The 55,358-nt window shown below is 43.5% G+C and carries 68 protein-coding genes, 2 pseudogenes and 1 riboswitch (2 of these 71 running past the window's edge); of the genes and pseudogenes, 66 read left to right on the top strand and 4 right to left on the bottom strand.

Annotated features, from left to right (window positions below; all coding sequences use genetic code 11):
* Positions 1 to 377: the start of an ABC transporter ATP-binding protein gene (locus AR1Y2_RS16165; RefSeq protein WP_137329883.1), read on the bottom strand. It extends 601 nt beyond the left edge of the window; 377 of the gene's 978 nt are visible here — the first part of the coding sequence; its start codon is at positions 375 to 377; its stop codon lies off the left edge, out of view.
* 195 nt (positions 378 to 572) lie between these two features.
* On the opposite strand from AR1Y2_RS16165, the gene AR1Y2_RS16160 reads away from it, so the two are divergent.
* The 11 genes and pseudogenes from AR1Y2_RS16160 (at position 573) to AR1Y2_RS16105 (ending at position 10,700) form a co-directional block, all read left to right on the top strand.
* Positions 573 to 1,832 (top strand): zinc-binding dehydrogenase, encoded by a 1,260-nt coding sequence (locus tag AR1Y2_RS16160; RefSeq protein ID WP_137329882.1) that lies wholly within the window; start codon positions 573 to 575, stop codon positions 1,830 to 1,832.
* 155 nt (positions 1,833 to 1,987) lie between these two features.
* Positions 1,988 to 2,221 carry an acyl carrier protein gene (gene acpP, locus AR1Y2_RS16155; RefSeq protein ID WP_006568462.1) on the top strand — a complete coding sequence of 78 codons (234 nt, stop codon included), beginning with the start codon at positions 1,988 to 1,990 and terminating at the stop codon, positions 2,219 to 2,221.
* Positions 2,222 to 2,322: 101 nt separating this feature from the next.
* Positions 2,323 to 3,243 (top strand): ACP S-malonyltransferase, encoded by a 921-nt coding sequence (gene fabD, locus AR1Y2_RS16150; RefSeq protein WP_137329881.1) that lies wholly within the window; start codon positions 2,323 to 2,325, stop codon positions 3,241 to 3,243.
* Positions 3,243 to 3,983 (top strand): 3-oxoacyl-[acyl-carrier-protein] reductase, encoded by a 741-nt coding sequence (fabG, locus tag AR1Y2_RS16145; protein WP_137330304.1) that lies wholly within the window; start codon positions 3,243 to 3,245, stop codon positions 3,981 to 3,983. Before fabD ends, fabG begins: the two co-directional genes overlap by 1 nt.
* 11 nt (positions 3,984 to 3,994) lie before the next feature.
* A complete protein-coding gene (fabF, locus tag AR1Y2_RS16140) occupies positions 3,995 to 5,239 on the top strand; it encodes a beta-ketoacyl-ACP synthase II (protein WP_137329880.1) in 1,245 nt (414 codons plus the stop codon).
* A 12-nt stretch (positions 5,240 to 5,251) separates the two neighbouring features.
* A complete protein-coding gene (accB, locus tag AR1Y2_RS16135; RefSeq protein ID WP_137329879.1) occupies positions 5,252 to 5,698 on the top strand; it encodes an acetyl-CoA carboxylase biotin carboxyl carrier protein in 447 nt (148 codons plus the stop codon).
* A gap of 14 nt (positions 5,699 to 5,712) precedes the next feature.
* Complete coding sequence (fabZ, locus tag AR1Y2_RS16130) at positions 5,713 to 6,135, top strand: 3-hydroxyacyl-ACP dehydratase FabZ (RefSeq protein WP_137329878.1); 423 nt, start codon at positions 5,713 to 5,715, stop codon at positions 6,133 to 6,135.
* Between the two features lie 13 nt (positions 6,136 to 6,148).
* Positions 6,149 to 7,531, top strand: a complete 1,383-nt coding sequence (locus AR1Y2_RS16125) for an acetyl-CoA carboxylase biotin carboxylase subunit (protein WP_137329877.1) — start codon at positions 6,149 to 6,151, stop codon at positions 7,529 to 7,531.
* A pseudogene (locus tag AR1Y2_RS18350) lies at positions 7,525 to 9,190 on the top strand (acetyl-CoA carboxylase carboxyltransferase subunit alpha). Before AR1Y2_RS16125 ends, AR1Y2_RS18350 begins: the two are co-directional and overlap by 7 nt.
* Positions 9,191 to 9,213: 23 nt before the next feature.
* The gene (locus AR1Y2_RS16110; RefSeq protein ID WP_137329874.1) at positions 9,214 to 10,275 is read left to right on the top strand and encodes an NAD(P)H-dependent flavin oxidoreductase; all 1,062 of its coding nucleotides are present in this window, start codon (positions 9,214 to 9,216) and stop codon (positions 10,273 to 10,275) included.
* Positions 10,272 to 10,700, top strand: coding sequence for a hypothetical protein (locus AR1Y2_RS16105; RefSeq protein WP_137329873.1), 429 nt, complete (start codon positions 10,272 to 10,274; stop codon positions 10,698 to 10,700). Before AR1Y2_RS16110 ends, AR1Y2_RS16105 begins: the two co-directional genes overlap by 4 nt.
* A gap of 286 nt (positions 10,701 to 10,986) precedes the next feature.
* Here AR1Y2_RS16105 and AR1Y2_RS16100 read toward each other — a convergent pair whose 3' ends face one another.
* On the bottom strand, positions 10,987 to 11,748 hold the full coding sequence (locus AR1Y2_RS16100) for a DeoR/GlpR family DNA-binding transcription regulator (RefSeq protein WP_137329872.1): 762 nt from the start codon (positions 11,746 to 11,748) through the stop codon (positions 10,987 to 10,989).
* 240 nt (positions 11,749 to 11,988) lie between these two features.
* Here AR1Y2_RS16100 and hxlB point away from each other — a divergent pair, with 240 nt between their 5' ends.
* From hxlB to AR1Y2_RS15905, 39 genes and pseudogenes are all read left to right on the top strand, one after another.
* The gene (gene hxlB, locus AR1Y2_RS16095) at positions 11,989 to 12,552 is read left to right on the top strand and encodes a 6-phospho-3-hexuloisomerase (protein WP_137329871.1); all 564 of its coding nucleotides are present in this window, start codon (positions 11,989 to 11,991) and stop codon (positions 12,550 to 12,552) included.
* Between the two features lie 23 nt (positions 12,553 to 12,575).
* Entirely contained in the window at positions 12,576 to 13,571 is a 996-nt protein-coding gene (locus tag AR1Y2_RS16090) for a dihydroxyacetone kinase subunit DhaK (protein WP_024729331.1), read from the top strand.
* Positions 13,572 to 13,612: 41 nt separating this feature from the next.
* Positions 13,613 to 14,239 carry a 3-hexulose-6-phosphate synthase gene (hxlA, locus tag AR1Y2_RS16085; protein ID WP_137329870.1) on the top strand — a complete coding sequence of 209 codons (627 nt, stop codon included), beginning with the start codon at positions 13,613 to 13,615 and terminating at the stop codon, positions 14,237 to 14,239.
* A 29-nt stretch (positions 14,240 to 14,268) separates the two neighbouring features.
* Entirely contained in the window at positions 14,269 to 14,910 is a 642-nt protein-coding gene (gene dhaL / locus AR1Y2_RS16080; protein ID WP_137329869.1) for a dihydroxyacetone kinase subunit DhaL, read from the top strand.
* 176 nt (positions 14,911 to 15,086) lie between these two features.
* Positions 15,087 to 16,235, top strand: a complete 1,149-nt coding sequence (locus tag AR1Y2_RS16075) for a hypothetical protein (protein WP_137329868.1) — start codon at positions 15,087 to 15,089, stop codon at positions 16,233 to 16,235.
* A gap of 29 nt (positions 16,236 to 16,264) precedes the next feature.
* Positions 16,265 to 17,209 (top strand): aldo/keto reductase, encoded by a 945-nt coding sequence (locus AR1Y2_RS16070; protein WP_137329867.1) that lies wholly within the window; start codon positions 16,265 to 16,267, stop codon positions 17,207 to 17,209.
* 670 nt (positions 17,210 to 17,879) lie between these two features.
* Complete coding sequence (locus AR1Y2_RS16065; RefSeq protein WP_137329866.1) at positions 17,880 to 18,182, top strand: nucleotidyltransferase family protein; 303 nt, start codon at positions 17,880 to 17,882, stop codon at positions 18,180 to 18,182.
* A complete protein-coding gene (locus tag AR1Y2_RS16060; RefSeq protein ID WP_137329865.1) occupies positions 18,169 to 18,558 on the top strand; it encodes an HI0074 family nucleotidyltransferase substrate-binding subunit in 390 nt (129 codons plus the stop codon). Before AR1Y2_RS16065 ends, AR1Y2_RS16060 begins: the two co-directional genes overlap by 14 nt.
* A gap of 375 nt (positions 18,559 to 18,933) precedes the next feature.
* Positions 18,934 to 19,254, top strand: coding sequence for a 30S ribosomal protein S10 (gene rpsJ / locus AR1Y2_RS16055; RefSeq protein ID WP_009289945.1), 321 nt, complete (start codon positions 18,934 to 18,936; stop codon positions 19,252 to 19,254).
* A 118-nt stretch (positions 19,255 to 19,372) separates the two neighbouring features.
* Entirely contained in the window at positions 19,373 to 20,002 is a 630-nt protein-coding gene (rplC, locus tag AR1Y2_RS16050) for a 50S ribosomal protein L3 (RefSeq protein WP_137329864.1), read from the top strand.
* Between the two features lie 23 nt (positions 20,003 to 20,025).
* The gene (gene rplD, locus AR1Y2_RS16045) at positions 20,026 to 20,646 is read left to right on the top strand and encodes a 50S ribosomal protein L4 (RefSeq protein WP_137329863.1); all 621 of its coding nucleotides are present in this window, start codon (positions 20,026 to 20,028) and stop codon (positions 20,644 to 20,646) included.
* Complete coding sequence (rplW, locus tag AR1Y2_RS16040) at positions 20,646 to 20,945, top strand: 50S ribosomal protein L23 (RefSeq protein WP_137329862.1); 300 nt, start codon at positions 20,646 to 20,648, stop codon at positions 20,943 to 20,945. Before rplD ends, rplW begins: the two co-directional genes overlap by 1 nt.
* Before the next feature lie 249 nt (positions 20,946 to 21,194).
* Positions 21,195 to 22,037, top strand: a complete 843-nt coding sequence (rplB, locus tag AR1Y2_RS16035) for a 50S ribosomal protein L2 (RefSeq protein WP_137329861.1) — start codon at positions 21,195 to 21,197, stop codon at positions 22,035 to 22,037.
* Positions 22,038 to 22,053: 16 nt separating this feature from the next.
* The gene (gene rpsS / locus AR1Y2_RS16030; protein WP_137329860.1) at positions 22,054 to 22,335 is read left to right on the top strand and encodes a 30S ribosomal protein S19; all 282 of its coding nucleotides are present in this window, start codon (positions 22,054 to 22,056) and stop codon (positions 22,333 to 22,335) included.
* 33 nt (positions 22,336 to 22,368) lie between these two features.
* Entirely contained in the window at positions 22,369 to 22,758 is a 390-nt protein-coding gene (gene rplV / locus AR1Y2_RS16025; protein ID WP_137329859.1) for a 50S ribosomal protein L22, read from the top strand.
* Between the two features lie 12 nt (positions 22,759 to 22,770).
* A complete protein-coding gene (gene rpsC / locus AR1Y2_RS16020; protein WP_137329858.1) occupies positions 22,771 to 23,427 on the top strand; it encodes a 30S ribosomal protein S3 in 657 nt (218 codons plus the stop codon).
* A complete protein-coding gene (rplP, locus tag AR1Y2_RS16015) occupies positions 23,427 to 23,864 on the top strand; it encodes a 50S ribosomal protein L16 (protein WP_006568492.1) in 438 nt (145 codons plus the stop codon). The genes rpsC and rplP overlap by 1 nt, the downstream gene beginning before the upstream one ends.
* A complete protein-coding gene (gene rpmC, locus AR1Y2_RS16010) occupies positions 23,854 to 24,057 on the top strand; it encodes a 50S ribosomal protein L29 (protein WP_006568493.1) in 204 nt (67 codons plus the stop codon). The genes rplP and rpmC overlap by 11 nt, the downstream gene beginning before the upstream one ends.
* Before the next feature lie 20 nt (positions 24,058 to 24,077).
* Entirely contained in the window at positions 24,078 to 24,332 is a 255-nt protein-coding gene (rpsQ, locus tag AR1Y2_RS16005) for a 30S ribosomal protein S17 (protein ID WP_006568494.1), read from the top strand.
* 29 nt (positions 24,333 to 24,361) lie between these two features.
* A complete protein-coding gene (rplN, locus tag AR1Y2_RS16000) occupies positions 24,362 to 24,730 on the top strand; it encodes a 50S ribosomal protein L14 (RefSeq protein ID WP_137329857.1) in 369 nt (122 codons plus the stop codon).
* A gap of 12 nt (positions 24,731 to 24,742) precedes the next feature.
* On the top strand, positions 24,743 to 25,054 hold the full coding sequence (gene rplX, locus AR1Y2_RS15995) for a 50S ribosomal protein L24 (protein WP_137329856.1): 312 nt from the start codon (positions 24,743 to 24,745) through the stop codon (positions 25,052 to 25,054).
* Between the two features lie 23 nt (positions 25,055 to 25,077).
* The gene (rplE, locus tag AR1Y2_RS15990) at positions 25,078 to 25,617 is read left to right on the top strand and encodes a 50S ribosomal protein L5 (RefSeq protein WP_137329855.1); all 540 of its coding nucleotides are present in this window, start codon (positions 25,078 to 25,080) and stop codon (positions 25,615 to 25,617) included.
* A gap of 14 nt (positions 25,618 to 25,631) precedes the next feature.
* The gene (locus AR1Y2_RS15985; RefSeq protein ID WP_006568498.1) at positions 25,632 to 25,817 is read left to right on the top strand and encodes a type Z 30S ribosomal protein S14; all 186 of its coding nucleotides are present in this window, start codon (positions 25,632 to 25,634) and stop codon (positions 25,815 to 25,817) included.
* A gap of 23 nt (positions 25,818 to 25,840) precedes the next feature.
* Positions 25,841 to 26,242 carry a 30S ribosomal protein S8 gene (gene rpsH / locus AR1Y2_RS15980; RefSeq protein WP_137329854.1) on the top strand — a complete coding sequence of 134 codons (402 nt, stop codon included), beginning with the start codon at positions 25,841 to 25,843 and terminating at the stop codon, positions 26,240 to 26,242.
* Between the two features lie 274 nt (positions 26,243 to 26,516).
* Entirely contained in the window at positions 26,517 to 27,059 is a 543-nt protein-coding gene (rplF, locus tag AR1Y2_RS15975; RefSeq protein WP_137329853.1) for a 50S ribosomal protein L6, read from the top strand.
* 14 nt (positions 27,060 to 27,073) lie between these two features.
* Entirely contained in the window at positions 27,074 to 27,442 is a 369-nt protein-coding gene (gene rplR, locus AR1Y2_RS15970) for a 50S ribosomal protein L18 (RefSeq protein ID WP_137329852.1), read from the top strand.
* 14 nt (positions 27,443 to 27,456) lie between these two features.
* Positions 27,457 to 27,966, top strand: coding sequence for a 30S ribosomal protein S5 (rpsE, locus tag AR1Y2_RS15965; protein WP_006568502.1), 510 nt, complete (start codon positions 27,457 to 27,459; stop codon positions 27,964 to 27,966).
* A gap of 13 nt (positions 27,967 to 27,979) precedes the next feature.
* Complete coding sequence (rpmD, locus tag AR1Y2_RS15960) at positions 27,980 to 28,162, top strand: 50S ribosomal protein L30 (protein ID WP_009289941.1); 183 nt, start codon at positions 27,980 to 27,982, stop codon at positions 28,160 to 28,162.
* A 23-nt stretch (positions 28,163 to 28,185) separates the two neighbouring features.
* Complete coding sequence (gene rplO, locus AR1Y2_RS15955) at positions 28,186 to 28,629, top strand: 50S ribosomal protein L15 (protein WP_137329851.1); 444 nt, start codon at positions 28,186 to 28,188, stop codon at positions 28,627 to 28,629.
* A gap of 1 nt (position 28,630) precedes the next feature.
* Positions 28,631 to 29,948 (top strand): annotated as a pseudogene (gene secY, locus AR1Y2_RS18345) (preprotein translocase subunit SecY).
* Positions 29,949 to 30,014: 66 nt separating this feature from the next.
* The gene (locus AR1Y2_RS15945) at positions 30,015 to 30,659 is read left to right on the top strand and encodes an adenylate kinase (RefSeq protein WP_137329850.1); all 645 of its coding nucleotides are present in this window, start codon (positions 30,015 to 30,017) and stop codon (positions 30,657 to 30,659) included.
* Positions 30,660 to 30,666: 7 nt separating this feature from the next.
* Positions 30,667 to 31,422 (top strand): type I methionyl aminopeptidase, encoded by a 756-nt coding sequence (gene map, locus AR1Y2_RS15940; RefSeq protein WP_137329849.1) that lies wholly within the window; start codon positions 30,667 to 30,669, stop codon positions 31,420 to 31,422.
* Positions 31,423 to 31,439: 17 nt separating this feature from the next.
* Entirely contained in the window at positions 31,440 to 31,658 is a 219-nt protein-coding gene (gene infA / locus AR1Y2_RS15935) for a translation initiation factor IF-1 (RefSeq protein ID WP_006568508.1), read from the top strand.
* A 71-nt stretch (positions 31,659 to 31,729) separates the two neighbouring features.
* Complete coding sequence (rpmJ, locus tag AR1Y2_RS15930) at positions 31,730 to 31,843, top strand: 50S ribosomal protein L36 (protein WP_024729360.1); 114 nt, start codon at positions 31,730 to 31,732, stop codon at positions 31,841 to 31,843.
* Positions 31,844 to 32,091: 248 nt separating this feature from the next.
* The gene (rpsM, locus tag AR1Y2_RS15925; RefSeq protein WP_137329848.1) at positions 32,092 to 32,460 is read left to right on the top strand and encodes a 30S ribosomal protein S13; all 369 of its coding nucleotides are present in this window, start codon (positions 32,092 to 32,094) and stop codon (positions 32,458 to 32,460) included.
* 93 nt (positions 32,461 to 32,553) lie between these two features.
* Positions 32,554 to 32,946, top strand: coding sequence for a 30S ribosomal protein S11 (gene rpsK / locus AR1Y2_RS15920; protein WP_137329847.1), 393 nt, complete (start codon positions 32,554 to 32,556; stop codon positions 32,944 to 32,946).
* 18 nt (positions 32,947 to 32,964) lie between these two features.
* Positions 32,965 to 33,558: a 30S ribosomal protein S4 gene (gene rpsD / locus AR1Y2_RS15915; protein ID WP_137329846.1), complete on the top strand. Its 594-nt coding sequence runs from the start codon at positions 32,965 to 32,967 to the stop codon at positions 33,556 to 33,558.
* 45 nt (positions 33,559 to 33,603) lie between these two features.
* Positions 33,604 to 34,560 carry a DNA-directed RNA polymerase subunit alpha gene (locus AR1Y2_RS15910; protein ID WP_137329845.1) on the top strand — a complete coding sequence of 319 codons (957 nt, stop codon included), beginning with the start codon at positions 33,604 to 33,606 and terminating at the stop codon, positions 34,558 to 34,560.
* Between the two features lie 72 nt (positions 34,561 to 34,632).
* On the top strand, positions 34,633 to 35,169 hold the full coding sequence (locus tag AR1Y2_RS15905; RefSeq protein ID WP_137329844.1) for a bL17 family ribosomal protein: 537 nt from the start codon (positions 34,633 to 34,635) through the stop codon (positions 35,167 to 35,169).
* Between the two features lie 69 nt (positions 35,170 to 35,238).
* Here the strand turns inward: AR1Y2_RS15905 and AR1Y2_RS15900 are convergent, their stop codons facing one another.
* Entirely contained in the window at positions 35,239 to 37,932 is a 2,694-nt protein-coding gene (locus AR1Y2_RS15900; RefSeq protein ID WP_137329843.1) for an autotransporter outer membrane beta-barrel domain-containing protein, read from the bottom strand.
* A 204-nt stretch (positions 37,933 to 38,136) separates the two neighbouring features.
* Positions 38,137 to 38,221, bottom strand: a riboswitch (cyclic di-GMP riboswitch).
* 125 nt (positions 38,222 to 38,346) lie between these two features.
* Between AR1Y2_RS15900 and AR1Y2_RS15895 the strand changes: the two genes are divergently transcribed.
* From AR1Y2_RS15895 to rpsI, 8 genes are all read left to right on the top strand, one after another.
* Complete coding sequence (locus AR1Y2_RS15895) at positions 38,347 to 39,198, top strand: energy-coupling factor transporter ATPase (RefSeq protein WP_175403680.1); 852 nt, start codon at positions 38,347 to 38,349, stop codon at positions 39,196 to 39,198.
* Positions 39,183 to 40,046 (top strand): energy-coupling factor transporter ATPase, encoded by an 864-nt coding sequence (locus AR1Y2_RS15890; RefSeq protein ID WP_137329842.1) that lies wholly within the window; start codon positions 39,183 to 39,185, stop codon positions 40,044 to 40,046. Before AR1Y2_RS15895 ends, AR1Y2_RS15890 begins: the two co-directional genes overlap by 16 nt.
* Positions 40,039 to 40,851 (top strand): energy-coupling factor transporter transmembrane component T family protein, encoded by an 813-nt coding sequence (locus AR1Y2_RS15885; RefSeq protein WP_137329841.1) that lies wholly within the window; start codon positions 40,039 to 40,041, stop codon positions 40,849 to 40,851. Before AR1Y2_RS15890 ends, AR1Y2_RS15885 begins: the two co-directional genes overlap by 8 nt.
* Before the next feature lie 15 nt (positions 40,852 to 40,866).
* A complete protein-coding gene (gene truA, locus AR1Y2_RS15880) occupies positions 40,867 to 41,625 on the top strand; it encodes a tRNA pseudouridine(38-40) synthase TruA (protein ID WP_137329840.1) in 759 nt (252 codons plus the stop codon).
* Positions 41,626 to 42,318: an anaerobic ribonucleoside-triphosphate reductase activating protein gene (locus tag AR1Y2_RS15875; RefSeq protein ID WP_137329839.1), complete on the top strand. Its 693-nt coding sequence runs from the start codon at positions 41,626 to 41,628 to the stop codon at positions 42,316 to 42,318.
* A 106-nt stretch (positions 42,319 to 42,424) separates the two neighbouring features.
* Positions 42,425 to 44,809, top strand: a complete 2,385-nt coding sequence (locus AR1Y2_RS15870; RefSeq protein ID WP_137329838.1) for a ribonucleoside triphosphate reductase — start codon at positions 42,425 to 42,427, stop codon at positions 44,807 to 44,809.
* 177 nt (positions 44,810 to 44,986) lie between these two features.
* Positions 44,987 to 45,421 (top strand): 50S ribosomal protein L13, encoded by a 435-nt coding sequence (rplM, locus tag AR1Y2_RS15865; RefSeq protein WP_006568523.1) that lies wholly within the window; start codon positions 44,987 to 44,989, stop codon positions 45,419 to 45,421.
* Between the two features lie 16 nt (positions 45,422 to 45,437).
* On the top strand, positions 45,438 to 45,830 hold the full coding sequence (gene rpsI / locus AR1Y2_RS15860) for a 30S ribosomal protein S9 (protein ID WP_006568524.1): 393 nt from the start codon (positions 45,438 to 45,440) through the stop codon (positions 45,828 to 45,830).
* Between the two features lie 676 nt (positions 45,831 to 46,506).
* Here the strand turns inward: rpsI and AR1Y2_RS15855 are convergent.
* Positions 46,507 to 46,707: a helix-turn-helix domain-containing protein gene (locus AR1Y2_RS15855; RefSeq protein ID WP_137329837.1), complete on the bottom strand. Its 201-nt coding sequence runs from the start codon at positions 46,705 to 46,707 to the stop codon at positions 46,507 to 46,509.
* 275 nt (positions 46,708 to 46,982) lie between these two features.
* Here AR1Y2_RS15855 and AR1Y2_RS15850 point away from each other — a divergent pair, with 275 nt between their 5' ends.
* From AR1Y2_RS15850 to AR1Y2_RS15815, 8 genes are all read left to right on the top strand, one after another.
* Positions 46,983 to 47,489 carry a PTS sugar transporter subunit IIA gene (locus AR1Y2_RS15850; RefSeq protein ID WP_243118784.1) on the top strand — a complete coding sequence of 169 codons (507 nt, stop codon included), beginning with the start codon at positions 46,983 to 46,985 and terminating at the stop codon, positions 47,487 to 47,489.
* Between the two features lie 45 nt (positions 47,490 to 47,534).
* Positions 47,535 to 48,359, top strand: coding sequence for a PRD domain-containing protein (locus AR1Y2_RS15845; protein WP_137329836.1), 825 nt, complete (start codon positions 47,535 to 47,537; stop codon positions 48,357 to 48,359).
* Positions 48,360 to 48,575: 216 nt separating this feature from the next.
* On the top strand, positions 48,576 to 49,994 hold the full coding sequence (locus AR1Y2_RS15840) for a PTS transporter subunit EIIC (RefSeq protein ID WP_243118783.1): 1,419 nt from the start codon (positions 48,576 to 48,578) through the stop codon (positions 49,992 to 49,994).
* A 16-nt stretch (positions 49,995 to 50,010) separates the two neighbouring features.
* Entirely contained in the window at positions 50,011 to 51,066 is a 1,056-nt protein-coding gene (locus AR1Y2_RS15835; RefSeq protein ID WP_137329834.1) for an ADP-ribosylglycohydrolase family protein, read from the top strand.
* A gap of 563 nt (positions 51,067 to 51,629) precedes the next feature.
* On the top strand, positions 51,630 to 53,549 hold the full coding sequence (locus tag AR1Y2_RS15830; protein WP_137329833.1) for an endonuclease MutS2: 1,920 nt from the start codon (positions 51,630 to 51,632) through the stop codon (positions 53,547 to 53,549).
* Positions 53,550 to 53,576: 27 nt separating this feature from the next.
* Complete coding sequence (locus AR1Y2_RS15825; protein WP_137329832.1) at positions 53,577 to 54,101, top strand: GNAT family N-acetyltransferase; 525 nt, start codon at positions 53,577 to 53,579, stop codon at positions 54,099 to 54,101.
* A 15-nt stretch (positions 54,102 to 54,116) separates the two neighbouring features.
* Entirely contained in the window at positions 54,117 to 54,680 is a 564-nt protein-coding gene (locus tag AR1Y2_RS15820) for a sugar O-acetyltransferase (protein ID WP_137329831.1), read from the top strand.
* A 156-nt stretch (positions 54,681 to 54,836) separates the two neighbouring features.
* Positions 54,837 to 55,358 carry the 5' portion of an MgtC/SapB family protein gene (locus AR1Y2_RS15815; protein WP_330576940.1) on the top strand. 150 nt of this gene lie beyond the right edge of the window, so the window shows 522 of its 672 coding nt (coding positions 1–522); its start codon is at positions 54,837 to 54,839; its stop codon lies off the right edge, out of view.

Here is a 55,358-nt window from a genome sequence, read left to right as displayed (position 1 = left end):
GAGACTTCGTTGAGTTTTACGAGGCTGCACACCTCATCGACTTCCGACTCCCGGTCTTTTTTTGGAATATCTTTTAGTTCAGAAACAAAGCTTAAATACTCCCGGACCGTCATATCCAGATAGAGCGGTGGAATTTCCGGAAGATATCCGATGGATTTTTTGGCTTTTTCCGGTTCCTCGAGGATGTCACATCCATTTATGAGGATTTCTCCGCTGTCAGCACCGATATATCCAGTCATAATATTCATTGTGGTCGACTTTCCAGCACCGTTTGGGCCAAGAAAACCATAGATCTGACCTTTCTCAATTGTAAATGACAGATCATCCAATGCCAGATGGCTGCCATACTTCTTTGTAAGATGTTTCACTTCTATCAATTTGTTACCTCCTTTTGTCTAACTCTATTTAGAATAAGGGAGAAACCTAAACATAATGTGATGAAAGTTTGACAATTTTGTGTTCTTCTTTTATCCGAAGGTCTGTTGCAGGTCTTTTTTTTTATTTCCATTTCTGGTATAATCTTAGAAAATAATTTCTATGTGACCTGCATTGTGTGAAAAGGGGCGATGACTATGAGAGTAAAAGGCGTCAGACTTTACGGGGTAAAGGACATCAGGATGGAAGAGTTTGAACTTCCAGAGATCAAAGAGGATGAGATTCTTCTCAAGATTCTCTGCAATGGAATTGCCATGTCTACATTGAAAGAGATCACACTTGCCCAAAGGCATCTGCGGGTACCGAAAAATATCCGGAAGTATCCGATCCTGATCGGGCACGAGTTCGCCGGCATCATTGAACAGGTGGGGGATAAGTGGAAGGAGCAGTATCATCCGGGAGATAAGTATGTAGTTGTTCCTGAGATTCCGGACCAGATCGAGTCCCCGGGGTATTCCTATGAGTACTTTGGCGGGGCAGCCACTTACTGTATTGTCCCGGGGGATGTGATCGAGAAGGGATGCCTGCTCAATTTTGATGGAGAAAGCTTTTTTGAGGCCACAGTGGCACAGGCACTGTACAGCATTGTGGGAAGTTTCCATTCCAATTATCACAGCAAGCCGGGCTCCCATGAACACATCTCCGGTATCAAGCCGGGCGGCAACACTGTGATTCTGGGCGGATGCGGACCCATGGGGCTGATGGCAGTACGTTATGTGCTGACTATGGAACAAAAGCCAAAACGGCTGGTAGTGACAGACATTAACGATGAGAGGATTGCTAAGGCCAGGAGGTTGATCCCGGTGCAGGAGGCACAGAGAAATGGAGTGGAGCTTTATTACATAAACCCGTCCATGATGGTGGACCCTGCCTCCGCACTGCTGGCCCTGACCAATGAAAAGGGCTACGATGACGTGTTTGTCTATGCGCCGCCCAAGAATGTGGCGGAGACTGGAAACAGGATCATGGCCATGGACGGCTGCATGAATATCTATGCGGCCACGGCGGACAAAAAGTACCGGGCAGGCATGAATATCTATGGCAGCCATTATCTGAAGACAAAGCTGATCGGGTCCTCCGGGGGACTCAGAACCGATATGGAGGAGGCCCTTCAACTGCTTCGTGACAAGAAGATCAATGCGGCCATGAATATCACACACATCGGCGGCCTTGATGCGGTGGTGGACACCACTCTGTATTTAAAGAAAATGCCAGGGGAGAAAAAGATCATCTACACACATATCACCATGCCGCTGACAGCCATTGAGGATTTCAGGAAGCTGGGGAAAGATGATCCCCTGTTTGAGCATCTGGCGGACGCATGCGATGAGGCCGGGGGATTCTGGAATAAGAAAGCGGAAGATATCCTGCTTGGCAGCCATATGGCCCAGGATTAGAAAAACGGATTTTTTCACCGTTATTTCCTAATAACTTCCTTGCATATTTGTATGTGAGTTAGTATAATATAGGAGTGAATTTACTTGACAAGTTCGGGTATAAATAGGTATACTTTGATAATCAAACTATTATGAGGTATGAAGGAGATTAAATTATGTTAGAGAAAATGAAGGAAATCATTGCAGAACAGTTAAGCGTTGATGAAAGTGAAATTGCGTTAGAGACATCTTTCAAAGATGACTTAGGAGCTGACTCCCTGGACTTATTTGAATTAGTAATGGCATTAGAAGAAGAGTACGATGTAGAGATTCCGTCTGACGACCTGACAGAGCTTAATACTGTCGAAGATGTAATCAACTACTTAAAGAATAAAGGCGTAGAAGATTAAGATTGACAAAATATTGGCTTATAACTGATTTTTTGAGGTTATAAGTCAATTTTTTAGAAACAGATATTTTGAAACTCAAAGTAATTGACGAGGTGATAACGATGGGTAAAATTGTTTTTATGTTTCCTGGGCAGGGAGCACAGTATGTCGGTATGGGACAAGAGTTCTATGAGTATTTTGAACACAGCAGAGAAGTATTTGAAAAAGCAAATGAAGTGTTGGATATTGATGTGAAAGCATTGTGCTTCGAGGAAAATGAAGACATCAACATCACGGAATACACACAGGCGGCCATGGTGACAGCCAGTGTTGCTATCCTTAACGAGATTGAAGCCATGGGCATAAAACCAGATATGACGGCAGGATTAAGTCTTGGAGAATACTGTGCCCTTGTTGCCAGCAAAGTCATGAGCTTTGAGGATGCGGTCAAGGTTGTCCGCCAGAGAGGAATCCTTATGCAGGACACGGTTCCTGCCGGAGAGGGTGCTATGGCAGCTGTTCTTGGCATGAAGAAAGAAGAGATTGAGGCCGTACTACCTAAAGTGGACGGAGTTGTCTCCATCGCCAACTACAACTGTCCGGGCCAGATCGTCATCTCCGGAGAGGCAGCGGCGGTAGAGGCAGCGGCGGCAGCCCTTAAAGAAGCGGGGGCCAAACGGGTGCTTCCGTTAAAGGTCAGCGGTCCATTTCACTCTGCCATGCTTAAGCCGGCCGGTGAGAAACTGCTGGAAGTCCTAAAAGATGTGGAGGTTCATGACCCGCAGATCCCATATGTATCAAATACCACTGCGGAATTTGTTACTTCCGGGGACCAGGTAAAAGACCTGCTGGGAAAACAGGTTTATTCTTCTGTCCGTTGGGAACAATCTATAGAGAAAATGATACAAGCCGGAGCAGATACTTTTATCGAGATCGGCCCGGGAAGAACCTTATCCGGATTTATGAGAAAGATCGACCGGAAGATGAAGGTGGTCAATATAGAGAAATTAGAAGATTTGAAAAAGCTTGAGGAGGTCTTATGATGTTAGAAGGAAAAGTAGCTGTTGTCACGGGTGCAAGCCGTGGAATTGGCCGTGAAGTGGCGCTGACGCTTGCAGGATACGGGGCAAAAGTCATCGTCAACTACTGCGGATCTAAAGAAAAAGCTGAGGAAGTGGTGGCAATGATCGCTGCAGACGGCGGAGAAGCCAAAGCGTACCAGGGAGATGTTTCAGATTTTGACACAGCAAAGGAAATGATGGCTTCTGTGAAAAAGGAATTTGGAGCCATCGATATTCTGGTAAACAATGCAGGCATCACAAAAGACAATCTTGCCATGAAAATGAGCGAGGAAGAGTTTGACCAGGTCATCAACATCAATTTAAAAGGGACCTTTAACTGTATGAAGCATGTGGCAAGAATCATGCTTAAGCAGAAATCAGGACATATCATCAACATGTCTTCTGTCTCAGGGGTGATCGGAAATGCAGGGCAGATGAACTATTGTGCTTCTAAAGCGGGAGTGATCGGTATGACCAAATCTCTGGCCAGAGAGCTGGGTTCCAGAGGGATCACGGTCAACGCAGTGGCACCTGGATACATAGATACAGAGATGACGGAAGTACTTTCAGAGGATGTAAAAAAAGGTATCCTTGATACGATCCCGTTAAAAAGAGTGGGAAGTACAAAGGACATCGCAGAGACTGTAGCATTTTTAGCATCTGACAAGGCGTCCTATATTACTGGACAGACAATCAGTGTAGACGGCGGAATGGGAATGTAAAGGAGAGCAGCATGAAGAATTTAAAGAGAGTTGTAGTAACCGGCATGGGCGCTATCACTCCGATCGGAAATAGTGTAGAAGAGTTCTGGGACGGAATTAAGAATCAGAAGATCGGGTTTGCCCCGATCACTCATTTCGATGCCAGCGAATACAAAACCCATCTGGCAGCGGAAGTAAAGGACTTTAAAGCAAAGGATTACATGGATCCGCGATCTGCGAGGAGAATGGAACTTTTCTCCCAGTACGCTGTGGCCGCGGCTAAGGAAGCCATCGAGAATTCCGGTCTTGATCTGGAAAAAGAAGATACGGCAAGGATCGGTGTGTCTGTCGGCTCTGGTACAGGAAGCTTACAGATTGTAGAAAAAAGTACAGAAGTGATCCGCACAAAGGGACCTAACAGGGTTAAACCTCTGGTCGTCCCTATGATGATCTCCAATATGGCAGCGGGAAATGTATCCCTGGCCTTTGGCTTAAGAGGCAAGAGCATCAACGTGGTCACTGCATGTGCCACAGGAACACAGTCTATCGGAGAAGCTTACCGCTCTATTCAGATCGGTGAGGCGGATGTCATGGTGGCAGGAGGAACCGAGGCCTGTATCACACCGGTAGCGGTAGCGGGCTTTGCATCTCTGACAGCGCTTAGCGGATCTGAAGATCCAGAACGTGCCTCTATCCCATTTGATAAAGAGAGAGATGGATTTATTATCGGAGAGGGAGCCGGAGTTGTTGTGCTGGAGACATTGGAGCATGCCAAAGCAAGGGGAGCCAAGATCCTTGCGGAGGTGGTCGGATACGGCGCTACCAGCGACGCATTCCATATCACATCCCCTGCAGAGGACGGAGAAGGCGCTGCGAGAGCTATGCAGTTTGCTATCGAGGAGGCTGAGATCAGTCCAGATCAAGTGGATTACATTAACGCCCACGGAACAAGTACACCGGCCAATGATAAGTTTGAGACAAAAGCGATCAAGACAACCTTCGGCGATCACGCCAAAGATCTAAAGATCAGTTCCACAAAATCTATGATTGGACACGGCCTTGGTGCGGCGGGAGCCATTGAATTTATCACCTGTGTAAAGACTGTTTTGGAAGACTATATTCATCCGACCGTAGGACTTAAAGTGCCGGATGAAGAATGTGATCTGGACTATACATTAGAGCCGGTCACAGACCGTACAGTTAATTATGTCCTGAGCAATTCGCTCGGATTCGGAGGACATAATGCAACGCTTCTGATCAAAAAGTTCGTGGAATAGGGAGGATAGGTAATGAAATTAGAGGAAATGAAAGAACTGATCCAGGCATTGTCAGATTCTGATGTAGATAAGTTTGAATATAAAGACGACGATTTCTCAGTGAAGCTGTCAAAGAATGAGACAAAAGTCATCGCTGCGCCGGAGTTTGCAGCACCGCCGGTACCTGCAGCTGCCGCACTGCCGCAGGCAGCACCCGAGTCTGTTCCTGTAAAAGAAGAGGTAGAGGGAAACGCAGTGACCGCACCTTTGGTTGGAACCTTCTATTCAGCGCCTTCAGAAGGAGCTGAGCCGTTTGTGCAGGTAGGTGATACGGTGAAAAAGGGCCAGATCGTCGGGATCGTTGAGGCCATGAAGCTGATGAATGAAGTGGAGAGTGAGTTTGACGGAACGGTTGTCAGCATCCCTGTAAACAACGGGGACATTGTAGAATACGGGGAACCGCTGGTCATCATCCGGTAAGAAAGGGGTAACATATGCTGAATATAAAAGAAATCATGGAGATTATTCCTCACAGAAGCCCTTTCCTGCTGGTGGACCGCATCGAAGAGATGGAAGTCGGCAAGAGAGCTGTAGGGAAAAAATGTGTGACATATAATGAGCCCTTTTTTGCAGGTCATTTTCCTCAGGAGCCGGTGATGCCGGGAGTGCTCATCATCGAGGCTCTGGCGCAGGTAGGAGCCGTGTGCACGCTCTCTGCGGAAGAAAATAAAGGAAAGATCGGGTTCCTGGGCGGAGTGAACAAAGCAAAATTTCGCGGGAAAGTTGTACCCGGAGACGTGCTTACCCTGGAGATTGAGATGATCAAGGTGAAAGGACCGGTAGGTGTCGGAAAAGGAACCGCGACGGTAGACGGAAAAGTCGTCGCGTCCGGAGAAATCACATTTATGATCGGCTAGGAGGAAGCGTCTTATGTTTAAGAAGATTTTAATTGCAAACAGAGGAGAAATTGCGGTACGCATTATCCGGGCCTGCCGTGAGATGGATATTTTATCTGTGGCGATCTGTTCTGAGGCGGATAAGGATGCCTTACATGCACAGCTGGCAGACGAGACGGTCTGTATCGGACCTGCGGCGGCAAAGGACAGCTATCTAGATATGGAGCGGGTGATCGGAGCTGCCATGGCAGTGGGAGCAGATGCGATCCATCCTGGATTCGGTTTTTTATCGGAAAACAGCAAGTTTGTGCGCATGTGCGAAAAATGCAATATTTCATTTATTGGACCTTCCGCAGACATCATCGACAAGATGGGAGACAAATCCGCAGCCAGAAAGACGATGATGGAAGCGGATGTCCCTGTGGTGCCAGGAACGAAGGACGCGGTTTATGAAGCTTTGGAGGGCAGGAAGATCGCCGATGAGATGGGATATCCTGTCATGATCAAGGCCTCTGCCGGAGGCGGCGGAAAAGGAATGAGGATCTGTGAAGCCTCCGAAGAGTTTGAGCATACATTTGAAACGGCAAAGAGGGAAGCGGAAAATGCTTTCGGCGACGGCACCATGTATATTGAAAAATATATCCGTGACCCGAGACATATTGAATTTCAGATCTTAGCGGACAAATACGGCAATGTGATCCATCTGGGTGAGAGGGACTGTTCTATTCAGAGGCGTCATCAGAAACTGATCGAGGAGTCGCCGTCACCGGCGATCAACAAAGAACTCAGGGAGAAGATGGGCGCCATTGCGGTCAAGGCCGCAAAAGCAGCCGGATACTACAGTGCCGGTACCATTGAGTTCCTGAAGGACCAGGACGGAAACTTCTATTTTATTGAGATGAACACAAGGATACAGGTAGAACATCCGGTCACGGAGTGGGTAACAGGAATCGACTTGATCCGGGAACAGATCCGGATTGCGGCGGGAAGGCACTTAACCTATCAGCAGAAGGATATCCACATTGCCGGGCATGCCATTGAGGTCAGAGTCAACGCTGAGGACACAGAACATGATTTCAGGCCTAGTCCCGGAGTAGTGACAAACGTGCATTTTCCGGGAGGAAAGGGTGTGCGCATTGATTCTGCCCTGTTTACAGGATACCAGATTCCACCGTTTTATGATTCAATGGTTGCCAAACTGATCGTCTATGATAAGAACAGGAAGCTGGCTCTTAGAAAACTTAAGAATGCTTTGGGCGAGTTGGTGCTGGAAGGCATCAAGACAAACATTGATTATCAGTATGATATCATCAACCACCAGGATTTCATCGAGGGGAATGTTGATACCGGATTTATTGAAAGGTTCCAGAAGGAACGGGAAGAAGAGAAAGAAAGCCAAGGTGAAGCATCATGTTAAAAGAAATGTTTAAGAAAAGAACATTGACACCTCAGGAGAAAAAGCAGGCGGAACGGGTAAAAAAGGCCAAAGATACCCTGCTTGAATACCAGGCGCCGGAAGGACTGTTTCAAAAATGCAGCGACTGCGGAAAGCCAGTCTATAATGAAGATATTATTGAAAACTACTATATCTGTCCCCATTGCGGAAATTATTTCAGGATCCGCCCGAGGACCAGGGTTGCCATGGTCCTGGACCGCAATACTTTTGAGGAATGGGATACCGGGCTTACTACATCCGATCCTCTGGAGTTCCCTGGATATTTAAAGAAGCTGGAGCACCAGAAGTCTGTGACAAACCTGGAAGAGGCAGTTATCACAGGAAAAGGAAAGATCGCTGGGAACGAAGTGGCCATTGCTGTCATGAGCGCTGATTTTATGATGGGCAGCATGGGCCAGGTTGTCGGAGAAAAGATTACAAGGGCCATCGAGAGAGCCACTGAGGAACGGATTCCTATCATTATTTTCACCTGCTCAGGAGGAGCCAGAATGCAGGAGGGGATCATTTCCCTGATGCAGATGGAGAAGACTTCTGCGGCTTTAAGGAGACACGATCAGGCAGGGCTTCTGTACATCAGCGTTTTGACGGATCCAACCACCGGAGGAGTGACTGCGAGCTTCGCAATGCTCGGGGATGTGATCCTGGCTGAGCCGGGGGCACTGATCGGATTTGCGGGACCGCGTGTCATTGAACAGACCATCGGACAGAAGCTTCCGGATGGTTTCCAGAGATCCGAATTTTTGCTGGAACATGGATTTGTAGACAAGATCGTAGAGCGGAAAAATCTGCGGAAAGTGCTTGCCACCATTATAAGGAGTTGTTGTTATGAGTCATAATAATTTAACACCATGGGAGAGAGTTGAGATCTCCAGGTCAGCGGAGCGGCCGACCAGCCTGGACTACATCACAACGATCTTTGACCGATATATGTCTCTGCATGGGGACCGCCTATTTGGTGATGACGGCGCTATCGTGGGAGGACTTGCCTCCATCGACGGGATGCCGGTCACGGTGGTCGGACAGCAGAAGGGCCGTTCTACAAAGGAAAATATTAAGAGGAATTTCGGAATGCCTTCTCCGGAAGGATACAGAAAGACCATGCGTCTTATGCGCCAGGCAGAAAAATTTCACCGTCCGATCATCTGTTTTGTGGACACTCCGGGAGCTTTCTGCGGGATTGAAGCAGAGGAAGGCGGCATCGGGGAGGCGATTGCCAGAAACCTCTATGAGATGTCATCTTTAAAAGTTCCGATCCTCTCCATCATGATCGGGGAAGGCGGCAGCGGCGGAGCCATCGCTATGGCTGTAGGAAATGAAGTGTGGAGTATGGAAAATTCCACGTACTCTGTGCTCTCGCCGGAAGGATTCGCAAGCATCCTCTGGAAGGATGGAAGCAGGGCATCCGAGGCGGCAAAAGTGATGAAGATCACGGCAGCAGATTTAAAGGAACTGGGTATCATTGAAAAAGTCATCAAAGAGCCGGAACCTGCAAGTATTGACAATATCATTGAGCTGTCAGAAGAAATGAGGGAAATGATCACTGATTTCCTCAAACGATATAAGAAAAAGACGCCGGATGAGATTGTAGAAGAGAGATACCAGCGCTTTAGAAAAATGTAAGTGAAAGAAAGACCACGGAGGTAATGGAAGTGAAACCATTAAAAATCGGGGATTTAGTTGCAAAAATCCCTATTATACAGGGAGGAATGGGCGTAGGTGTCAGTTTAAGTTCTCTTGCGGGGGCTGTTGCAAAAGAGGGCGGTATCGGGGTACTGTCCGCAGCTCAGATTGGATATGATGAGCCTGACTTTGAAAAGGACCCAGAAGGGGCCAACATGCGCGCCATGAAAAAACATATTAAAAAAGCTAGAGAGATCGCTCCCAACGGAATCATTGGCATTAACATTATGGTGGCTACCAGGCTGTATGCCAACTATGTCAAAGAAGCTATAGCTAATGGGATTGATCTGATCATCTCAGGCGCAGGCCTTCCGACAGAATTGCCTGCTTTGGCAAAAGGGAGCAAGACAAAGCTTGTTCCTATAGTTTCACCCAAAAAATCTGCCCGGGTGATCCTTAAGATGTGGGACAAAAAGCACCAGACAGCACCGGATGCTCTTCTGATCGAAGGGCCGAAAGCCGGAGGCCATCTGGGATTCAAATACGAGGAACTTGTAAACGATGAGACTTATGAAAACTATGACGATACGATCCAGGAGATCATCGACATGGTAAAGCCTTACGAAGAAAAGTATGAGAAGGAGATCCCGGTCATTGTAGCGGGAGGCATTTCTTCCAAAGAAGACATGGAACACTGTCTATCTATGGGGGCTTCTGGTGTGCAGATCGCCACTCCGTTTGTCACCACGGAAGAGTGTGACGCGCATATAAAGTACAAAGAGGCTTATATCAATTGCAAAAAAGAAGATATCACCATTGTTAAGAGCCCGGTGGGAATGCCGGGGCGTGCCATTAAGAATAAATTCATGGACATGGTCCAGAGAGAAGGCAGGATCAAGCCGAAGCACTGCTTCAACTGTATGTCTGCCTGCAATCCGGCTGAGACTGTTTACTGCATCACGGAACGGCTGATCGAGGCGGTAAAAGGAAACATTGATGACGGATTGATCTTCTGTGGGGCTGACGCCTGGAAGTGCAATAAGATCACAACAGTAAAGGACGTAATTGGAAGTTATTTAAGATGAGAAGAGAGAGAGAAAAAGAAAAACGTTATCTGTGGATCTTCATAGGCATAGCTGTGTTGATACATTTAATCCTCCAGAGCGATTTTGGGGATGACTTAATCTTTGGAGCACAGCTGGAACACAAAGCTGTCCTGCCGTGGCTGGTCCACAGGTATCACAGCCTGTCTTCCAGATTCTTGGTTGAGATCTCCATGGCGGCGGCGCTTAAAATGCCGGTTCTGCTCTGGAAGGCTTTAGATATCTTGGTCTGTATCCTGCTGGGTGCAGGACTGAATTATCTGCTGGACAACAAGGGGAAGTGTGCAATTTTCACCGCAGCGCTGCTCTGTGTATATCCATTTATGCATATGGGTTCTGCAGGATGGAGAGTTACCACAGCCAATTATCTCTGGCCTTTGGCCGCAGGGATCGGCTGTCATCTATAAAAGGATTGAGAAGGTCCGTTTTAGCTGGCTCCTGAATGCAGCCATTGTTTTTGGGGTTCTCATGAATCTGGGAGGTATCGTTATGCTCCAGATGAAATATTAAAAATTCATAGTAATCTAAAATCTCCGCAGAAGGATCGTTTGTCCTCTGCGGAGATTTTTTAGTTTTTGCATCTCAAAATTTGCATAGCGAGAGGTCAGCTCAATGAAAGTTCCCAGCGCTGCTATCAGTTTTATGATATCAATACCGATTCTGTCTATGTATGATGAAGCAGTGATAATATACTTACACCAGAACCACATCAGTCATTTCCTGTATGTTGCGCAGCACGTCCCCGGGAATATCTCCGTCGATGATCAAATGGTCGATATCATGCCAGCTTGTGTACTGGATCAGGGAAGATGCTTCGGCCTTGGAGCTGTCTGCGATCACCACATTGGTTCTGGCGTTCGGTATAATGGCCTGTTTTGTCTGGGCATCCTGAAAGTCTGATACAGCGGGACCTTTGTGCTGTTCAAAACCGTTGGTACCTAAGAATGCAATGTCAACCTTCAGTGAGTTAATCAGACTGGTAGCCTGGAAGCCCTCGGCTGCCATGCTGTTTGGATTCAGCATGCCGCCGGTAAGAATCACCTTATTGTTGCTGTGAACCAAGGCATAAGCAGCCTCCAGTGAAGTGGTCACAATGGTGTAGCCGGATTTCTTGCTCAGCATTCCTGCCAGGCAGAAGATGGTGCTTCCGGAGTCCAGGAAAATCACATTGCCATCCTCGATGAACTCCATGGCCCGTTCGCACAGCTTTTCTTTCAGCGGGACCTTCTCCCTGACCCTGGACTCCCACGGCAGAGGTTTTAGTTCATAGACAGAAGTGGCCCCGCCGTGGCTTTTCTTTACCGCTCCTATTTCATTTAGATGTAGTAAATCCCGCCGGATCGTTTCTCTGGATACCTGGAACTGTTTCGCAAGCTGGCTGATCTTTACGCTCCCATTGCTGTTTAGCAGCCTTATGATTTCTTTTTGGCGTTCTGCCGCGATTAATTTGCCCATGCTGTGTCTCCTTTGTAGATCAAACTATAATAAGTTTTCTTACTTGAACTATTTTAGAAATAGTTTACATCATTTTGATTATGAAGTCAAATTTATACAACACAAAAAACTGCAAAACTGCAAAAAAAGCAAAATATCATGTTGACATTGTTGGGATGTGAATCTATAATGAAAGCATAAAGCAACAAAAAGCCACAATTAAAAAACATATTGCCACATGTCAAGGAAAAGGAGAATATCATGGAAGCAGTCAATTTAAAGATAATCACGGATGAACTGTCAAAGTTTTCAGGGATGGTCAAAGAAGAAGAAATCCAGGGTCTGGCAGATGAGATCAAGAAAGCAAACAAGATCTTCCTGGCAGGAGCAGGTCGTTCGGGACTGGCAGCAAGAGGATTTACCAACCGTTTATTACATATGGGATTTGACGTGCATTTTGTAGGAGAGATCTCTTGTCCGCCGATCAAAGAAGGAGACCTGATCGTCCTCGGATCTGGCTCAGGAACAACGCAGAGTCTGATCGTCATGGGTGAAAAGGCAAAGAAGGTTGGAGCAAGAATCGCTACTGTGACTATGTTTCCTACACATACCATCGGACAGATGGCAGATGTGATCGTGACAGTGCCTGGATCTACTCCGAAGAAAGCAGAAGGAGAAAAGAATCTGGCAGAATCCAATCAGCCAATGGGAAATCTGTTTGAGCAGATGAGCTGGCTGACCTATGACAGCATTATCATGAATCTTATGAGCGACCTGGGACAGACAAGCGAAGAGATGATGGGAAGACATACAAATTTAGAATAGGAATCTAAAAAGGAGGAAGAACATTGCAGAGATTTGTAAATAATCCGGATTACATTGTAGAGGATATGGTCAAAGGCTTTCTGAAGGCCCATGACGATTTGATTGTTAAAAATGAAAAAAATGACCGCGTTGTCCAATATAAAAACGCTCCGGTAGAAGGCAAAGTCGGCTTGGTCACCGGAGGCGGAAGCGGACATGAGCCTGCGTTCCTTGGATACGTAGGAGAAAATATGATGGATGCGGTAGCTGTGGGAGAGGTATTTTCTTCTCCGTCTGCCCAGGCATTTTATGACGCGTTCATGGCAGCGGACTCTGGAAAAGGTGTTGCCTGCCTGTTCGGAAACTATGCCGGCGACAATATGAATGTAAAAATGGCCATACGCAAAGCAAAGAAACAGGGAGTCACTGTAAAATATGTGACAGCAACGGACGATGTGGCATCTTCTCCGAAAGAGACAAAAGAAAAACGCCACGGAATCGCAGGTGGTGTCTTCATGTGGAAGGTTGGAGGCGCTAAGGCGGCTAAGGGAGCAGACCTGGACGAAGTCATCGCTACAGCGCAAAAGGCAGTGGACAACACGAGAAGTATCTGTGTGGGACTGAGCCCGTGTGCAATCCCGGCAGTGGGCCATCCGAACTTTGACATCAAAGAGGGGGATATGGAATTTGGTATCGGCCATCACGGTGAGCCAGGGATCAATGTCCAGAAACTAAAACCAGCCAAGGAAATTGCCAATGATATGGCAAAAGCAGTCATTGATGACCTGGAGCCTGCTGACGGTGATGAAGTGGCAGTGCTTTTGTCCGGATTGGGAGCTACACCGATCATGGAACTGTATGTGCTCTACGATGAGATTGAAGCATACCTGAAAGAGCAGGGGCTTTCCATATATAAAGTACTGATCGGTGACTATGTGACCTCACTTGATATGAATGGTGCGGCTCTTACTGTGATGAAGCTGGATGAGGAGTTAAAAGAGCTGCTTGACTATGATGCCAAAGCGCCAGGTTTAAAATAAATTTATTGACAATGTTAATCATTTAGGAAAGGAATCCAATTATGAAATTACAGTTAGCATTAGACGAAATGCCGTTAGTAGACGCCTTGAGATTTGCAGATAAGGTAGCAGAGCACGTTGATATCATTGAGATCGGAACTCCATTTGTTATGGATGAGGGAATGCGCGGAGTGCGTGAGTTCCACCGTTTCTTCCCCGACAAAGAAATCCTTGCGGACTTAAAAATCATGGACGGAGGATATCTTGAGGCAAGCTATGCGTATGAAGCTGGGGCAGCTTACGCAACGATCCTTGGAGTGTCTGACAACCTGACAATTGAAGGAGCTTTGAAGGCTGCCAGAGATTTTGAAAGGAAGCTTGTGGTAGACATGATCTGCGTAGAAGATCTCCCAAGCAGGATCGCAAAGATGGAAGAGATCGGCGTTGACATCCTGGCAGTACATACCGGAGCTGACCAGCAGGCAGCGGGAAGAGAACCGATTGAGGATCTCAAAGTTATGACAGAAAATGCAAAAAAGGCACAGATCGCCGTAGCCGGAGGAATCAATAGTAAAACTATTGACAAATATGTAGCATTAAAACCGGAGATTATCATCGTAGGTTCTGCTATTGGTCATGCAGAGGATCCTGTAGCGGAAGCAAAAGCAATCAAAGACGCAATGTTGTAAAATAATATAAAAGTGATGAGGTGAGAACGATGACTAGTTTTAAAAATGCCGAAGCAGGTTTGATCGTTGACCAGCTGATCAAGACTATCCAGGAACAGAGAGATTATCTGAGTGAGATTGACGGTAAGATCGGGGATGGGGACCACGGTATTAACATGAATAAAGGCTTTACAATGTGTGAAGAAAAGTTAAGCCATATGACATATAATCTGAGTGAAGCTTTGTCAACCCTTGGTGAGACATTGTTAGACGACATCGGAGGTTCTATGGGACCGCTGTACGGCATGCTGTTTGATGAAATGGCCATGGCCTGCGAAGACGCAGAAGATATAGACGCAGAAGTCTTCGGTGAGATGCTGGTCAATGCGGTAGAGGGTATCCAGGAGATCAGTCCGGCAAAAGTCGGAGATAAATCACTGATTGATACCCTGGTCCCTGCCAAGGAAGCCTTTATCGCGGCAAAAGAAGAAGGAAAAGAATTTGTACAGTGTCTGGAAGCAATGAATGATGCGGCCGAAAAGGGATGGCAGTCAACAAAGGATCTTGTGGCAAAGATCGGCCGGGCAAGCCGGCTGGGAGAGCGCTCCAGAGGTGTTCTGGACGCAGGTGCCACCAGCTGTTACTTCATTGTGACGGGTATCGGAAAAGCAGCAATCGGGCTGCTCAAATAAATTTGCCTGAAATATACAATGTGAGAGATTGAGGGATTTCTTAACTAGGAAAGGCTGTCATTCCGGAGATACCGGCGGACAGCCTTTTGTAGTAGAAAGCAAATGTATTTCCTCTGGGTTATGCTATAATATTAGTATAAGAAACTAAAAATACAATCAATCTGGAGGTGTTGCATATGTGGGGTTGGAGAAAACGGTGGACCGCCTGCCTGATGGCCTGTTTGATCGCAGCAGGAACTATGGGCAGCGGCACGGTAAAAAGCGCAGCGGCAGAACAGACAAAAGATGAAGAGGAGAGACAATACAATCTTTCTGAGTTAAAGGTTAGTGGGTATCCGAATTGGCAGATTGCAAATGCGGTGACGGATGAGTTTGCCCCAGTGTATGAGCCGTCCTATCATACCAACGATAGAATGGTAAAACTTCAAGTAAAAGACAGTGGAATGCTGAATGTAGAAATCACACCATGGAGCGACGAAAAAGCAGTTTCTGTGGCTGCTGTGTATGATGGCAGCAAAAAGTTTATAACAAATACATGGAAAGATGGCGACAGACAAATATACAGAAAAACATATGTGAAGGAGGGGGACATCTTTTATGTAAAACTCCCTCAAAGCAAGAAGTCCTATACAATTAAGGCAGCTGTTCTTTACAATGCAAAGAAAATCAAGTCAGGGCCAGATGAGACAACGATTTTAGGTGAGGGAGGAAAATGTTACAGAACCTTTCAGCTAAGAAAGAAAAGTATTGTAACATTTGCATATGGCTGTCTGATTCCCGATGCGGGGAATGTTTCTGCTTATGTTCAAAAAAAGACAGGAACAAAATGGAAGAGAACCGGGGCAAAAATGAAGCTGGCTTTTAGCGGGAAAGAATTTACATACGGTCTTCGGAAGGGAAAATACCGTCTTGTATTTCAGATGCCTAAAACGCAGGCACTTATTTTTGATTACGATACGCAGGGATCATTTTACAATGGTAAGTATGGAATCAAAAAGTCTTCGGCCAAGGACTTAAAGAAGGTGGAGGGCTATAAAGCGTACATGGCAGATCAGATGTTCACAGACAAGACAGAGAAGGCTAGATGGTACCGCTATAAAAAGAAGGCGAAGAAGAAACAGGAGTTATACCTGTATAGTGCGGGAAACAGTGGGAAAGTAAAGTTTACGATTTATAGACGTGGAAGAAAGAAGACGTGGAAAAAGATAAGCCTTCATAATGCATCAAAGAAATATAAACTTCCCAAAGGGAAAGGAACTTATTATATAAAAGTCAGCAAAAGCAGCAAGAAGATGAATGGTTCATATGAAATGATTGCGGAATAATCGGTGTTTTTTTTAAAGGAGGAAGACGGATGATACCAACAAGAAGGCTGAGTAATGGGATTGAAATGCCGTATTTGGGATTCGGAACATGGAAGCTTAAGGGGGAAGAATGCTCCCGTCTGGTAGAGTATGCATTGAAAACAGGCTATACGGCCATTGATACAGCGCAGGTTTATGTAAACGAGGAGGCAGTGGGAGAGGGTATCCGCCGCTCCGGAAAGAAAAGAGATGAGTTCTTTGTCACATCCAAGGTCAGAAACCGTTTCCAGGGTTATGATCATACTCTCTATGCAGTAGAAGCGTCTCTTAAAAGGTTTGGTCTGGAGCAGCTGGACTTGTTTTTAGTCCACTGGCCAGGAGAAGATATGTATGTTCCAACATGGAAGGCCCTGGTCCGCATGTATGAGGAAGGGCTGCTTCGCGCAGTGGGCGCCAGTAACTTTTTCCCTGAGCACTTAGAGGTGTGCGCCCAGGAGACAGGAATTATGCCTATGGTAAATCAAATTGAGCTGCATCCATATCTTCAACAGCATGAGATATTGGATTATTGTAGTGAGCATGATATTTTTCCAGTTGCATGGAGTCCTCTGATGGCGGGAGGAGAGAGCCGGAAGGATGCAAAGACGGTAAAACAGGAGGATATTGCAGAACCTGTAGAAAACCCTATGAAGGACCCGGTGATCGTTCAGATTGCTAAGAACCATAAAAAGACACCGGCCCAGGTGATCCTTCATTGGCATGTGCAGAACGGATTCGGTGTGGTACCGAAGTCCTCAAATGAGGAACGAATCCGGCAGAACATGGAGATTTTTGATTTTGAACTTTCTGATGAAGAAATGAAGCAGATGCAGAAGCTTACGGACAGACAGTACCGTGTAGGAGACGATCCGAGGACTTACCGTTTTCCGCTGCTGGATGAGATGATTGCAGCGGGAAATGAACCAGAGAGAGACAGGTTCGGGAATTACATGTAAGAAAACGAGAAAAGAAGGACGGGTGTACCGTCCTTCTGATAATTGCAGAGATATGAGTCTGTTTTATATAATGTGTATTAGTTTAGCTTTTTACAATCCCTGCCTAACAAGCTACTTAAATTTATAGTATTTTACTGTATAATTCTGATCCATATAATTCATACCTTTTGAGGAAATATTCCAAGTACATATGACCTTAATATTTTTGGCGAGATATCTTTTTTGGGAGCCATTTCGCTTACAACGGATGACATCTACAAGAAAGCCTTTTTTGAGCGTTTTTTTATAGTTTGAATAATATAAAGTTTTTCCGCGGACCGTATAATTTGCACATTTGGAAATTGTTTTAACTTTATCATTTTTTGTGAATAAAAACCTAAGAGGCTGTCCGCCATAGGCGTCTCCTGAATATGGGTCTAAATATAGGTAATTGCCAGAGCGCGTTGTCGAAGTGACATTCTTTGCAAGCTGTTTTATTTTTTTGTTTTCATAACATTAGACCACCCTTCCTTACTTCTTATAATTATACGATTTTTTGGGTGATTATCCAAGTTATTAATTGTAAAACTACAGACAATGATAAATTGCATACCTCAAATAGATATGCTACATTTATTCTAGATAAAAGTAGTCAAACCAAAAAGAAAAATTAGAAATAGGAACAAAATATATGGATATCATTGATACTAGTGGAATAAAGAAAATAGTATTTGAAGAGATCAGAGATCTGGCAGAAGATTACGGCGTTAAAAAGGTTATTTTATTCGGCTCCCGTGCCCGTGGGGATTACTACGAGAAAAGTGACATTGATCTGGCAGTGTGCGGCGGAGACACAAATCGGTTTACACTTGCAGTGGATGAGGAGACTTCTACTCTGTTGATGTATGATGTAGTGGATTTGGGCCTGCCGGTTCAACAGGAATTGAAAGATAAGATCTTTGAAGAAGGGGTAGTGATCTATGAAAAAGTTTGAAAACTTCTGCAGGGCGGCAGAGAATCTGGAAGATATATATAAATATAAAGAGCCATATGACAACGTTGTTCTCACTGGTTTGGTAGGACTCTATGAGATTTGTTTTGAACAGTCGTGGAAAGCAATCGAAGAAGTTCTATATGAAAATGGAATCAAAGAAGCGGCTACAGGTTCGCCACGCAGTATTATAAAACTGGCTTACAGTGTAGCACTGATAAAGGATCAAGAGGTGTGGCTGGAGGCGCTGGTCTCCAGAAATAATGTTGCTCATGCATACAATTATGCTATCGCCATGGACATTGTCAAGAAGACAAAAGAGAAGCATGTTGATATGTTTGGTGAACTGAGAGAAGAAATGAAAGAAAACTGGATTTAGATGTATTTCTTCTATATTATATAAGTAAAAGAAAAAACTTTGACCAATTTAGAAACTTTACAGCCAGGTATTCCAAAAAAAACAAAAAAAGCCTTGCAATACCTTGGATATTCGTATATAATCAAATCGTTGTGACCTTGATAGCGGTGAAGCGTGAGGTTGCTGTACCGGCAAAAGCCGGCGCAGGTTTTCCGTGGAGCGAATGTCAAGTTGTTAAAACTGGCGACAAGTCACTGTACGAATATTACAATCTATTTTTATAATATAAAGATAGAGACGCAGTGTGTAAATCTTACGATACACACGGAGGAGTGTACAGTCACCACTTGTCGTGCTACAAGAAATTTATAGTGCGAAAAGGAGGCGGCTTTTTTTATGGCAGCAAGTCAAGTAATGAGAATTACATTAAAAGCGTATGATCATCAATTAATCGATGCATCAGCAAAGAGTATCATCGAAACAGTGAAGAAAACAGGATCTAAGGTGAGCGGACCGGTACCGATGCCGACAAAGAAGGAAGTAGTTACCATCATCCGTGCCGTACACAAGTACAAAGATTCCAGAGAGCAGTTCGAGCAGAGAACTCACAAGAGATTGATTGACATCATCACACCAACACAGAAGACAGTCGATGCGTTATCTAAATTAGAAGTACCGGCTGGTGTTTACATCGATATTAAGATGAAAACCAAATAGGAAGTTATCCCGCAGGGTTATGAACAAATAAGGAATCCCCTTAAGCTTTCATAGCGTCTAGGATGATTTTAACGTCAAGCGTTATAATCCGCTGTAGATTAAATAGGAGGAAATATCAATGAAAAAAGCGATTTTAACAACAAAAGTCGGAATGACTCAGATCTTTAATGAAGACGGAGTTTTAACACCGGTTACTGTACTGCAGGCTGGGCCTTGTGTCGTTACTCAGGTAAAGACAGAAGAAAATGATGGCTACGAAGCAGTTCAGGTTGGATTTGCAGACAAGAAAGAAAAAGCTGCGAACAAACCGGAAAAGGGACACTTCGACAAAGCAGGTGTTACACCGAAAAAATTCGTGAGAGAATTCAGATTTGAAAATGCTTCTGAATACACTGTAGGTCAGGAAATCAAAGCTGACATTTTCGAAGCAGGAGATAAAATCGATGCAACTGCTACATCCAAAGGTAAAGGATATGCAGGTGGTATCAAACGTCACGGTTTAAGTACTGGTCCTAAGACACATGGTTCTAAGTATCACCGTCATGCAGGTTCCAATGGTATGGCTTCTGATCCTAGCAAAGTTTTCAAAGGAAAGAAAATGCCAGGACAGATGGGTTCTGAAAGAGTTACCATCCAGAATCTTGAAGTAGTAAAGGTTGATGCAGAAAAAAACATTATTTTGGTAAAGGGTGCTGTACCAGGACCTAAGAAATCTTTAGTAATGTTAAAAGAATCAGTGAAGGCGTAGGCCTAGGGAAGGAGGACAAACAGATGGCAGAAGTATCTGTGTTAAACATGGAAGGAAATGAAGTTGAGAAATTAAATCTTAACGACAGCATCTTCGGTGTTGAAATAAATGAGCATTTAGTGCATTTGGCAGTTGTAAGCCAGTTAGCAAATAACCGTCAGGGTACACAGAGCGCGAAGACACGTTCAGAAGTACGCGGCGGCGGAAGAAAACCTTGGAGACAGAAAGGTACCGGTCATGCAAGACAGGGATCTATCAGAGCTCCACAGTGGACAGGCGGAGGAGTTGTATTTGCTCCGAAACCAAGAGAATATTCTAAGAAGTTAAATAAGAAAGAAAGAAGATTAGCGTTAAAATCTGCTTTAACTTCCAGAGTGAATGAAAATAAGTTCATCGTAGTAGATGAGTTCAAATTTGAAGATGTAAAGACAAAGAATGTTGCAAACATGTTAAACAACTTAAATGTAAAAAAAGCATTGGTTATCATGGGAGATAAGAACGACAACTTAATCTTATCCGCAAGAAACATTCCTGGAGTAAAAACTGCCCTTACAAGCACAATCAATGTGTATGATATCTTAAAGTATGATACCGTTGTTGTTTCCAAAGAAGCAGTAGCAAATATCGAGGAGGTGTACGCATAATGGCAGACATCAAATATTATGACGTTATCTTAAAGCCGATTGTAACTGAAAAAAGTATGAATGCAATGGCAGAAAAAAAATACACTTTCTTAGTTCATCCATCTGCAACAAAATCTCAGATCAAAGAAGCAGTGGAAAAAATGTTCGAGGGAACAAAGGTTGCAAAAGTCAACACAATGAACTACGACGGAAAAACAAAAAGACGTGGAATGACTTTTGGTAAGACCGCTAAGACAAAGAAAGCGATCGTACAGTTGACAGAAGAAAGCGCAGATATTGAGATCTTCGAGGGGCTATAAGACTCAGCGAAAATGAGTGCAGCGAAGTTTGAGCGCTAAGTCGGGCCCCGTTCGGAGGAACTTAATGAGGGCAAGCCGAAGGCGCAGTGCGAATTTAGTGAACCGAACTTCCTTAGCCGTTACCGAGACTCAGTGAAGCCGAGCCGCAGGCGAAAGCTGAACGCTAGTCGAGTGTAACTACCTTATATATCTTATGAAGCTATACGCAACAAAAGCGTGATATTAAATTGGAATTGAAAGGAGAAAGACATGGGAATCAAGACATATAACCCATATACACCTTCCAGAAGACATATGACCGGGTTAGATTTTACAGAAGTGACTAAGACCACTCCTGAAAAATCTCTGACAACTTCTTTAAAGAAGACAGCCGGACGTAATAATCAGGGTAAAATTACAGTAAGACACCGCGGAGGCGGAGTCAGAAGAAAATATAGAATCATCGACTTCAAGAGAAGAAAAGATGGTATTCCGGCAACCGTAACAGCCATCGAATACGATCCGAACAGAACAGCAAACATCGCATTATTGACTTATGCAGATGGTGAAAAAGCTTATATTATCGCACCGAACAAATTAGCTGTAGGCGCTACAGTTATGAACGGTCCGGATGCTGAAATCAAAGTTGGAAACTGCTTACCTATGGCAAACATTCCGGTTGGTACAGAAATCCACAACATTGAGATGTATCCTGGAAAAGGCGGACAGTTAGTTCGTTCCGCAGGTAACTCCGCTCAGCTTATGGCGAAAGAAGGAAAGTATGCAACCCTTCGTCTTCCGTCAGGAGAGATGAGAATGGTACCTGTTGTGTGCAGAGCTACCATCGGCCAGGTTGGAAACATCGAACATGACCTCGTAAACATCGGTAAAGCGGGACGTAAACGCCATATGGGATTCCGTCCTACAGTCCGCGGTTCTGTTATGAACCCTAATGACCATCCGCACGGTGGTGGTGAAGGAAAGACTGGAATCGGCCGTCCGGGTCCGTGTACACCTTGGGGTAAACCGGCACTTGGTTTGAAGACACGTAAGAAACATAAACAGTCTAACAAGATGATCATTAGAAGAAGAGACGGTAAAAACGTTAAATAGTTTAAGGAGGTAACTTATGGCTCGCTCACTGAAAAAAGGACCATTTGCGGATGCAAGCTTATTGAAAAAAGTTGATGCAATGAACGAAGCTGGAGACAAAAATGTCATTAAGACATGGTCCCGCCGTTCCACAATTTTCCCTTCCTTTGTAGGGCATACAATCGCTGTACATGACGGAAGAAAGCATGTACCTGTATATGTAACAGAGGATATGGTCGGACACAAGCTCGGAGAGTTTGTTGCGACAAGAACATTCCGTGGTCATACAAAAGCAGAGAAAAAATCAGGAATTAGATAATAGATAGAGGAATGGAAGGAGGTTTCACAATCCATGGCTAAGAAATACAGCAGATCTCAGTACAAAAAAGAAAGAAATGCACAAAAAGATACGAGACCTAGCGCTACCTTATCCAACGCCAGAGTGTCAGTTACAAAGGCATGTTTCGTATTGGATGCGATCAGAGGTAAGAGCGTTCAGGAAGCACTTGGTATCTTGTTATATAACCCAAGATATGCATCAAGTTTAATTGAAAAATTATTAAAGTCTGCAATCGCCAACGCAGAAAATAATAATGGAATGAATCCGGAAGACCTTTATGTTGCAGAATGTTATGCAAACAAAGGACCAACAATGAAAAGAGTTAAACCTCGGGCACAGGGAAGGGCATACAGAATCGAACACCGTATGAGCCATATCACAGTTGTGCTTGACGAAAGATAGAAGGAGGCAATAATGGGACAGAAAGTTAATCCTCATGGTTTAAGAGTTGGTATTATCAAAGACTGGGATTCCAGATGGTATGCAGAAAGCGATTTTGCAGATAACCTGGTTGAAGATGATAAGATCAGAAAATATGTGAAGAAAAAATTATACAATGCCGGAATCTCCAGAATCGAAATCGAGAGAGCTTCTGACAGAGTAAAATTGATTGTTTATACAGCAAAACCTGGAGTAGTGATCGGAAAAGGCGGATCTGCCATTGAAGAACTCAAAAAAGAACTCCAGAAGATGACAGACAAGAAGCTGCTCATCGACGTAAAAGAAGTAAAAAGACCGGACAAAGACGCACAGTTAGTTGCAGAAAATATCGCACAGCAGTTAGAGAACCGTATCTCTTTCAGAAGAGCTATGAAGTCCTGTATGCAGAGAACGATGAGATCCGGAGCACAGGGAATCAAAACATCCGTATCCGGACGTTTAGGCGGAGCTGACATGGCCCGTACAGAATTCTACAGCGAGGGAACCATTCCTCTTCAGACACTCCGTGCTGACATCGATTATGGATTTGCAGAAGCAGACACAACTTATGGTAAAGTCGGAGTTAAGACTTGGATCTACCATGGTGAAGTTCTTCCGACGAAAGAAAAGCAGGAAGGGGGAAATAAATAATGTTAATGCCTAAGAGAGTAAAACGCCGTAAACAGTTCCGCGGAAGCATGCGCGGAAAAGCTACTCGCGGTAATAAGATCACTTACGGAGAATTCGGTATCGTGGCAACAGAGCCGGCTTGGATCAGATCCAACCAGATCGAGGCAGCCCGTGTCGCTATGACCCGTTACATCAAGCGTGGTGGTAAGGTTTGGATCAAGATTTTCCCTGATAAGCCAGTGACAGCACAGCCTGCTGAAACTCGAATGGGTAAAGGTAAAGGTAACTTGGAATACTGGGTAGCAGTTGTAAAACCAGGACGTGTTATGTTTGAGATTTCTGGTGTAAGCGAAGAAGTCGCAAGAGAAGCTTTACGTCTTGCTGTTCATAAACTACCTGTGAAGTGTAAAATTGTTTCTCGTGAAGCTTTAGAAGGCGGTGACAACAGTGAAAACTAAAGAATTTGTAAAAGAGTTAAATAATAAATCTATCGATGAATTAAACAAAGAGCTAGTAGCTGCGAAAAAAGAATTATTCAACTTAAGATTCCAGAATGCAACAAATCAACTTGAGAACACAAGCAGAATCAAAGAAGTTAGAAGAAACATCGCTCGTATCCAGGGAGCGATTACAGCAAAGGCTAACGCTTAAATCGAAAGGAGGAATTTGTTGTGGAAAGAAATTTAAGAAAAACCCGTGTCGGGAAAGTTGTAAGCGATAAAATGGATAAGACAATCGTAGTTGCGATCGAAGATAACGTAAAACATCCATTATATAAGAAAATCGTAAAGAGAACTTACAAGTTAAAAGCTCATGACGAAAATAATGAATGCCGTATTGGAGACAGAGTAAAAGTTATGGAAACAAGACCTCTCTCTAAGGATAAGAGATGGAGACTTGTGGAAGTAGTCGAAAAAGCGAAATAGGATTGTTCCATTAGGAAAGGAGAAACAGCATGATTCAACAGGAGTCAAGACTTAGAGTGGCTGACAACACTGGAGCAAAAGAAATCCTTTGCATCAGAGTGTTAGGTGGATCCACTAGAAGATATGCTAACATCGGCGATGTTATTGTAGCTACGGTCAAAGATGCAACACCAGGTGGCGTTGTAAAAAAGGGTGATGTAGTAAGAGCCGTTGTTGTTCGTACGAAAAAAGGTGCCCGCCGTAAAGACGGATCTTATATTAGATTTGATGAGAACGCTGCAGTTATTATCAAAGAGGATATGAACCCAAGAGGAACTCGTATCTTTGGACCAGTGGCAAGAGAGCTCAGAGACAAAAAATTCATGAAGATTGTTTCATTAGCACCAGAAGTATTATAAGGAGGAAACACTGTGTCAGGAATTAGAATTAAAAAAGGCGATCTTGTGAAAGTCATCGCTGGAAAAGATAAGGGTAAAGAAGGCAAAGTTGTTGCAATCAACCACAAGAAGAATACTGTTATCGTTGAAGGTGCTAATATGCTCACAAAACATACAAAACCTAGCGTACAGAACCAGCAGGGTGGAATTGTAACAGAGGAAGGCCCGATTCATATTTCCAATGTGATGTTCGTGCATAACGGAAAAGCTACAAAGATCGGTTACAAAGTAGAAGATGGTAAAAAAGTCCGCGTTGCCAAAGCAAGCGGAGAAGTGATTGACTAATAAGGAGAGGAGGTTTCGGACAGTTGAGTAGATTAAAAGAACAGTATACCGGTGAAATCATGGATGCCATGATGAAGAAATTTGGATATAAAAATATTATGCAGGTACCAAAGCTCGAAAAGATCGTGATCAACATGGGCGTTGGTGAAGCAAAAGAGAATAAGAAGCTCTTAGATGCTGCTGTTGCAGATCTTGAAATGATCTCTGGACAGAAAGCGATCGTGACCAAAGCAAGAAAATCTGTTGCAAACTTCAAGTTAAGAGAAGGAATGCCAATCGGATGTAAGGTTACATTAAGAGGCGAAAGAATGTATGAGTTTGCTGATCGTCTGATCAACCTGGCACTGCCTCGTGTACGTGACTTCAGGGGTGTAAGCCAGAACTCTTTTGATGGAAGAGGAAACTACGCATTAGGAATCAAAGAACAGTTAATTTTCCCGGAAATTGAATACGATAAAGTGGACAAAGTCAGAGGTATGGATGTAATTTTCGTTACAACAGCCAACACAGACGAAGAAGCTCGTGAATTATTAACCTTATTTGGTATGCCGTTTAAGAAATAGTTAGGAGGGTTCCCATGGCTAGAAAGTCAATGGTATTAAAGCAACAGAGAAAACAGAAGTTTTCAACAAGAGAATATAGCCGTTGTAGGATTTGTGGACGTCCACATGCTTACTTAAGAAAATACGGAATCTGCAGAATCTGCTTCCGTGAGTTAGCGTACAAAGGACAGATTCCAGGCGTGAAAAAGGCCAGCTGGTAAGAATAGGGAAGGAGGAACAAACAATGACAATGAGCGATCCGATTGCAGATATGCTTACAAGAATCCGTAATGCGAATACTGCGAAACATGATACCGTAGAAATTCCTGCTTCTAAGATGAAGACAGCGATTGCTGAAATCCTTTTAAAGGAAGGGTTCATCAAAGCATTCGACATCAAAGAAGAGGGTGCATATAACAACATCGTTATCACATTAAAGTACGGCCAGGATAAGAGTGAAAAGATCATCACAGGTCTTAAGAGAATCTCTAAACCAGGACTTCGTGTATATGCGAACTCAGAAGAACTTCCTAAAGTATTAGGCGGTCTTGGAGTAGCTATTATTTCAACAAACAAAGGTGTGCTGACAGATAAAGAAGCAAGAAAAGAACACGTAGGCGGAGAAGTATTAGCCTTTGTTTGGTAGGCATTGAGCACTTGGCGAAGCCGAGCGTATGCGAAAGCTGAGGTTAGTGCGAAAGCCGTTCGGAGGAACTTAATGAGGGCGAGCCGCAGGCGAAGTCCGAATTTAGTGAACCGAACATCATTGCTTGGACGCAACTCAGAAGGCGCAGAAATCTTTGCAACACAATTTTTTAACCTGAATTTAAATTATTTTAAATCTATATACTTTATAATAAAACGAATTCTGAAAACAGAAAGGACCAGGCGTCCTTTCCGACAATTTAAGGAGGTAACCTATGTCTCGTATAGGTAGATTACCAATCGATGTTCCTCAGGGAGTTGAGGTTAAGATTGAAGAAGGAAACAAAGTGACTGTAAAGGGTCCTAAAGGAACACTGGAAAAGAATCTTCCAGTGGAGATGGAAATTAAATTAGAAGACAACCAGATTGTGGTATCCAGACCGAACGACTTAAAGAAGATGAAATCCTTACACGGACTCACCAGATCTTTGATCGCTAACATGGTGACTGGAGTGTCTCAGGGATATGAAAAGAAGCTTGAAATCAACGGTGTTGGTTACAGAGCTCAGAAAAAGGGAAAAGAGATTACTTTTAACCTTGGTTTTTCACATCCGGTAGCAATGACAGATCCAGAAGGAATCGAGACTGAAATGGATGGTCAGAATATCATTATCGTTAAAGGTATTGATAAAGAAAAAGTTGGACAGTACGCTGCGGAAATCAGAGAATTAAGAAAACCTGAACCTTACAAAGGAAAAGGTATCAAGTATGCTGATGAAGTTATCAGACGTAAAGTCGGTAAGACTGGTGCGAAGTAAAGGAGTGAGATAGGATGATTAAAAAACAGTCAAGAAGCAAAGTTCGTGTGAAAAAACATTTAAAGCTTCGTAATCATATTAGCGGAACGGCCCAAAAGCCGCGTTTAAGCGTATTCAGAAGCAATAATCATATGTACGCTCAGATCATTGATGACACCGTTGGAACTACTTTAGTATCAGCATCCACTTTACAGAAAGACGTAAAAGCTGATTTAGAGAAGACAAACGATGTAAAAGCGGCAGCTCACTTAGGAAAAGTTCTTGCTGAGAGAGCAATCGCAAAAGGTATCTCCACCGTTGTTTTTGACAGAGGCGGATTTATTTATCAGGGAAAAGTAAAAGCATTAGCAGACGCAGCACGTGAAGCTGGTCTTAAATTCTAACAGGAGGAAATCAAATGAAGCGTACAATGATCGACCCTAGCCAGTTAGAGCTGGAAGAAAAAGTTGTATCTATCAAACGTGTTACCAAAGTAGTAAAAGGTGGACGTAATTTCAGATTCGCAGCATTAGTTGTCGTTGGAGATAAGAACGGACACGTTGGTGCAGGATTAGGAAAAGCAATGGAAATTCCAGAAGCGATCCGCAAAGGAAGAGAAGCGGCTGCTAAGAAATTAGTAGAAGTACCGATTGACGAAAAGGGAAGTACACCGCATGATTTCACAGGTAAATTCGGAAGTGCGTCTGTATTATTAAAGACATCTCCGGAAGGTACTGGAATCATCGCAGGAGGTCCTTCACGTGACGTATTGGAGCTTGCAGGATACAAAAATATCCGTTCTAAGTCTTTAGGTTCTAACAACAAGCAGAATGTTGTTCTGGCAACCATCGAAGGTTTAAAGAATTTAAAAACTCCAGAAGAAGTAGCAAAGCTTCGCGGAAAATCTGTAGAAGAGCTCTTAGGTTAGGAGGAACATTAAAATGGCAGATAAATTAAAAATTACTTTAGTAAAATCTACAATCGGTGCCATTCCAAAGCATAGAAAGACAGTGGAAGCTTTAGGACTTAAGAAGTTAAACAAGACTGTTGAAATGCCTGATAACGCAAGTGTCAGAGGAATGATTCATCAGGTTCAGCATTTAGTAAAAGTAGAAGAAATTTAATTGTAGATTAGGAGGTGCGAAGGATGGAATTATCAAACTTACGCCCTGCAGACGGATCTAAGCACAGCGATAACTTCAGAAGAGGTCGCGGACATGGTTCAGGAAATGGAAAAACTGCAGGTAAAGGACATAAAGGACAGAAAGCCCGTTCCGGCGGAGGAACAAGACCGGGATTTGAAGGCGGACAGATGCCTTTATACAGACGTATTCCAAAGAGAGGCTTCACTTGCATTAACTCAAAACAGATCATTGGAATCAACGTATCAGCATTAGAAAGATTTGAAGATGGAGCAGAAGTTTCTGTTGATACCTTAATCGAAACAGGAATTGTTTCTAATCCGAAAGACGGAGTTAAAATTTTAGGCAGTGGCGAACTTACAAAGAAACTTACAGTAAAAGCAAATGCTTTCAGTGCAGGGGCAAAAGAAAAGATCGAAGCTCTTGGAGGAAAAGCCGAGGTGATTTAGTATGGCGAATGCATTGACAAATGCGTTTAAAAACAAAGAACTAAGGAAAAAGCTTGCGTTCACGGTAATCGTTCTGATTGTCGTGCGCTTCGGGTCACAACTGCCGATTCCAGGAATCGATACTGCCCAGGTGACTGCTTATTTAAAGAGTACTTTGGGAGATTCTTTTAATCTCCTGAACTCTTTCACTGGCGGATCCTTTTTGCAGATGTCAGTATTTGCGCTGAGTGTTACGCCTTATATCACATCTTCCATCATCATGCAGCTGATGACGATCGCCATCCCGGCATTAGAAGAAATGCAAAAGGACGGCGAGGATGGAAGAAAGAAAATCGCAAAGATCACGAGATACGTGACGGTCGTGCTCGGACTGATTGAGTCTGCAGGCATGACCATCGGTTTCAGCCGCAGTGGTGCGCTGGGAGCCGATCACACAAACTTCACAATCGTGACGATGATCATCGCCCTGACAGCAGGTGCGATTCTTGTCATGTGGCTTGGAGAGCGTATCACGGAAAATGGTATTGGAAACGGTATTTCCATCATCCTGTTGATCAACATCGTATCAGGAATGCCGAAAGATTTTTATGCACTCTATAACCAGTTTATGAAAGGAAAACAGATCGGGGCCGGCTCTTATCGCCGGATGTGTGATCGCAGCTGTTGTGCTGTTCACTGTCGTGTTTGTTATCATTCTTTCAGATGCTGAACGTCATATTCCGGTGCAGTATTCAAAGAAGGTTCAAGGAAGAAAAATGGTCGGCGGCCAGTCAAGCCACATTCCTCTGAAAGTGAATACAGCCGGAGTGATTCCAATCATCTTTGCCTCATCCATCATGCAGTTCCCGCTGATCATTCAGCAGCTGTTTAAGTATGAGAGCAACGGATTTATGGGAAAGGTTCTGCATAGTTTAAGTTCATCTACATGGTTTGACGTAAACCATCCAAAGCGGTCTCTGGGACTGCTGGTCTACATTGTTTTGGTTGTTATTTTTGCTTATTTCTATACATCGATTACTTTTAATCCGTTGGAGATCTCAAATAACATGAAGAAGCAGGGAGGTTTTGTACCGGGGATCCGTCCGGGAAAACCGACAGTGGATTATCTGAATAAGATCTTAAAATATATTATTTTTATAGGTGCAGCTGGCTTAACAATTGTAGCAGTCATTCCGTTTTTCTTTAACGGTGTATTTAGTGCGCAGGTTTCTTTTGGAGGGACTTCTATCATCATCGTGGTAGGAGTTATATTAGAGACTATTAAGCAGATTAAATCTCAATTGTTAGTGCAAAACTATACTGGTTTTTTAAATGACTAAATGTGCGATAAGCTGTAGGGACTCTACAGCTTATTTGTGCATTACATAATGTAAGGAGGATTCATTATGAAAATTATTATGTTGGGGGCTCCAGGAGCAGGAAAGGGAACTCAGGCAAAGCAGATTGCAGAGCAGTACAGTATTCCACATATTTCAACAGGAGATATTTTCAGAGCGAATATTAAAAATGGTACGGAGCTTGGCAAGAAAGCCAAAGAGTACATGGACCAGGGACTGCTGGTTCCAGATGAACTTGTAGTCGATCTTGTGGTTGACAGGATCGAAAAAGATGACTGCCAAAAAGGCTTCATCTTAGATGGATTCCCAAGGACGATTCCTCAGGCAGAAGCATTGGATTCAGCCCTTGCCGCAAAAGATATGAAAATTGATTTTGCTTTGGATATCGAGGTTCCAGATGAGAATATCATCGACCGGATGTCCGGAAGACGTTCCTGCAAGGATTGTGGTGCGATCTTCCACGTAAAATATAATCCTCCGAAATCAGAAGGAACCTGTGATATATGCAGCGGTGAGCTGATCCTCCGAGATGACGACAAAGAAGAGACTGTAAAGAAAAGGCTGGATGTATACCACAAACAGACCGCACCTTTGATTTCCCATTATAAGAGTGCGGGCAGCCTTCATGTGATTGACGGTACAAGGCATATTGATGTAGTATTTGATGAGATCAAAAGCATTTTAGAGGCATAAGATAAAGATGGCAGTGACGATCAAATCAAAAAGAGAAATCGAACGAATGAGAGAGGCCGGTAAGATTCTGGAGGAGACGCATGACCGTTTAGCCGAGATTATCAAACCGGGAATTTCTACTTTAGAGATTGACCAATTCGGGGAAAAGATCATACGGGGATACGGGTGTATTCCTTCTTTTCTGAATTATAATGGTTATCCAGCATCCATCTGTGTATCCGTCAATGACGAAGTGGTTCACGGGATCCCGAAAAAGGGCCGGATCTTAGAAGACGGAGATATTGTCAGCCTGGATGCAGGAGTCATCCATCAGGGATACCACTCTGACGCCGCAAGGACTTATGGTGTCGGAGAGATCTCAGATGAGGCAGCCCGCCTGATCCGGATCACAAAGGAAAGCTTTTTTGAAGGTATGAAGTTTGCCAAAGAGGGGAATCATCTATTTGATATTTCCGAGGCGATCCAAAAACACATCGAGAGAAACGGCTATTCAGTGGTGAGAGATTTAGTAGGACATGGGATTGGAACACATCTTCACGAAGATCCTCAGATCCCGAACTTTAAGGGCCGGAGAAAAGGCATGAAGTTGAGGGCCGGTATGACCCTGGCAATCGAGCCGATGGTCAATGCAGGGACCTGGGAAGTCGAATGGCTTTCTGATGACTGGACTGTAGTGACAGCAGACGGAAGTCTTGCTGCCCACTATGAAAACACAATTTTAATTACCGAAGATGGTTACGAAATATTATCATTATCAAAGTAGAAAAAGGAGTCGGAAAAATGGCAAAGTCAGAAGCAATTGAAGTAGAAGGAATCGTATTGGAAAAACTGCCGAACGCGATGTTCAAGGTAGAGATCGAGGGAGGGCATGTGATTTTAGCACATATCAGCGGAAAGCTCAGAATGAATTACATCAAGATCCTTCCTGGTGACAAGGTAACTCTTGCACTTTCTCCGTATGATCTGTCAAAAGGAAGAATTATTTGGAGAGATAAATAAGAAAAGCCTTGAAAATTAAATAACATGATGATATAATTGAATCCGAACGTTTTGGGAAAGGAGAATTACAAGTGAAAGTTAGAGCATCTGTAAAACCTATGTGTGAAAAATGCAAGGTAATTAGAAGAAAAGGATCTGTCAGAGTCATCTGTGAGAATCCGAAGCACAAACAGAGACAGGGATAATTACTATTTCAGATAGCAAAGATTCCTATCTTTGTTCTTTGTGTGTGTGTTTATATTACTGTATCTAAGGTACCATACAGTAATACTTTTTTTAGGCGGCTGCAGTATGGAACGTCGTTTTCATGCTGATATTTATATAGATAAAATCGTAGTCAGGCTAGAGACATATATATCATTTCACCGTACGCGGATATATGGATTGCCCCTGAATAACATTAGAATGAATAATTTTTGGAGGAAGAAAAAACATGGCTCGTATTTCAGGTGTTGATTTACCAAGAGAAAAACGTGTGGAGATTGGACTTACCTATATCTATGGGATCGGTCTTACAAGCTCTAAACGTATTTTATCAGAAGCAAATGTAAACCCGGATACTCGTGTACGTGATCTTACAGACGACGAAGTTCGCAGAATCAGCGAAGTAGTCTCTGAGTCACAGACAGTAGAGGGAGATTTAAGAAGAGAAATCGCTCTTAATATTAAGAGATTAAAAGAAATTGGATCTTACAGAGGGAAACGCCATAGACAGGGACTTCCTTGCCGTGGACAGAAGACAAAGACAAATGCCAGAACATGTAAAGGTCCTAAGAAAACTGTAGCAAATAAGAAGAAATAATAGAAATGCATGACACACCCCGTAGGGTTGTCAGATTTCTTCTCAGTATTTAAGTGGATATGGTTTAGTATAAAGAAAGGTAAAGAGTTAATTATGGCTAAAGTTACAAAAAAAGCGGCTAAAAAACGTGTGAAAAAGAATGTTCAGCACGGACAGGCACACATTCAGTCATCTTTTAATAATACAATCGTTACATTAACTGATGCTCAGGGAAATGCTCTTTCTTGGGCCAGCGCAGGTGGATTAGGATTCAGAGGATCCAAGAAATCTACTCCTTATGCGGCACAGATGGCTGCTGAGACAGCAACAAAAGCAGCGTTAATACACGGTTTAAAAACAGTGGACGTTATGGTAAAAGGACCGGGATCAGGAAGAGAAGCAGCGATTCGTGCTTTATCAGCAGCTGGTCTGGAAGTTACAAGCATCAAAGATGTAACACCGGTACCTCACAACGGATGTCGCCCACCAAAACGCAGAAGAGTTTAATTAGGAGGAATTTGAAAGATGGCAATAGATAGAACTCCAGTCTTAAAAAGATGTAGATCCTTAGGCCTCGATCCTGTATTCTTAGGAATCGACAAAAAGTCTAACAGAACCTCAACAAGAGGAAATAGAAAAAAAAGTGAGTACGGACTTCAGCTTCGTGAAAAACAGAAAGCGAAGTTTATCTACGGTGTATTAGAAAAACCGTTTAGAAATTACTATGCAAAAGCAGAGAAGATGAAAGGTCAGACAGGTGTTAACCTTATGACTCTTCTGGAACTGAGACTTGACAATGTATTATTCCGTCTCGGATTTGGAAGAACAAGAAAAGAATGCAGACAGATCGTTGACCACAAGCATGTGCTTGTAAACGGCAAAACTGTGAACATCCCTTCTTACAAAGTATCTGTAGGTGATGTGATCGAGATCAAAGAAAATCACAAAACTTCTCCTAGATACAAAGAAATCTTAGAAGTCACAGGCGGAAGAATGGTTCCTTCTTGGTTAGAAGCAAATCAGGAAGCATTAAGCGGAACTGTTAAGGAAATTCCTACAAGAGAAGAAATCGACGTTCCTGTAAATGAGACTCTGATCGTCGAGTTATATTCTAAATAATCGTAATAACCCTCAACAAATTCCTAACCCAGAAGGAGGGCTTAAATGTTTGAATTTGAAAAGCCAAATATTGAGATTAGTGAGATTTCTGAAGATAACCGCTTTGGGCGTTTTGTAGTCGAGCCGTTAGTGCGCGGCTACGGAACGACGCTCGGGAATTCTTTGAGAAGGATCATGCTCTCATCCCTGCCGGGCGCTGCAGTCAGTGCCGTAAAGATTAAGGGTGTACTGCATGAGTTCAGTTCAGTCCCGGGAGTGAAAGAGGATGTCCCTGAGATCATCATGAATATCAAGTCCCTGGCGATTAAGAATAACAGTTCAACAGACGAACCAAAACAGGCCTTTATTGAATGCTCTGGAAGCGGTGTCGTAACTGCCGGTGACATCAAGGCTGACAGTGATATCGAGATCTTAAATCCTGATATGGTCATCGCTACATTAAGCGGAGATGATGCACATCTGGATATGGAACTTACGATCACAAAGGGCCGTGGTTATGTCGGTGCTGACAAAGCAGACAAGGACGGCAATTCTATTGATGAGATCGCTGTAGATGCAATCTATACACCGGTAGAACGTGTGAACTTGAAGGTGGAGAACACCCGTGTAGGACAGGTGACAGATTATGATAAGCTTACTTTGGATGTCTTTACAAACGGAACACTTTCACCGGACGAGGCGGTCAGCCTCGCTGCAAAAGTATTGTGCGAACACCTGAACCTGTTTGTTGATCTCTCTGAGAATGCCAAGACTGCTGAAGTTATGGTAGAAAAGGAAGACGACGAAAAAGAAAAGGTTCTGGAGATGAGCATTGACGAACTGGAATTATCCGTTCGTTCTTACAACTGCTTAAAGAGAGCGGGCATCAATACAGTAGAAGAACTGACCAACAAGACTTCAGAGGATATGATGAAAGTCCGAAACCTGGGCCGCAAGTCATTAGAAGAAGTTCTTGCAAAATTAAATGAACTTGGATTGGCACTGAATTCAGGGGACGAGTAAAAGATACAAAAAGACCCGCCTAGGCTGAAGGTATGAAGTAAGCATGGCGAAAAATCACAGGAGGTCATTACAATGGCAAAGTATAGAAAATTAGGAAGAACTTCTTCCCAGAGAAAAGCATTATTGCGTTCACAGGTAACAGATCTTTTATATAGAGGAAAGATCGTTACAACAGAGGCAAAAGCAAAAGAGATCCGCAAGATCGCTGAAAAACTGATCGCTATGGCAGTCAGAGAAAAAGATAACTTTGAGACAGTTACTGTCGATGCTAAAGTGGCAAAGAAAGACAGTGATGGAAAACGTGTCAAAGAAGTTGTAGACGGAAAGAAAGTTACTGTATATGAGACAGTAAAGAAGGAGATCACAAAGGATATGCCTTCCCGCCTTCATGCAAGAAGACAGATGTTAAAGGTATTATATCCGGTGAAAGAAGTTCCGACAGAACTTGCAGGAAAAAAAGCTAACACTAAGAATGTTGATCTGACAGAAAAGTTATTCAACGAGTATGCACCAAAGTATGCAGACAGAAACGGTGGATACACAAGGATCGTCAAGATCGCGCAGCGTAAAGGTGACGGTGCTTTAGAAGTATTAATTGAATTAGTTTAAGATCAGATATATAAAAAGTAGCAGAATTCGTTTCTGCTACTTTTTTATTGTACATATTATGAAATTAAATTATCTTTTCAAACGTCTTGTAAGAAGTACTCCGGAACAGATCAGACTTCCTGAGAGCACCATGAAAAGGGATGATAGATCATCTCTGTGGTCTCCAGTGGACGCTGTTTTCTTATAGGAAACAGCGTTGCTGTGTTCTGGAGCTGAAGTTTCTTTCTTAGAGACCGTGGCTTTGGATGAGGTACTCCGCCTGCCTATGGATGTCTGCTTCTGTTTGGAAGTGGTCATGTTTTCTCCAGTAGAAGAATTCTCAGTATTTTGTTCTGTTGTTGTGTCTGAGGAATCCTGTGTATCTTTGTAATCCAGAGAGTATATAGAAAACCGGTCAGTCTCAATTGTAACCTTGTCAGGATCGGGGTTTAAGTCTTTTAAAGTGTCAGTCTCATAAGTACCGTCTTCCCGTTGATGAAGCCGGATTACAAGGTATTCCCGGCCTTCCCTTTGGTATTCCTCCGGCACGTCAAAGGTAAGCATAAGCGGGGTTCCCACTGTGGGGATTTTTTCTTCCGTGCCGTCCGTTACTTTCAGGAGATTGATATCCAGGAGCATAGCCTGCTGGGCGGAAGTACGCTTCAGCTCCTTATTCAGCAGATCCTCTATCTTTTTGGAGGGGGAGGATACAGGCTCCGATTTTAAAATAATTTCTACAGTACTTCCGTCGGCAATCTTTTGGCTATCTTCTTCAGTAAGGAGTTCATCGGCTATATTATTTTCTATAGTCATATCGGGTACTTCGGGAGTCTTATCAACATTAATTGAACCGGAAGCAGTTCCAAAGGAAGCGATGTTCCAGGTTGCAGATTCGGAATCAGACTGATACTTAAGTTTTCCGTTTTTTAAGGTAAACCAGTTTTCTTTTGCGCCGGAGCCATTGAAGGCCACAGCTGTATCTCCTACGTCCAGGCCGGATGTCTTTAATGCAGTAGGCTTTGTTTGAGATTTTGGTTCAAAGGAGGATAGATTCAGTGTATGTTTTATATTCAATGTATTGAAATTAGCAATTCCGTCAAATGAGGACGTATTATCTTTGAGGATCAGTTCGGAGTCCGTATTGGAGGATAGTGATTCCCCTTTCATAAGAAGGCCTCCCCATAAGAACTCAACCTTGCTCTCTGAGACTGTCACGGTACTTTTCTCGGATGCTGCAAGGTCTTTAGCGTCTGCGTCATCGGTTTCACCGCCCGCGATATAATCTCCGTAATACATGGTACCTTTATACTCACATCCTTTCACATTGGAGAGGGAGATTGATGTCTGGGTGACTTTGGCGGACCCACCCTGACTTGACCCGCCTCCTCCAATGATCGTTCCCACAATGCTGCTGTCCTTCATGGTAACGGAGCTTGAACCCTTAACATCCGCATGGGAGCCGGAACCGTTGGCGGAACCTCCTCCGTTAAAGGCGGCAGCCACGAGATTGCCCCATTGCTCATCTACCGGGGAGACAGAGCCGGTCACGGTCAGGGAGACAGAGCCGTATACATCCGCAGAGCCCCCGCTGTATGAGGTTCCGCCGGATGTCACATAACCATAAATATTGGAACAGCCGGACATGACGGCGCTGACACTTCCTGTAACGTCGGCACACGCACTGTTGCTTGCATTGCCGGCACCCTGGAAAATCATCACTTCATTACCCTGGCCCTGGAAGGCCGTAGTTGTGGAACCTGCCTTTGCGCGGGCCTTGGCACCGTCCGCATACCCGCCTGCATAGACTTCACGTATGTCAACGTTTTTAAGCGTACAGGAAATCGATCCAGAAACGTCAGCAGTTGCAGAACCTGAGTCCTTTGATGTGGCAGATCCTCCGCCACGCAGAGAGTAGGTTCGTCCGGTTACGCTGAAGCTGACAGAGCCGGTGTTGGCCGAAGCGCTGTAGGAATTTGTGGTGTATGCATATCCGCCTCCGTAAAGATTTCCGTGGTTTCCAGACGGCACAGATGGAATATCAACTGTGACAGAGCCAGATACATTGGCGCTTGCGCTGCCTTTGGAAGCCATGGCATAACCTCCCCCGTAGACTTTGGAAGCGTTTACGGTACCGCTTATTGTGATGAGAACATTTCCGGTGACATCCGCAGGACCGGTGCCGTCAGAGTAACCACCGCCATATACGGAGGATACCTGAACATTCTGAATGACGATGCTGACATTGGACTTCACAGTTTTATTCTTTCCGCCGCCATAGATTGAAAAGCCAGAGGTCACCGGAGTTTCAGACAGCCGGGTTTGCCCTTTTGAGTCAAATACATATGCTTTGCCGTCAGAGTCTTTCTTTATTACAATAGGTGTCCCCTGAGCATACAGATTTGAGCCCTCGATCAGTATACCTGAATTCTCATCGGAGACAGTTTTTTTCGTTTTCTCCGTAGACCTGCCCGTGGATGTACTGCCGGCTGCGGTGACAGAAGACGGATCGCTTTGTTCCGGTACCAGCTGTTCTGTTGAGGATGCTTCAGTGGTCTGTTCCGTCTCAGACACTGCGTCAGTGGTTGGAGCTTGTGTCGGCGGCTGTGTGTTTGAAGCTGCCTCTTCGGTGGTTTTGTTCTGTGTCTCTGATACTGCGGAGGCCTGAGCCGCCTCTTTATTCTCCTTTGTTTCATCGGCTGCGTAACTTAGATTGCCGAGTGTTGCCACAATAAATGCCAAAAGCGTAGCCGCCAGCACAATGGTGTGTCTTTTCCATCTCTTCATAGTGATTCCCCCTTAAATGCCCCTTATGATCTTTTAATTAAACAAAAACTACATGCTGACGAAAAAAACTCCGGCAGAATACTGCCGGAGTCTATTTTATCTTTAAAATATACAACGTAAGATAAACTGCACATAAAAAGTGCAGTATAAGATCCATTGATAGAACTGTCAGATCAAATAGATCATGATGTCCTGTAGGTAAAATGGAGCAACCGGCTGCCATACCATAACATGGTTTAGGCCCTTGGCTTTGCGTCACCGGATTTCCCCGGTTTTGCCCATTTATAAAGGCCGCTCCCCGCGGTTCTTGTTTATATATCCAGTATATGATTTCGCTGCCGTAATGTCAATGAATACCTATTGTTTCCAGTGCATTTTATTGATATAATGGAGCATATGCCAAAGGAGAAACCAATGTCAATATTACAGATTAGAGATTTAATTCATCAATATATAACATATGGGGAGAAGGAAGAAGAGAATCAGACAGTCAACGCTGTGGACGGAGTGGATCTGACAGTGGAAAAGGGTGAATTCATTGCGATCCTTGGACACAATGGATCAGGGAAATCGTCCCTGGCGAAGCACATCAACGGACTGCTTCAGCCCACATCCGGTACCGTATATCTGAAAGGTATGGATACGAGAGATCCAAAGCAGATCCTTAGAATCCGCCAAAGTGCAGGTATTGTATTCCAGAACCCGGATAACCAGATTGTCGGTTCTGTGGTGGAGGAGGATGTGGCCTTTGGCCCGGAGAATATCGGGGTGCCCACAAGAGACATATGGAAACGTGTGGCGGGAGCCCTGGAGGGAGTTGGGATGACAGCCTATAAAAGCGCCAGCCCCAACCATTTATCCGGGGGACAGAAACAGCGGGTGGCTATTGCCGGCATCATGGCTATGGAGCCGGAGTGTATTGTGCTGGACGAGCCCACGGCGATGCTGGACCCCAAGGGGAGACGGGATGTGCTGTCTCTGGCCAGAGAGCTTAATGAGCAGAAAGAGATCACGATCATTTTGATTACGCATGATATGGAAGAAGTCCTGATGGCTGATAAGGTGTTTGTTATGGATCAGGGAAAGGTAGTCATGAACGGAACACCGAAGGAAGTCTTTGCCCATGTGAAGCAGCTCAAGGAATACGGATTGGAAGTGCCGTTTGCCTCAGAGCTTGCCTATGAGCTCAAGAAGGAAGGAATCAGGCTTTCTGATACGATAACGACAAGGGAAGAACTGGTGGAAGAGTTATGTCAATTAGTTTAGAAAAAGTAAGTTATATATATGAAGATAATTCCGATTTAAAAAAGCCTGCCCTGATTGATGTGGATCTAGAGATCGGAGAGGGAGAATTTATTGGGATTATCGGCCATACCGGATCGGGGAAGTCTACCCTGATCCAGCATCTGAACGGCTTGATGGAACCTACAAAGGGACATGTCTATTTTGAGGGGGAGAATATCCATGCCCAGGACTATGATATCAAAAGCCTCCGCGGCCAGGTGGGTCTCTGCTTCCAGTACCCGGAGCATCAGCTGTTTGAGACGACCATACTGGAGGACGTGTGTTTCGGTCCTATGAACTTTGGGGCTTCCAAAGAAGAGGCGCTGCAGGCTGCAAAAGAGGCGCTCAGAGATGTGGGAGTGGCAGAAGAGCTGTTTGAGAAGTCTCCTTTCGAGCTTTCCGGAGGGCAGAAGAGAAGAGCTGCCATTGCCGGTATCCTGGCTATGAAGCCGAAATACTTCATTCTGGATGAACCCACTGCAGGTCTGGATCCGGAAGGAAGAGTGCATCTGTTAAATCTTCTGAAGCGTCTGAATCAGGAGCAGGGCATCACGATCATCCTTGTGTCTCACAGCATGGAAGATATCGCATCCTATGTGGATCGGATGATCGTCATGAACCGGGGCCGACTGGAGTTTGACGGTGACAGGGAAGAGGTGTTCTCCCACCAGAAGGAACTGGAGCAGATGGGGCTGTCCGTTCCGTTTTTCCGTTATCTGGCCAATGATCTGAAGGAAAAGGGATTCCCTCTTGAGGGAGAGATCCTGACTCTTGAAGATGCCAAGACGGCGATCCTAGAAACATTAAAGAAGGAACAAACATATGATTAAAGATATTACCATAGGACAATATTACAGATCAGATTCTATTCTTCACCGGCTGGATCCGCGGGTGAAGCTTTTAGGGACGTTAATATATGTTGTAACACTGTTTTTCTCAAAATCTCCGCTGACCTATGCGGCATCCATACTGTTTCTTGCAGTGATGATCGGAATCTCCACAGTTCCGCTCTCCTTTATTGTCAGGGGATTGAAGGCAGTGGGTGTAATTCTGCTGTTCTCTGTGGTCATCAATATTTTCTTTATTCCGGGAGAGGCCATCGTTCATTTGGGCATTTTCAGGATCACCAAAGAAGGAGTTGTGACAGCTGTTTACCTGGGTACAAGACTGGTGATGCTGGTGCTGGGCACTTCCCTTATGACCTTCACCACCACACCCAACGAGCTGACAGATGGTCTGGAAAAGTCTCTGGGGTTTTTAAATATTATAAAAGTTCCTGTGCACGAAATCGCCATGATGATGTCCATTGCCCTGAGGTTTATTCCGATTCTCACGGAGGAGTTAGACAAGATCATGAAGGCGCAGACTGCCAGAGGAGTGGATTTTAAAAACGGAAGTTTCCTGCATCGGATGAAGAGTATGGTGCCTATCGTGGTGCCTCTCTTTGTGGCGGCAGTGAGAAGGGCCAATGACCTGGCAATGGCGATGGAATCCAGATGCTATCATGGCGGAGAGGGACGTACAAAGATGAAGCCTTTGCAATACCGCAGAAGAGATCTGCTGGCTTATCTGTACCTGTTTTTATTTCTGGCACTGATGGTTTACCTTGGATTTTTCTGCCCGGTAGGAAGATAGACGTGAGGTGGGCAGATGAAACGGATTAAGTTAGTAGTGGCATATGACGGTACAAATTACTGCGGATGGCAGATACAGCCCAAGGACGCAACCATAGAAGGGATACTCAATGAAAAGCTCAGCAGTCTCTTAGATGAGCAGATCACAGTGATCGGCGCCAGCCGCACTGACTCGGGAGTCCATGCCCTTGGCAATGTGGCAGTGTTTGATACCGACACAAAGATCGCGGGAGAGCGGATCGCCAGAGCATTGAACCAGAGACTTCCCGATGATGTTGTCATTCAATCATCGGAGGAAGTGCCGGGTGATTTTCACCCCAGATATCAGGATACACGAAAGACCTATGAGTACACTATTTACAACGCGGCATTTGACAATCCAGTTACCGCGAGACATCATCATTTTGTGTATGTACCGTTGGATTTCCAACGCATGAGCGAGGCTTCTCAGTATTTTCTGGGAGAGCATGATTTTCTCAGCTTTTCGACCACGGGAAGTCCTACAAAGACCACAGTGAGGACGATTTATGAGTGTGAAGTGAGACAGGAAGGACAATATATCACCATGAGGGTGACAGGAAACGGTTTCCTTTATAACATGGTGAGGATGATGGCCGGTACGTTAATCTCAATCGGAAGAGGGCGGAGAGAACCGGAGTGGATCAGGGAATTATTTGGGAATCCCAAAAGAGGAAAAGCTGGGCCAAATGCTCCGGCAAAGGGTCTTACCTTGATAAAGATACGCTATATGGATCAGGAGAAGGATGGAGATTAAATGAAGATCATGGGACTGCAAAAATCGACCCTGCTGGATTATCCAGGAAAAGTCGCCTGCACGGTTTTTACCGGCGGGTGTAATTTTTTTTGTCCATTCTGCCACAATGGGGAGCTGATTGCTTTACCGGCAGAAGAGAGGGGACTGCCAAGGGAGGAACTGGCAGCATTTCTAAAGAAACGGAAGGGGATCCTGGACGGTGTCTGTATCTCAGGAGGAGAACCGCTGATCCATCAGGAACTTCCGGATCTGTTAAGAGAGATCAAAGATCTCGGATATCTGGTAAAGCTGGATACCAACGGTAGTTTTCCTGACAGGCTCAGAAAGCTTGCCGGTGAGGGGCTATTGGATTATGTGGCCATGGATATTAAAAATTCCAAACGAAAATATGCATTGACAACGGGACTGGAAGCATTTTCTATAGAGCCGGTGGAGGAGAGTGTCAGATTCCTGATGGAGGGGAAGCTGCCTTTTGAATTTCGTACTACTGTGGTGAGACAACTGCATACAAAAGAGGATATGCTGGAAATCGGAGACTGGATTAGGGGAAAAGAACCATACTTTCTCCAGGCGTTTGAACGATCCTCCAATGTGCCGGATTCCGGGCTTACGGCTTATGACAAGGAAGAGATGCAGGAACTGGCGGATATCCTGAAGGGAAAACTGCCAAATGTAGAATTGAGGGGGATATAACAATATATTGTGCATGGAGATAAATAAAGATACAATATATTGACTTTGTTTCACAAGGTGATATAATTCTAAGTATTGAATATAGAAAGAATGGGGTGTAATTGTCATGTATTATGTAATAAAAAGAGACGGGACAGAGGCAGAGTTTGATATCCGGAAAATAACAACTGCCATCACAAGGGCATTTGAGGCCAAAGAAAAACAGTACCATCCCAGCGTGATCGACCTGCTGGCTTTAAAGGTTACGGCTGATTTTGAGCCGAAGGTTAAGAATGATGTGATTGCCGTGGAGGATATCCAGGACAGCGTGGAGTCCGTATTGATCCAGGCAGGTTATGCGGATGTTGCCAAGGGGTATATCTTATACAGGAAACAGAGGGAAAAGATCAGGAACATGAAGTCTACGATTTTAGACTATAAAGAACTGGTGGACAGCTATGTAAAAGCCAGTGACTGGCGTGTAAAAGAGAATTCCACCGTGACTTACTCCGTCGGCGGCCTGATCCTGAGCAACAGCGGCGCTATCACAGCGAACTACTGGCTGTCCGAGATTTATGATGATGAGATCGCAGATGCCCACAGAAATGCTGACATTCATATTCACGATCTTTCTATGCTGACAGGATACTGTGCAGGATGGTCTTTAAAGCAGCTGATCCAGGAAGGGCTTGGAGGCGTGCGTGGAAAGATTACCTCCGCTCCGGCAAAGCATCTTTCTACACTCTGCAATCAGATGGTGAACTTTCTTGGAATCATGCAGAACGAATGGGCCGGAGCCCAGGCGTTTTCATCTTTTGACACCTATCTGGCACCTTTTGTGAAGGCAGATGATCTATCCTACTATGAAGTGAAAAAGTGTGTGCAGTCCTTTATCTTTGGGGTGAATATCCCAAGCCGCTGGGGAACTCAGGCTCCATTCTCCAACATAACCCTGGACTGGACGGTTCCGGATGATCTGGCGGAACTGCCTGCTATCGTAGGCGGAAAAGAGATGGACTTTAGGTATAAAGACTGCAAAAAGGAGATGGATATGGTGAACAAGGCGTTCATCGAAGTTATGATCGAGGGAGATGCCGACGGGCGTGGATTTCAGTACCCGATCCCTACATATTCCATCACCAGGGATTTTGACTGGTCTGACACGGAAAACAACCGCCTGTTATTTGAGATGACAGCCAAGTATGGCACACCTTATTTTTCTAATTATATCAACAGCGAAATGCAGCCCAGCGATGTGCGCAGTATGTGCTGCCGTCTGCGACTGGATTTAAGGGAACTTAGGAAAAAAGCCGGAGGATTCTTCGGCAGCGGAGAGAGTACCGGATCTGTGGGGGTAGTCACCATCAATCTGCCTAAGATTGCTTATCTGTCTAAAGACGAAAAAGAATTTTACCACAGACTGGATCATCTGATGGATGTGGCTGCAAGATCTTTAAAGATCAAGAGAACCATTATCACCAAGTTATTTGATGAAGGGCTTTATCCTTATACAAAACGTTATTTAGATTCCTTCGGCAACCATTTTTCAACCATAGGATTGATCGGTATGAACGAAGCAGGTCTGAACGCCGGCTGGATCAAAGCGGACCTTACGGAAGAAAAGGCGCAGAAATTTGCAAAAGAAGTGTTAAACCATATGAGAAACCGTCTGTCTGATTATCAGGAGAAATACGGAGATCTCTACAATCTTGAGGCAACACCGGCGGAATCCACCACATACCGTCTGGCAAAGCATGATGTGGCAGATTATCCGGATATCATCACGGCTTCGGAAGAAGGAGGAGCACCGTTCTATACAAACAGCTCCCATCTGCCGGTGGGATACACGGATGATGTTTTTGATGCTCTGGATATTCAGGACGAATTACAGACATTATATACATCAGGGACTGTCTTCCACACCTTCCTGGGAGAAAAGCTTCCGGGCTGGAAAGCTGCCGCGGCATTAGTGAAAAAGATTGCTGAAAATTACCGGCTTCCTTATTATACGATCTCACCGACCTATTCTGTGTGCAGAAACCATGGATATTTGAGCGGAGAGGTCTACGAGTGCCCGGATTGCGGAGAAAAGACTGAGGTGTACAGCAGGATTACCGGTTATTACCGTCCGGTCCAGAATTGGAACGATGGAAAGGCACAGGAATATAAGGAGAGAAAGCTGTATGATGTAGAGCACTCCAGCCTGAAGGCCTCCAGCATTCCGAAAAAGGATGTAAGCATTGCCTCTGAGGCAGAAAAGAAGATCGAGGAAGCCCAAAAGATGCTTTTGTTTACCACAAAAACCTGTCCCAACTGCCGCATGGCCGGGGAAGTGCTGAAAGAGTCGCAGATTCCGTTTGAGATCGTGGATGCGGAGGAACATCAGGAACTGGTGCAGGAATACGGCATCATGCAGGCTCCATCCTTGGTCGTACTGCGGGGGGAACAGTTCGAGACGCACTGCAATGTTTCCAATATTAAAAAATACGCGGAGCAGAATCACTGCGGCTGATGAACAGGCAGGCCTGTCAGATTTGTTTGATATTTTTTGGATGAAATTTATTGACACACCCCGGTCAGTGTTATATAATATGAAAATGTGACATAAAAGAAAATGCTTACCCCAATGCCCCGGAGGGAGTATTTTATATAGAAGACACATTGATTGAGAAATTTAGGAGGAAGAACCATGAAGAGCTTTATGGCAAGCCCATCAACAATTGAAAGAGAATGGTATGTAGTTGACGCCACAGGACATACATTAGGACGTTTAGCATCAGAGATCGCAAAAGTTTTAAGAGGCAAGAATAAGCCGACTTATACTCCTCATATTGACACAGGCGACAATGTTATCGTTGTGAACGCAGATAAAATCCAGGTAACAGGAAAGAAATTAGACCAGAAGATCTACTACAATCACTCTGATTATGTAGGTGGAATGAAAGAAACAACTTTAAAAGAAAAAATGGCAAAAAAGCCTGAAGACGTTATCTATCTTGCAGTAAAAGGTATGCTTCCAAAAGGTCCTTTAGGAAGAGCAATGATTAAGAAACTTCATGTATATGCAGGCGCAGAGCACAACAACCAGGCTCAGCAGCCAAAAGCATTAGAGATCAAGTATTAAGAAGGAGGACGATTAAGTGGCTACAGCAAAATATTACGGAACTGGTAGAAGAAAAAGCAGTATCGCTAGAGTATATTTAGTACCAGGAACAGGAAAAATCACAATCAATAAAAGAGATATTGATGAATATTTAGGATTAGAGACATTAAAAGTAGTCGTACGCCAGCCATTGGTTGCTACAGACACTCTTGGAAAATACGATGTATTAGTTAATGTTATCGGCGGTGGATTTACAGGTCAGGCCGGAGCAATCCGTCATGGTATCTCCAGAGCTTTATTACAGGTAGACGGAGACTTCCGCCCGGTATTAAAGAAAGCAGGATACTTAACCAGAGATCCTCGTATGAAAGAAAGAAAGAAACCAGGTTTACGTTCTGCACGTCGTGCACCACAGTTCTCCAAACGATAAGAACTATTATAAGAGAATTATTAAAACCCTTGAAAACGTAATGTTTTCAAGGGTTCTTATTATATTTTACGTTTTGTAAGTAGTTCTACATGGCAAAACCGCCCTTGTAGTTCGGCGAGTAAGGGCGGTTCTTTAACTAAACTTATAGGTCAACCTCTTGTGGGCGGTTGTTCCTTTTCTATCTATAACATAACAAGATATTAAATTCAATAAGAATTAGGATACTAAAACAGCTGAAGTGAAAAGTTTATTTACACTTTGAAAAACGTTAAGAAAAAAGTGGAATTTTTTCTACAAAAGCTGAATCAATATGACTGAGAACAAGGTTCAAATCTTCCTGGCTGGTAAGCCCCAAAGATTTCAGGTCTGTCCTTTTTGGAAGGATATACCGCAATTCGATATGTTTGTTTTCAAGGGTGCCTTTCTGACCGGACTGCATCGGATCGCAGTAGAACACAAGGGTACGCTTTGTGCCATCAGAACCTGTTTCCATAGCATCGGCATATGTAAATTAAGAACCTCTGTCGGTAAGGAGCACATGGACATACTTTCTAAATACTTCAGTACCGAGAATGGTTTCGGGCAGGTTAATGCCCTGTTTCAGTAAAGGGGCAATGGTCTCAGCGATTACTTTTCCTTCCCTGAATAGTAAGATTAACGCCCTGACGGGAATCAATCAGTGTTGTCCTGTAATCCAAATGGGCATCTTGCACTTGTGAGTAAGAACCCGATGCAGCTTGATTTCCTTGCCGACAGTAGATTTGTCTTTGCCGATGGTTTGTGCGATAGCTGTTTTTGAAGAGCCGTTGGTAATGCCAGTTAAGATAAAACGTCTTTCTTCCAAAGTTAAATGAGAAAATGAATTTGTTTCACACATAAAGATACCTGCCTTTCCAATGGCTGTCAGGTATCATAATTGTAAGACTAAATGCAACATTTATGAAAGTGGAAGAAGGTGTAAGACTAAAATCTACTTTGCCCTATTCAAAGTGGAAATAAACTTTTCACTTCAGTCGATATTTCCTTGTCAAATCTGTGAAAATATATTGACTATTTTTAATAAGATGTTATAATGATGATATTGATAGGATTGTAACTCTTCGAGGCATTACCTTTAGTTTATTAGGTATGCTGAGAAGAGTTTTTTTATTTGTGGAAAGGGGAAAAATGTTTAACTTTTTTAAAAAGAATAAAAATTTAGATGGTGTTATTATGTCACCGGTCAATGGAAAGTGTATAGATTTATCAGAAGTTCCGGATAAAGTGTTTTCAGAGAGAATGATAGGGGATGGTGTGGCATTCATTTATGAGGATGACATGATATGTTCTCCATGTAACGGGACAGTAGTTATGGTTGCGGATACTTCTCATGCAATTGGCATAAAAAGTGAAGAGATTGAAATAATAATTCACATTGGATTAGATACTGTGGAACTTAATGGGGAAGGCATTGAAGTATTCGTTAAGACCGATCAAAAGGTAGAATTAGGAACACCATTAGTTAGAATCGACAGGAAATTTATGAAAGAAAAGACGGTGAATCTAACTACGCCGATGATTATAACAAATACTGGAGATTTTAAATTGGAGTTTGAAAATATAGGGAAAGAAGTAAGGCGCAGTAAGTCAGAAGTGATAAAGTATACCAAGAGTGAATAGATAAGCATAAAATTTATTTAATTTAAGAAGAGGGGGGGCTTTTTTGTGAGGATTACTAAAAAAATTAATAACAACGTTGTATTAGGGGTAGATCCTAAGGGAAAAGAAGTAGTGATTTTCGGGAAAGGAATTGGATTCCACGAAATTCCTTACGAATTAAAAGACTCATCTTTGATAAGTAAAACTTTTTATGATATTGATTCAAGTTATTTGGAATTATTATCTGAAATTCCTGAAGATATTTTTAATGTTTCATCTAAAATTGTTGATTATGCAAGAAGTAAAGTCGGTTGTGAACTAAATCCAAGTCTGGCATTTATGTTAGCCGATCACATTAATTTTGCTGTCATAAGATTAAAGGAATTCATAGATGTTACGAATCCGTTAACCAATGATATCAAATATTTATATAAAACAGAAATGGAGATTGGATATAAAGCTCTGGATATGATAGAGGAGGATTTACAGATTCGCTTTCCGAAAGGGGAGGCAGCAAGTATTGCACTGCATATTATCAATGCAGAAGGTATGCAAAATGATATGAATAATACAATAAAAGTTACGAAGCTTCTTAAAGAAATAACCAAAATTGTAGAAGAAAGCTTTGATTTTGAAATTGATCAGGACAGCATTGACTATTCCAGATTTGTTATTCACTTAAAGTATTTTGTACAGCGTGTGAAAGAACCAAAAGAGAAAGTTTCAGATTCTACGAAATTGCTTCTTGAATCTATAAAAGCTCAATCTCCGGATACGTATAAATGTTTTCAGAAAATAGAGAGCTATTTAAAAAAAATATTAAACTGGAAATACAGCGAAGAGGATCAATTATATCTATTGGTTCATATCAATAGGATTTTAAATAACTAAAGAACGCATGTCACGTATTACCCTAAAATTTATGTATTTTTCCGCATTGGATTGTAACTCTGCCTTGAGGCATTACCAATGATAGATATTAGTATATTTATCATTTGCTGCCTTGAGGCTTTTTTATTTAATTGATGTCAATTATAAGGGGGGATAAAGATGTAAACAATAAAAATCATTTATGTATACAAGTTACATTCAAAAATGGAGGTGAACATGATGTCAGCAAGTGAATTAAGTAAGAACATTATTTCTAATGTAGGTGGTGTGGAAAATATCAATTCATTAACGCACTGTGTAACAAGATTAAGGTTTGTTCTTAAAGAGAAAGAAAAAGTAAATAAAGATACCATTGATAATTTGGACGGAGTAACAAGTTCATTATATTCCGGGGGTCAGTATCAAGTTATTATTGGACAAGATGTGGCAAATGTATTTGAAGATATTATTAGTAATTATGATTTGAATGGTACTAAAAAAGGTGTTGCTGATACAAATCAGGGGGAAGATAAAAAGAGTATTTTGGGGCGTTTAGATCAATTGTTCAGCATATTAGCATCAATCTTTACACCATTAATTCCTGCGATGCAGGGTATGGGATTTTTAAAAATAATTTTGGTCTTAGCGAAATTTATGGGTGCGTCACCGGAAAGCACTACTTATCAGTTGGTCAATACATTATCAGATTCTTTTTTCTATTTCCTTCCGTTTCTTGTGGCGTGGTCCGCAGCGGAAAGATTTAAGGCTAATAAGGCACTGGCTTTGATGTTAACCGGATTTTTGCTGCATCCAGGTTTTATGGAATTATTCAAGGCAAATGAACAGGTTTCATTTTTGGGGATTAATGTTCCGAATATAAATTATACCGGAAGTATATTGCCGCCAATTCTGACAATACTTTTGTTATCATATGTTCAAAAATTATTAAATAAATTACTGCCAAAACTATTTAAGACAGTATTTTCATCTGTGATCGCTTTGATTATTACAATGCCGATTGCAATCTTAATTATTGGACCGATTGGGAATTGGGGCGGTGCTATATTAGTAAATTTATTCAATAGTTTATATCAGTTTAGTCCATTGCTGTCTGGTGCAGTAATCGGAGGACTGTGGCAAGTAATCATAATTGTTGGTATGCACTGGCTGGTACTGACATTGATTCAGTTCCCGAATATAAATAGTTTGGGAGTGGACAGAGTTACAGTTGCGTTTGCTCCTAGTATAATGTGTCAAATTGCAGCAGGACTTGCCGTTGCATTAAAAGTTAAAAATAAAGTGGTTCGGGAGAATGCATTATCTTTAACAGTAACAAGTTTACTCTCCGGCGGAGTAATTGAACCGGTAATGTATGGGGTAAATATAAAATATAGAAAGCCTTTCTACTTTGTATTAGTAGGAGGCGCAGTAGGAGGAGCTATTACAGGAGCATGTGGAGCAGGGATTACCGCTCCGGTTATGTTTGGTATATATACGTTGCCGGCTTTCTTTGGCAAAGGATTTACAGGGTTGATGATAGGAACATTAGTTGGTTGTTCCGTGACATTTTTATTAACCTATTTCTTTGGAGTTGACAAGGCAATCGAAGAAAAACAAAAGAAAGAATTAGAAGCTTACACAGCAGAAATTGTATAAGAAGGAGATAGATTTTATGGAAAAACAATATTTATATAACAAGATTAAAGGGACTTTAGTAGCTGCGGGAATGGGAGATGCAATGGGGGCGCCTTCAGAGGCTTGGAGCAGAGATGAAATTATTAAAAACTATGGGGGACCAATTACTGATTTTATAGATCCAAGTTTAAATCTTTATGTGAAAGATAACCTGATGGGTGAAGTTACAGATGATACATCTCAGATGTATGAAATGGCATTGGCAGTCATTAAATCTAAAGGAAATTTTACGGTAAATGATGCAGCAAATGCTTTGATAGAATGGTCGGAAAAATATCCGAAGTATTATCCAAGAAATGCAGGACCAACAACAAGATATTTGATAGAGGACTTAAAATCAGGCAAAGATCCTGTTGAATTGGGGAAAACGGGCGGAACATATGACCGTGGTACTTCTAATGGTGCAGCGATGAGAATTGCTCCGGCGGGATTGCTGTTTCCTGGAAATTTGGAAAAAACCATAGAAGTTGCAATTACTATGACTAAGCCGTCCCATGGAACACAGCATGGATATTCGGGGGCATGTGCAATTGCATGCGGAATCTCAAATGCTTTAATGGAAGATTCTGATTTATATTCTATTATAAAAGCTTGTCTTTACGGAGCGAAACGTGGAGAAGAAATTGGAAGGGAAGAAGCCAGAATTGCTCCGGGATTTGCAGTTTATGAAAAAATCGTTAAAAGTATAGAAATTGCTTTAACCTCAGATCAAATGGACGAAGCGATGGAAAGATTGGAAAGAAGTGTTGGAAATGACGGATCTATTCAAAGTTCTGCTGCATGTGCCATTGGCCTTTTTTTAGCAAGTTCCGGAGATGTATTGAAAACAATCATCGGCGGCGCAAATATTGGCGGAGATACCGATACGATTGCTTGTATTGCGGGAATGTTAGCCGGTGCATATACAGGATTTGAAGAGATAGACAGTGATAAATATGAGGTGTTTAAAAAGGCTAATACAGGATTTGATTTTGATAAAGTATCTGAAGAACTGACAGATTTAGCTCATAATAATTATTTGAATGCTAAGTAATTCTTTAAACTTCTTAGGTTGTTGTTTTGATTCTTATAGCGGTCTCCTTTAGAACTGTCTGATATGATAGAGACTTAAAGGAGGCTGTTTTTTTATTTCCTGATCATGCTTAGACAAACCCTGACAATGCGTGTCAGGATAAAAATGGATGTTGACAATATGAAAAGCAAAGACTATAATAAACAAAAAATAAGAAATGAAATGAGGTGTCTTGGTGTTACGGGTTTCTGGAATGAGCATTGCAGAAAAATAAAATAATGATCAGGGACGACAGGTATGGATATGCCGGTCTGTTTTTTGTCAGCCTGCATATAAAGCAGACTGATCTGATATTTTGCCTTACAAACCCGTTTCATACGCTTTATATAGATGGTAAGAGATGTTGGAACATAGCTGTGTAATGCTGTGTTTTTTTATTCTTTTAATTTAGACTTCTTTCGTTAAAAGATCACAGGGAATGTGCCGGTTTCGGGGCAATGTATCTGTGATCTTTATTTTATTTCAGGAAATTAAACTATGATAATATAGGCATCATTCTGCCTTGACTGAGAAAGGAATCTATCATGAAAAATAAATCATTGACAACATTGGGATATCATCAGATATTAGAGCAGCTAAAAGACTATGCATTTTCTGCGGGCGCAAAGGAACGGATCGGCCGGATGCTGCCTTTATTGTCTGAACTGAAGCTGAGGAAACATATAAATGACACATCCCAGGCAAGAGGAATGGTGGAGACATATGGAACACCACCTCTCCCAGCCATGGATCATATGGAAGAATATATAAAAAAAGCAGCTGCGGGGGCACTGCTCCTACCGGAAGAATTGGAAGAATTATGTATGTTCTTAAATTCTGTCGCACGGCTGAAGATCTACCTTAAGAAAGGGGAGGCTGAACAAATCAGCCTGGCTTTTTATAACCAGAATTTAGAATCCCTGGATGACTTGAAAGAGGAGATCAGGCAGTGTATCAGAAATGGAAGGGTAGATGACTATGCGTCACCGTACCTGAAAGACATCCGAAAGCAGATGCTTCTGCTCAGTGAGAAAATCGGAGAGAAAGCTGAAAAAGCACTGAGGGCAAATAAAACGTATTTGAGCGATGCATTTGTAGTGAAAAGAAACGGAAGGTATTGTATTCCTGTCCGTAAAAAATGCAGAAATATGGTTTTGGGAAGCGCAGTTGACCAGTCTTCCACCGGTGCCACTATCTTTGTGGAGCCTGCTTCGGTTGCAGGGCTCAGAGAGGAACTGGAACTTTATCAAATTGAGGAGGATTCGGAAGAAAGAAGAATCCTTTACAGCCTGACGAGCCTGGCAGCACAGAATGAGGAAGCCTTGAAAGAAGATATTCGCGTGATCGAAAAGCTTGACTTTATATTTGCCAAGGGACGCCTGAGCCTTGAAATGAATGCAGTGGAACCTGAGATCAATACAGAACATTACATCAGGCTTAAGAAAGCCAGGCATCCAATGCTGTCAGGGGAAACCTGTGTGCCGTTAGACTTTGAAATAGGAAGAGAGAACCGCGGAGTCATCATAACAGGACCGAATACAGGCGGAAAAACGGTAGCAATTAAGACTGTCGCCTTAATGAGCGCAATGGCATGCTCCGGGCTTCATGTTCCCTGTGAATGTGCAGAACTCTGTATGCAGAATGAGATCCTCTGTGATATTGGAGACGGACAGAATATATCTGATAATCTGTCTACCTTTTCAGCACACATCAAGAATGTTCTGGAAATATTAAAAAGAATTCAGAAAGACAGTCTTGTCATATTAGATGAACTGGGTTCCGGGACCGACCCGGCGGAAGGAATGGGAATCGCAGTGGCAATCCTCGAAGAATTGAGAAACAGCGGAGCATTATTTCTGGTAACCACCCATTATCCCGAAGTAAAAGAATACGCAGACCGGTATCCGGAAGTGGTGAATGCAAGGATGGAGTTTGATCGGGAAACTCTGAAACCTTTGTACCGGCTGACGGTAGGGGAGGCAGGAGAAAGCTGTGCATTATATATAGCGAAACGTCTTGGCTTTCCGGGCAGGATGCTCTGTGAAGCGGCCAGAGAGGCTTATGGAGAGGAATGTGAGAATGTTCTCGGCACATTGCAGTTAAGTGACAGGGAAGAAGAAATCAGAAGAGAAAAGTCCCCTTCCATACAGAAAATACAGCCTAAAAAGGAAAAGAGGGAGAAGGGTAGAAAATTTGTTACCGGTGACAGCGTGACAGTTCTGCCCGATGGACAGATCGGGATCGTAGTGAAGCCGTCGGATGAAAACGGCCAGGTTTTAGTGCAGATAAAAAAAGAAAAAAAGCTGTACAGCCATAAACGGCTCAAATTAAAAGTTGCAGCATCCAAGCTTTATCCGGAGGAATATGATTTCTCTATCATATTCGATTCCGTGGAGAACAGAAAAGCAAGGCATAAGATGGGAAAACGATACCGGGATGATCTTGTCATTAAGTCAGAAGAATAACAATAGATTGTTTGAAAGGAGTATGATATGAGGATCAGAAAAGAAGAAAAAAAAGACTATGCTGAGGTCTATGAACTTGTGAAAGCTGCATTTGAGACAGCGGAGCATGCGGACGGCAATGAACAGGATCTTGTGGAAGCACTGAGAAAAAGCAGTGCTTTTGTGCCGGAACTTTCTCTTGTTGCTGAGGAAGACGGTAAAATCGCGGGACATATCATGTTTACGGAAATAAGAATCGATGATAAGATAGAACTTGCTCTGGCACCTCTTTCCGTACTGCCGAAATACCAGAATAGAGGCATCGGAATGAGGCTGATAAAGGAAGGCCATAAAATTGCAGCTCAAATGGGATACGGAATCTCTATCGTTGTGGGAATTGAGGATTACTATCCAAAGGCTGGATATAAAAGAGCGAAAGATTATGGAATCAAAGATCCATTTCAAGTGCCGAACGAAAATTTTATGGTATGCGGCCTTGGTAAAGAAATAGGGCAGTACCATGGGACTGTAGAGTATGCAAAAGAATTTTATGATGCAGTGGAAGGAAGATGACAGGAGGAAATCACGATGACAGAAAAGGAAAAAGCAGCCCTGGGGATGCTGTACGATGCCAACTATGATGAAGATATAAAGGCAGAAAGACTTGAATGCCAAGACTTGTGCGCGGAATATAACCGTCTGATGCCCAGTGAAGTGGAGAAAAGAACGGAGCTTATGAAGAAGATTCTCGGAAAGACAGAGGGGGAGTTTGTAATAGAGCAGCCCTTTCTGTGTGACTATGGGCACAATATCGAGATTGGGGAGCGCTGTTATCTGAACTATAACTGCACCATACTGGATGGGGCGAAGGTCACATTCGGTCATGATGTCTTTGTCGCTCCAAATTGTTCTTTCTATACAGCGGGGCATCCATTTGACGTGAAACAGCGGAATGAAGGTCTTGAATATGCATATCCGATCCATGTGGGAAATAACGTATGGATCGGCGGAAATGTGACCGTGGTCCCAGGAGTGACCATCGGCGACGGAACAGTCGTTGCAGCGGGGAGTGTCGTGACAAAGGACCTGCCGGCAGGAGTGCTGGCAGCCGGAAACCCATGCAGGGTGATAAGGAAACTTACAGAGGAATAATTCAGATCACCCCTTATTCTATTCCTTTCAGGTGGACGCACTACGTGCAATGCGGTATACCCACAGGGCACCCCGTATTTTATACCCTTCGGGTGGACGCACTACGTGCAATGCGGTATACTTAATAAAAGAAGTAGGGAAGGAAGTGTGATGCATATGACAGGCCTTATTTTACAGCTGGAGTACAGCGGGAGGATCCTTCTGGCCGCTGTCTGCGGCGCATGTATCGGCTATGAGCGGACCAACAGGCTTAAGACCGCCGGCATCAGGACCCATGTGATTGTATCCCTGGCTGCTGCATTGATGATGATCATTTCTAAGTATGGGTTTAACGACATTTTAGCGATGCATAATATTGGATTAGATCCATCCAGGATTGCGGCGGGAGTGGTGACAGCCATCGGCTTTCTGGGTGCAGGCATTATCTTTGTACATAACCAGAGTGTCAGCGGCCTGACCACAGCGGCAGGAATCTGGGCTACCGTGGGTGTGGGAATGTCCGTGGGAGGCGGTCTCTATGTGATCGGGATTTTCAGTACAATCCTGCTCATCATTGTACAGTGGATCCTGCACAGGGATTTTAAGTGGATCAAGACCCCGACTGTTGAAGTCATTACCCTAAAGCTGCCCAATAGCCCTAATGCTGTTAAGATGATCCAGGAGACGATCCGTGAGGAG

The organism is Anaerostipes rhamnosivorans (assembly GCF_005280655.1).
GTDB lineage: Bacteria > Bacillota > Clostridia > Lachnospirales > Lachnospiraceae > Anaerostipes > Anaerostipes rhamnosivorans.
Note: the sequence above shows the minus strand (reverse complement) of the source record. Positions and strands in the feature narration are given on the sequence as shown.

Excerpts from the sequence above, each read along its gene's own strand:
- AR1Y2_RS16160 (WP_137329882.1), top strand. The coding sequence starts at position 573 with ATGAGAGTAAAAGGCGTCAGACTTTACGGGGTAAAGGACATCAGGATG.
- acpP (WP_006568462.1), top strand. The coding sequence starts at position 1,988 with ATGTTAGAGAAAATGAAGGAAATCATTGCAGAACAGTTAAGCGTTGAT.
- fabD (WP_137329881.1), top strand. The coding sequence starts at position 2,323 with ATGGGTAAAATTGTTTTTATGTTTCCTGGGCAGGGAGCACAGTATGTC.
- fabG (WP_137330304.1), top strand. The coding sequence starts at position 3,243 with ATGTTAGAAGGAAAAGTAGCTGTTGTCACGGGTGCAAGCCGTGGAATT.
- fabF (WP_137329880.1), top strand. The coding sequence starts at position 3,995 with ATGAAGAATTTAAAGAGAGTTGTAGTAACCGGCATGGGCGCTATCACT.
- accB (WP_137329879.1), top strand. The coding sequence starts at position 5,252 with ATGAAATTAGAGGAAATGAAAGAACTGATCCAGGCATTGTCAGATTCT.
- fabZ (WP_137329878.1), top strand. The coding sequence starts at position 5,713 with ATGCTGAATATAAAAGAAATCATGGAGATTATTCCTCACAGAAGCCCT.
- AR1Y2_RS16125 (WP_137329877.1), top strand. The coding sequence starts at position 6,149 with ATGTTTAAGAAGATTTTAATTGCAAACAGAGGAGAAATTGCGGTACGC.
- AR1Y2_RS16110 (WP_137329874.1), top strand. The coding sequence starts at position 9,214 with ATGGAAGTGAAACCATTAAAAATCGGGGATTTAGTTGCAAAAATCCCT.
- AR1Y2_RS16105 (WP_137329873.1), top strand. The coding sequence starts at position 10,272 with ATGAGAAGAGAGAGAGAAAAAGAAAAACGTTATCTGTGGATCTTCATA.
- AR1Y2_RS16100 (WP_137329872.1), bottom strand. The coding sequence starts at position 11,748 with ATGGGCAAATTAATCGCGGCAGAACGCCAAAAAGAAATCATAAGGCTG.
- hxlB (WP_137329871.1), top strand. The coding sequence starts at position 11,989 with ATGGAAGCAGTCAATTTAAAGATAATCACGGATGAACTGTCAAAGTTT.
- hxlA (WP_137329870.1), top strand. The coding sequence starts at position 13,613 with ATGAAATTACAGTTAGCATTAGACGAAATGCCGTTAGTAGACGCCTTG.
- dhaL (WP_137329869.1), top strand. The coding sequence starts at position 14,269 with ATGACTAGTTTTAAAAATGCCGAAGCAGGTTTGATCGTTGACCAGCTG.
- AR1Y2_RS16075 (WP_137329868.1), top strand. The coding sequence starts at position 15,087 with ATGTGGGGTTGGAGAAAACGGTGGACCGCCTGCCTGATGGCCTGTTTG.
- AR1Y2_RS16070 (WP_137329867.1), top strand. The coding sequence starts at position 16,265 with ATGATACCAACAAGAAGGCTGAGTAATGGGATTGAAATGCCGTATTTG.
- AR1Y2_RS16065 (WP_137329866.1), top strand. The coding sequence starts at position 17,880 with ATGGATATCATTGATACTAGTGGAATAAAGAAAATAGTATTTGAAGAG.
- AR1Y2_RS16060 (WP_137329865.1), top strand. The coding sequence starts at position 18,169 with ATGAAAAAGTTTGAAAACTTCTGCAGGGCGGCAGAGAATCTGGAAGAT.
- rpsJ (WP_009289945.1), top strand. The coding sequence starts at position 18,934 with ATGGCAGCAAGTCAAGTAATGAGAATTACATTAAAAGCGTATGATCAT.
- rplC (WP_137329864.1), top strand. The coding sequence starts at position 19,373 with ATGAAAAAAGCGATTTTAACAACAAAAGTCGGAATGACTCAGATCTTT.
- rplD (WP_137329863.1), top strand. The coding sequence starts at position 20,026 with ATGGCAGAAGTATCTGTGTTAAACATGGAAGGAAATGAAGTTGAGAAA.
- rplW (WP_137329862.1), top strand. The coding sequence starts at position 20,646 with ATGGCAGACATCAAATATTATGACGTTATCTTAAAGCCGATTGTAACT.
- rplB (WP_137329861.1), top strand. The coding sequence starts at position 21,195 with ATGGGAATCAAGACATATAACCCATATACACCTTCCAGAAGACATATG.
- rpsS (WP_137329860.1), top strand. The coding sequence starts at position 22,054 with ATGGCTCGCTCACTGAAAAAAGGACCATTTGCGGATGCAAGCTTATTG.
- rplV (WP_137329859.1), top strand. The coding sequence starts at position 22,369 with ATGGCTAAGAAATACAGCAGATCTCAGTACAAAAAAGAAAGAAATGCA.
- rpsC (WP_137329858.1), top strand. The coding sequence starts at position 22,771 with ATGGGACAGAAAGTTAATCCTCATGGTTTAAGAGTTGGTATTATCAAA.
- rplP (WP_006568492.1), top strand. The coding sequence starts at position 23,427 with ATGTTAATGCCTAAGAGAGTAAAACGCCGTAAACAGTTCCGCGGAAGC.
- rplN (WP_137329857.1), top strand. The coding sequence starts at position 24,362 with ATGATTCAACAGGAGTCAAGACTTAGAGTGGCTGACAACACTGGAGCA.
- AR1Y2_RS15985 (WP_006568498.1), top strand. The coding sequence starts at position 25,632 with ATGGCTAGAAAGTCAATGGTATTAAAGCAACAGAGAAAACAGAAGTTT.
- rpsH (WP_137329854.1), top strand. The coding sequence starts at position 25,841 with ATGACAATGAGCGATCCGATTGCAGATATGCTTACAAGAATCCGTAAT.
- rplF (WP_137329853.1), top strand. The coding sequence starts at position 26,517 with ATGTCTCGTATAGGTAGATTACCAATCGATGTTCCTCAGGGAGTTGAG.
- rplR (WP_137329852.1), top strand. The coding sequence starts at position 27,074 with ATGATTAAAAAACAGTCAAGAAGCAAAGTTCGTGTGAAAAAACATTTA.
- rpsE (WP_006568502.1), top strand. The coding sequence starts at position 27,457 with ATGAAGCGTACAATGATCGACCCTAGCCAGTTAGAGCTGGAAGAAAAA.
- rpmD (WP_009289941.1), top strand. The coding sequence starts at position 27,980 with ATGGCAGATAAATTAAAAATTACTTTAGTAAAATCTACAATCGGTGCC.
- rplO (WP_137329851.1), top strand. The coding sequence starts at position 28,186 with ATGGAATTATCAAACTTACGCCCTGCAGACGGATCTAAGCACAGCGAT.
- AR1Y2_RS15945 (WP_137329850.1), top strand. The coding sequence starts at position 30,015 with ATGAAAATTATTATGTTGGGGGCTCCAGGAGCAGGAAAGGGAACTCAG.
- map (WP_137329849.1), top strand. The coding sequence starts at position 30,667 with ATGGCAGTGACGATCAAATCAAAAAGAGAAATCGAACGAATGAGAGAG.
- infA (WP_006568508.1), top strand. The coding sequence starts at position 31,440 with ATGGCAAAGTCAGAAGCAATTGAAGTAGAAGGAATCGTATTGGAAAAA.
- rpsM (WP_137329848.1), top strand. The coding sequence starts at position 32,092 with ATGGCTCGTATTTCAGGTGTTGATTTACCAAGAGAAAAACGTGTGGAG.
- rpsK (WP_137329847.1), top strand. The coding sequence starts at position 32,554 with ATGGCTAAAGTTACAAAAAAAGCGGCTAAAAAACGTGTGAAAAAGAAT.
- rpsD (WP_137329846.1), top strand. The coding sequence starts at position 32,965 with ATGGCAATAGATAGAACTCCAGTCTTAAAAAGATGTAGATCCTTAGGC.
- AR1Y2_RS15910 (WP_137329845.1), top strand. The coding sequence starts at position 33,604 with ATGTTTGAATTTGAAAAGCCAAATATTGAGATTAGTGAGATTTCTGAA.
- AR1Y2_RS15905 (WP_137329844.1), top strand. The coding sequence starts at position 34,633 with ATGGCAAAGTATAGAAAATTAGGAAGAACTTCTTCCCAGAGAAAAGCA.
- AR1Y2_RS15900 (WP_137329843.1), bottom strand. The coding sequence starts at position 37,932 with ATGAAGAGATGGAAAAGACACACCATTGTGCTGGCGGCTACGCTTTTG.
- AR1Y2_RS15895 (WP_175403680.1), top strand. The coding sequence starts at position 38,347 with ATGTCAATATTACAGATTAGAGATTTAATTCATCAATATATAACATAT.
- AR1Y2_RS15890 (WP_137329842.1), top strand. The coding sequence starts at position 39,183 with ATGTCAATTAGTTTAGAAAAAGTAAGTTATATATATGAAGATAATTCC.
- AR1Y2_RS15885 (WP_137329841.1), top strand. The coding sequence starts at position 40,039 with ATGATTAAAGATATTACCATAGGACAATATTACAGATCAGATTCTATT.
- truA (WP_137329840.1), top strand. The coding sequence starts at position 40,867 with ATGAAACGGATTAAGTTAGTAGTGGCATATGACGGTACAAATTACTGC.
- AR1Y2_RS15875 (WP_137329839.1), top strand. The coding sequence starts at position 41,626 with ATGAAGATCATGGGACTGCAAAAATCGACCCTGCTGGATTATCCAGGA.
- AR1Y2_RS15870 (WP_137329838.1), top strand. The coding sequence starts at position 42,425 with ATGTATTATGTAATAAAAAGAGACGGGACAGAGGCAGAGTTTGATATC.
- rplM (WP_006568523.1), top strand. The coding sequence starts at position 44,987 with ATGAAGAGCTTTATGGCAAGCCCATCAACAATTGAAAGAGAATGGTAT.
- AR1Y2_RS15855 (WP_137329837.1), bottom strand. The coding sequence starts at position 46,707 with ATGTGTGAAACAAATTCATTTTCTCATTTAACTTTGGAAGAAAGACGT.
- AR1Y2_RS15840 (WP_243118783.1), top strand. The coding sequence starts at position 48,576 with ATGATGTCAGCAAGTGAATTAAGTAAGAACATTATTTCTAATGTAGGT.
- AR1Y2_RS15835 (WP_137329834.1), top strand. The coding sequence starts at position 50,011 with ATGGAAAAACAATATTTATATAACAAGATTAAAGGGACTTTAGTAGCT.
- AR1Y2_RS15830 (WP_137329833.1), top strand. The coding sequence starts at position 51,630 with ATGAAAAATAAATCATTGACAACATTGGGATATCATCAGATATTAGAG.
- AR1Y2_RS15825 (WP_137329832.1), top strand. The coding sequence starts at position 53,577 with ATGAGGATCAGAAAAGAAGAAAAAAAAGACTATGCTGAGGTCTATGAA.
- AR1Y2_RS15820 (WP_137329831.1), top strand. The coding sequence starts at position 54,117 with ATGACAGAAAAGGAAAAAGCAGCCCTGGGGATGCTGTACGATGCCAAC.